Source organism: Mesorhizobium sp. M1088 (assembly GCF_040318575.1).
Classification (GTDB): Bacteria; Pseudomonadota; Alphaproteobacteria; order Rhizobiales; family Rhizobiaceae; genus Mesorhizobium.
Genome location: NZ_JAMYMO010000015.1, coordinates 1 through 57,671 on the forward strand (window position 1 = coordinate 1; position 57,671 = coordinate 57,671).

Consider the following 57,671-nt stretch of genomic DNA (forward strand, 5'->3'; position numbering starts at 1 on the left):
CCGGGGCCGCCCCGGGGGGGGCGGGGGATCCGCGGGCCGGGGTCCCCGGCCGGGCCGGGTGCGCCGCCCCAGCGCTGCCTTAGCTCCAACCTGGGTGGGGCGACGGCATCGATCTTCTTGAGAGGCTGGCGCTTGAGACCTGGAATAAGCGCGGCGACGAGCCACTTCGCCTTGCTCATTTCGATGACGGCGATGATCGTGTTATCCTGTTCAAGAGCGGTAAGGGAGCGGCTCGTGTCAAAAGATTGCGACATGGGACGCCTCCTTCTGATGGTGGTTGAAACAGCGAAGGATGCGACACCCTCGCCGCTCCCCCCATAGCATCTACTCGGCGGGCAAGATTCACCGATTGCTTGCTTTCTCCTGGAAAGAAGTTCACGGTCCGATCCAAGACAGAGGCAGGACAATGAAAAGCCGGCTAGATCCCTAGTGAACGCGGAAGTGTCGTCGGTAATTAGCTCATCGGCAGCTTTCGTAGGCGTCTTCGGGCGACTCTGAGTTTTGACATGACGTATGATTGTCTCTCAGCGACGATCGCCAAGCGCGGCGAGCCAACGGGGTGCCGATCTCCTTCGCTCTCAGCTATCGGAATACCAGCGCAGCGAGCTGGCCAGAATCGTCGCACATGGCCGACGCTCTCAATAATTCCGTCACTCATGGGCGGCGACAACAGGGCGCGACTGCCTGGGGCCAAGCTGGCAGTCTCCGAATGTATCCACAGTCCGCATTTGCTACCTTGATTGCTTAACACCTTGCAAAAGTGAGAAGATACGCAATGGTCCACCCGCTTCCAGAAGAGCTGCGCGTTATCGCGGGTCAAAATTTTCCGCTTTACCCCTGCTCAAATGAAGCTTGGTCAATTAAGCCGACGGGCGGCGCCACAAGCGCGCGGGTTATGATTTGTTCCATTCCGAAGGCGGGCACCCACCTATATGCCCGTCTGCTAACCATGCTCGGGCTTGAACAGTCCGATGTGTTCTTTAATAAAGAATATCTGGGAGACTTCCGCTTTGTGGATGTCGAGAGAGCTCGGTTCACTCATTCTGAAAACATCCTGTGGATACCGATCGAGATATCATCTCGCTTTATTCAGCCCGGTCAGTTTGGCTATGGGCATCTGCCGTGCGACATGGGCATTCGCCATTGTTTGGCGGATTTCAAAGTCATCTTCCTTTCGCGTGAAATGCGTGCGGCAATTGTGTCGCAGATGCGATATGTCGGGAACAGCGACTGGTGCCCGCCTGGGAGGGCTGAGATCAAGTGGCGCCATGAGCCGAACGGGCCCGAGAAAATGCTGAAGTACTTTGATGAGATTGCGCCTTTCATTTTCAACGAACGCTGTCACCCGTTGGTGCCGTGGGCAGATGAGGAGGATGTTCTTGGATTGACCTATGAGCAGATCATAGGTGACCAAGGGCACGAAGTTCAGCTCGAGACCATTCGCAAAATTGCTGAGTTTTGCGAGATCCAGTCACCGCAGAAGCCGGAGCTGATCTTGAACCAACTAATTGGAGAGCAGACCTTTACCTTCTCCGGCAGGCGAACTTCGTGGGAGGCTTGCTGGAGTCCGGAGATTGAGGCGCGGTTTACCGCGCTCGGTGGGTCAAGACTCAACGAGCGATTCGGATTTTGATCTGGAAATGGCCGACGAAAATGGAAACCCCTTTCCTTGGGAGAACCATGGTGGTCTGTTGCTGCTGGCCCGGCTAATTGATGATCTTTATCGACGATTGCCGGAACGATCACCGCGCACCTACGCTGCGGCTCGATCGCGCCGCTCACCCTTTACGAGCCTCGACTAAACGACGCGACTGCGCATACTCTCTGCGGCGTGGACCCGGATGGGCGGCGGGCATGGAAGCCTGGCTTGATAGCTCAGTGCCGCCGGTCGGCGCGAGCAACACAAGGACACGCACGAAAGGCTTTGGACCCTGGCTGGCTTAAGAATGTTGAGGCGTCGCATCACTCCAACAGGATTAATTGAAAGGCGTTCATCGGCGTCAGACGCCGACCGCAGTGCGACGGTTTTGGCTAGAGCGGGATGAATTTAGGTTGGCGCATAGCCGGCCTGAAGTAAGTTCTGCATTCGGTTGAAGTGACGGTGCCGGGGATATGTCCAATGGCATCGCAGACGGCCTCGACCGTTCGCTTGGCAGCTTTGCGCAGCCAATGCTTAAGCTTGGCGACGAGCTTCTCGATGGGGTTGAGGTCGGGCGAGTATTTCGGCAGAAAGAACAACTGGCGCCGGCCGAGCGGATGGCGCGGCGCACTGCCTTGCTCTTGTGCGAACCGAGATTGATGGGGTTGTCTAATCGCCGCTGGGACGTCAAGCATGTAATTGCGTCGAGACGACGCTGCCGGGTGCATGGTTGTCTTCGCGGTCGACATCAGTCGCCGCATGATGGAGCTCCGCGGACGAGCCTTCAATGTGGACGACGCACTTTGCTGAGACAGCGGTGCAACCCCATCAGCGGAATGGCTCGGCTCACGTCCCGGCAGGGACGTCTCAGGCGCTCAGATCCTGAACGCTATTCGCAAGATTTCATGCTGTGGCGCCTGCATTTCGATCAAAGAACTCACCGGTCTTGAGCATCGAATGCATTATCACCGCCAGTTTGCGCGCCACAGCCACGGCAGCTCGTTTGAAGCCAACCCTCTCCCGGAGCTTGAGGCCCCACGTGCGCAGGCTGCTGTCGATCGAGCTGCGTGTCAGGATGACCGCCGCAGCCTCATAGAGAAGTCCCCGCAAATATCGATCGCCGCGTCGGGATATATGGCCGTCATAATCGACTTCTCCCGATTGGTAGCGGCGAGTTGTCAGGCCGATCCAAGCGGCAACAGAGCGGGACTTCTTGAAGTTGCCCGGATCTTCAATGGCAGTGGCGAAAGAGGTTGCGGTAATGGCGCCGATGCCGGGGATCGACATGAGTATGCGGCATGCTTGGCTTTGACGTGCATCTGCGACAAGCTGGCGCCCAAGCTCGGCGGCACGGATGCGAATGCTGCGCCAGGCTTCCAACATCGGTAGCACGACAGGAGCAAGCTCGCTCTGATCGATAAGAAGGCTCCGGACATTCTTTTCGAATGTAGTTCCCTTACCGGCGGGAACGAGCAAGCCGAACGTTTTCATGATCCCTCGGATCTGGTTGGAAAGCTCGACGGTGATCCGGACCAGCCGAGTGCGTGCTGCCACGAGCGTGCGGGTCAACATACTGTCGAAGCCTTTCACGCGCACCTCGCGAAAGAATCCTGCTTCAGCAAGACGCGCCAAACCATCGGCGTCATTCGCATCCGTCTTGTTCGCCGCCATATCGAGAGCGGCTTTGGCATGGCGCGCATCGATGCAGATGGCTGGCAATCCCTCGGCGCGCAGCGCATGATAGAACCAAACTGACAGCGGGCCGGTTTCGAACACGACGCGCTTTGCGGCCGGCGCCCGCTTGCGGACAAGCTCGGCAATGATCCTGGGATCAGATGCGCACTTCCCGCGCCAGATCCGTTCGCCTTCACGGCGGATCGACACTGCCGTCTCTTTCATCGACACGTCGAGACCGATATGTTCTTCCATGGCTGTTCTCCGTTGATGCTGGGCCCGGCGTCCAGTCGTGAGCCCGTATTTCATCTTATCGGGGAACAGCCACCCTCCAAGGCTATGATCGGTTCAGGGCGCGTCGCTCCCGCGATTACCCCATGTGGACGCCCCCTGACGGCATCGCTGTGCCAAAGTGGTGTCGTTGATCATCACTTGAACGGAGGCGTCCATGTCGGAAGTTAGCATGATCGGGTTGGATCTAGCGAAGAACGTGTTCCAGGTGCATGGTGCAGATGCATCGGGAGCTATCCTGTTTAGAAAGAAGCTTCGCCGCGATCAGATGCTTAAATTCTTTGATGCGCAGCCGGCTTGCACGGTTGCCATGGAGGCCTGCGGCAGCAGCCATTACTGGGCGCGGGAGATCACGAAGCTGGGACATAACGTCCGGCTGATCGCTCCGGGCTACGTCAAGCCTTTCGTGAAGAGGCAGAAGAACGATGCCGCCGATGCGGAGGCGATCTGCGAAGCTGCGCAACGGCCGACGATGCGTTTTGTGGCAGCCAAGAGTGAGGAACAACAGGCTGCGGCGATGGTGTTTCGCGCTCGCGATCTTCTGGTGCGCCAGCGGACCCAGACCATCAATGCGATACGTGGCCATCTTGCCGAATTCGGGCTGGTGGCCGCGCAGGGCCTTTTCCATGTGGCCAAGCTTGTAACGGCGATCGAGGATCATGGCTCCGCCATCCCAGAGGCCGCCCGTCCGATCCTGTGTCTGTTCGTGGAACAGTTGCGCTCGCTGGATGAGAGGGTGGCTGTGCTCGACCGCGAGATCGCCCGGCGCGCCAGGGAGGACGCGGAATCGAAACGACTGATGACTATCCCGGGGATAGGATCGATCACCGCGACTGCTCTCGCCGCTCTGGCTCCGTCGGCTCAGACCTTCAAAAGGGGGCGTGATTTTGCGGCCTGGCTGGGGCTCACTCCGTTGCAGCGTTCCACGGGCGGGAAGCAGAAGCTTGGCGAGACGTCCCGCATGGGCGAACGAACTCTGCGCCGCCTGCTCATTATAGGGGCCAGCGCTGCCGTGCGCTGGGCGATGCGGAAGGGGAAATCTGCGGACCCATGGCTCATGCGCATGCTGGACCGTAAGCCGCCCATGTTGGTGATCGTCGCGCTTGCCAACAAGACGGCACGCATCGTCTGGGCATTGATGGCGAAAGGCGGAACCTATCGGGCTCCGGCGGTGGCGGGTTAGTTCCGCTCGGCCGGAAGGCCTCGAAAGTGTGAGAAGGTCAAACGGAGAGTATGGCGCAACGGTCAACGAGACGGGATCGGGAAAACCAGATCATGGATACGTGCCTTGAGCACGCGAGATTGAATTGGACCCGCTCCGCGAACTCCCATACGGGCCCGCGGCATGTGGAACGCCGCATCAGAGGCCGGACACATGTCAGCACCCGACCACGCTCCTCATTCTTCATATAAGATTCTTCTTGCGCTGACGGGGGCGTCCACACATGTCCATGATGACGATGTCGCCGGGCTTGAGGGTGGGGACGAGAACCTTATCGACATAGAGCTGGACACGCTCGCCGTTGATCGGTCCGTCGATGAGCCATGGTGCATCGACACGGTCGTGGCGCAGCGCCGCCAGGAAGGTCATGGTCTTCCAATGGCCGTGCGGCACCTTGGCTTGATTCTCTCGCCGCGCAGCGCCCATCCCCTGAGCGGTGCCATATGGGTCTTGGTCCATGTCTCGTCGATGAACACCAGGCGGGAAGGATCGATACGGTCCTGATACTTTGCCCACTGTGCCCGCCGGCGCGCTACATCCGGGCGATCTTGCTCAGCCGCGATCAGCGTCTTTTTTTGTGACTGAGCTTGTCGGCGTGGACGAACTCCCACACCGAGCGGTAATCGACCTTCAAGCCGCGCTCGCCAAATTCGGCCACCAGTCCACGCAGCGTAAAATCGGCGGCTCGGCAGCGCACCAGCAGCCAGTCCCGATGCGGGCCAGCAATCTTCTTCGGCCTGTGCCCACCCATTTTGCCCGGCGCAAGACTGTTCGTCTCGCGAACCGGCTCACCCATCTGACCACGGTGCTGATACCAACCCCATAGCGCGCCGAGGCTTGCCGTCGTGACAGCCCCTCCTGCTCAACCGATTCAACAACCCGTTCGCGAAGATCCATCGAGTAAGGTTTGCCCATCCATGCTGACCTCCTTGCCCAGCAAGAAGGTTGAATCAGATTTGCGCGTCTAAGGGAATCTCCCGCCGATTCAGCCTCAATTCATTTCGCTCTAGTCGCAGTGGTCGCCACCGGCTTTGGCATTTGGGCGAGGCATTTGCTAATGTCGGCCTCCTGGCCCACGTTAGGGAGCGGCTATAAGATCGCTTCGAGTTCATGTCGTTGCTGGTCGCGATCCCTGGAGTCTCACGATCGACATCTCGCCACGCGTCCACATGGGTGGTGCGCTCCTGGTAGGCGGCATCGCGGCGACGCACTACACCGGTATGCCCGCATTCGAGACCGCTGGCTGCTCGTTTGGGATGTGCCGCTCGTGGCCGCCTCGCTCATTCTTACTTACCAGGCTTGTCCGGCGGTGGCGAACGGGGATCTGGATATTTCCTCCCCTCCCCTACGCTAACCTTCAGATCTGCGTTGCCGCGATGCTCACATGGCGCGTCAAAAACATTGCTCGGGAATAATAGATATGGTCCAGCCTCATCCTGTCGCGCTTATTAGCCGTTCCGGGGTGCAATGAGCGTCGAAAGGTGGACGTTCGTGGAGGCCGAGTGTGTTCCCTAGCCACGAAGGCGTTGCAGCACATGCTACTACCGGGTCCCTTCTGCGATCTTTGAACGCGGCTGAACCTCGCTCGTCATCAGCAATACGCCAAGTTCTTCAGCTGATCGCGCGACGACAGCAGCGCCGGCTGAGAGCAATCGTTGACCGTGGTCCTCGAAACAGTGGCCGCCCGCCGTGAAACCGATCACCGTCATCCCAGCGGCCACACCGGCTCCGACGCCGGCAATGCTGTCCTCCACCACGACGCAGCGCGCCGGCTCAGTGTCCATTTGAGCCGCAGCGAACAGGAACAGGTCCGGTGCAGGCTTGCCCGCCTTTACCATGGCGGAGCTGAACACGTACGGATGGAAGTGCGGCCAAAGCTCCGTCAGTTCAAGCCCCAGTCGCAGCTTGTCGGGGCCGCTGCTTGAGGCGACGCAGCGAGGTAACGACAACTGATGCAGGAGCCGGTCAATACCACTGATGGCTTGCAGTTCCGTCCGGTAGCTTTCCTTGATCCGGGATTGCACGATGGTGTCGAAGTCGCTGGGGAGAGGGCGGCCCCAGTCTTCTTCGATCATCTTCCGCATGGTGGCTGAGGACAGGCCGGTAAAGCGCAGAACCACATCAGAATACGACGTGGGATAGCCGATGCGGGTAAGTTCCTCGGCATCAATGCGACTTGCCAGCGTCTCGCTGTCGATCAGAACGCCGTCGCAATCGAAGATGACCAGTTCATAAGGGTTCTGTTGTTTCATTGCACGTCCTTCGGAACCGGGCCCGCAACGGAGACCTCAACCACATGTCGGTCGTTGACTTCGAAACGGTGGACAAGGACGCTATCATCGTCGATCAGTGCGACGTCGAAAGCCGGGGCGTCCTCGACAAAATCCGCATCCCTGCGCGCTAAGTGTGGTATGATCTGATGTGCAACCCCACGGCTTGCGCTGAACGGAATGCCGCTCCAGGTGCCGCTGACATCGACGTGCACATGACCATGGAAGACGTGCCGCACATTGCCGGCCCCCACCATCGCCCGCATAGTCTGGCGCCAGTTCTCCGTATTCCAAGGCTCAAAGTGCGGCAGGCCGATCGGCTGTAGCGGATGATGGGCGAAGAGGTACGCCGGCGCCTGCGGCCTCTCGGTGAGCCGCTCTAACAGCCATTCCAGTCGTCCCTCGTTCAGCGCGCCATGCCCAAGACCCTCCACCAGGGTGTCGAGGAAGATGAGGCGCCCGACCGAGGTTTCATGGACTGACTGGACAAAACCGTTCCTATCGCGCGGCTCGCCGGGGAAAGCGCGTAAGAAGTTTTGACGACTGTCGTGGTTGCCGAGCAGAAGCCGGATGGGCACGCGCATCTCCTGAAGCAATTCGCGTAACAGTTCGTAGGAAGCGAAGTCTCCCTCGTCGGTGAGGTCGCCGGTCAGCACGCAAAGCTCGGCATCGGCGTGATCGCGGTTGATGCGCTCGATGGTCTTGCGCATTCGCTCGGCCGGATCGAAGCCAAAGAGCATAGCGCCGGCCGGCACAAGGTGGAGATCAGTCAAGTGGATCAGTTTCATTGGTAAATCCGCGAAAAAGGGAGAGACGCCGCACGGCGTGCAGCGTCCCGGACGAGACGATCAGTTGGTTTTCGGCAGGAGTGCGCGAACCTGGGACGCCATGTCTGCGAGGGCGGCCTCCGGTTCCTTGGATCCAAGCGCGATGGCCGTCATTTCGTCGCGTAGGACCTCGCCGATCTGAACACCGTTGTCACCGGGCCAAGAGAACCACGGGCGGGCGCGGGGCGTCTGGAGCACGCTGGTGTACCAATTCGGATGCTTGTCGTAGAACGCGCCGAGATGATCCTTGTCGAGGGCAAGCGTGTTCGTCGGCATATATCCGGTATTAGGTACGACAATGCTCTGGCCTTCAGGACCAGTCGCGAACTTGACGTACTCCCAGGCGGCGGCGCGCTTGGCGGGATCGTCGGTGAGGATTACTGCGACCATGCCGCCCGTCGGCATCGTCGCATCTTCAACGCCTAGCGGCTGCTTGGCGGTGCGGAGCTTGAACCGGTCTCCAACATCAGCTTCAAAGCCACTCACACTGCCGGCAGAGGCGAATAAGAAACCAAGTTTGCCGGAAGTGAAGAGCTGCTGGGCAGCGCGCGAGTCGATCGTCGGCTGAGCACCAGCGGTATGGAATCTCTTGAACAGCTTGACTGCGGCCTGGCCGGCAGGACCGTCAAAAGCGATGTCGCTTTGCTTGTCGTTCATCATCCGTCCGCCGAAGCTGCGCACCAGGTTCTGCGTGGTCCAGTCGTCCGAGCCAAGTTGGTAATACATGCCGGACGTTCCATTGCCGAGCGCTCCAATTTTGCCGGCAAGTTCGACGAAGCTATCCCAGTCGCCTGGGATCTTGTCAGGATCGCCACCCGCCTTCTTCACGAGATCGGCATTGTAGTAAACAACCGGCGTCGACATGGCGAACGGAAGACCGTAGAGATGGCCGTCGATTGTTGCGAGAGAAAGGACCTGATCCGTGTAGCCTTTCTCGGCTAGGTGATCCGCGGCAGCGAGATCGTCGATGGGCTTCACGAGCCCACGCGCCACGAGCGGACGCAACACATTGAAGCCGACGTAGTGGACGTCCGGCAACTCGCCCGCCATGCTCTGGCGGATCAACGTTTGGACAGCCTCATCATAACTCGGCGCGGCGACGCGGAAGTTGATCTTGATGTCCGGGTGGTCCTTCATGAAGCGATCGGCAATCGGCTTATGGATTACTTCGTGTTCGGGCCAGGCGTAATAGACATCGAGTTTTGTGTCGGCTTGCGCCGGCATGGCTGCCAGCGCGGCAGTGATGCCGGCGGCGAGGATCATTGCAAGGGTTTTCACATTGCTCTCCTGAGGTTCGAGATGAGGTTTGGAAACGGAGCTAGTGTCGGCCAAGCACCAGGCCCCGGATGAAGTGTTTCTGCATGAGAAGGAAAAGAGCGACTAAGGGCGCGGTCACGAGAACGCCCCCGGCCATAAGCGCACCGACATTTCCGGCGCCTTCGCCCGCCTGCCGGAAATAGGCAATTCCAAGGGAAGGCGTCATCATGTCGGGAGTGGTGATCACCACCAGTGGCCAATAGAGATCGTTCCAATGGGCCACGACAGAGAAGATCGAGAAGGAAGCGACGGCCGGCCATGCTGCAGGCAGCATGATCCGCCGGGCGATCGAGAGCTCGCTGAAACCGTCCAGCCGCGCCGCGTCGAGCACCTCGTCGGGAAAAGTCACGAAGAACTGCCGGAACAGGAAGATGGCAAATACCGAAATGATCCAGGGCAGAACCAGCGCGGCATAGCTGTCGAGCAGCCCGGATTTCGCCAGCGCTATGTAGATCGGGATCGTTGGTATCTGCACCGGCACCAGAAGACCGAGAAGGACGGCCGCAAGCAGAATTGGGCGGCCGGGGAAGGATAGCTTGGCCATCGCATAGCCACACGGGATGGCGATCGCGACCTGCAACACAAGAATTGTCAGGCACACGACAAAGCCATTTCCCATGAACCGAAGAAGCGGAATTGCCGAAAGCGCGGTGCTGTAATTGTCAATCGCGCCGTTAAGGGTCGGGGTTGGCAGCAGGCTGCCGTCGAAAATCTCGCTCTGTGGAGTCATAGAGGCAAGGATCATCCACACAAAAGGGAAGACCATTATGATCGCGCCGGTCACAAGCACGGCATGCAAGGCAATGCGGGATGCGGAAGATTGCGCCAGGATCATCATCATCGACCTCCACTTGCTTTCCAGCGCGCCCGGCGCTCGGAGACGTGCATCTGGACGAGCGACAGGAAAGTCACGAAGACGAAGAAAGACACGGAGATCGCTGACGCATACCCCACCCGGAAAAAGCGGAAGCCCTCTTCATAGAATGTGTAGAGAATGACGGAGGTGGACTTCATCGGGCCGCCCTGTGTGAGGACTGCAACCGTTTCGAAGACAGAAAAGGCGCGGATGATTGTCATTACGGTGACGAACAGCGTCACCGGCGCCAGCATCGGCCAAGTCACCAGCAGGAAGCGCTTCAGCCCCGTGTCCGCTCCGTCGATCGCCGCGGCTTCGTAGAGCTCCTCCGGAATGGTTGAAAGACCGGCCACGAAAAGTATCATGTTGAAGCCGACCAGCTGCCACACGCCGATCGCCGAGAGCGCATACATGGCCGTCGAGGGATCGGACAGGAAGCTGACCGGCGATGCGCCCAAAAGCTGCAGCAATGAGTTGGCGAAGCCGAGACTTGGATGCAGGATCGCTTCCCACGCGGTTGCGAGAGCGACCAGTGTCGCGGCCACCGGTAGGAAGTAGGCGGTGCGATAGACGATGGCAAATCGTGACCGCGCGATCAAGAGAGCAACCAGCAGGCCCCACCCGATTGATGTCGGCACGACCACAACCACATAGAGCGCGGTGTTGCGCAGGCTCTGAGCAAAGCCTGGGTCCGTCAGCATGCGCGTATAGTTCGCAAGCCCGATGAACCGGACACCGGCCAAACCAAGCGAAGCATCTGTAAAAGACAGAAAGAAAACTAGAACGGTGGGCCCGATGACAAGAGCGGCAAGCAGCAGCGTCGCGGGTGTGGCCAGGATCATTCCGGCTTGTGCCTGGGCGCGAGCAGGGCGGTAGCCGCCTGAAATGTTCTGAGCCAAGCGACCGATCGGATTGTCGTCGACCACGGCCATATCAGGCTACCCTGCTGTGATCGCGACTCTGGCGCGAGCCGTCCCAAGGAAAGAACCATGCCTTTTCCGAGTCGATGGTCAGTCCCAAGTTGTCGCCGCCACGCAGTGATTGTGCTCGCTCGGCCGAAATCCGGGCGACGAACTCAGCGCCTGCCCCGGCATGGACAAAGACGTGAGCGTCCATCCCTGCATGCTCGATGCGCGTGACGCAAACCGGCAGGGCGCCCGGTCGGTCCCTGTCGACGAGGGATGCATGCTCCGGCCGAAAGGCCAGCGTTCCGGCCTGTCCGGATCCGAGCGCATCGCGAATGATGATCCTACTGCTGTCGATGATGAGCGCGCCGCCGACAGGGGCGGCCACCTCGACCTCGTTCAGGAATGGCTGGGCCAGGAACCGGGCAACATCGAGATCGACGGGTTCGCGATAAAGATCGGCAGGGGCTGCAACTTGGCGCAGCTCGCCGCCAAAAATGACGGCGACACGGTCGGAAAGTGCGGCCGCCTCGGCCTGGTCATGGGTAACGAAGATAGTCGTCGTTTGCATTTCCTTGTGGAGCCGCGCGATTTCGCCACGCGTATGAATGCGCAACGCTGCGTCCAGATTTGCCAAGGGTTCATCCATCAGGAAGATCTTCGGCTTGCGCACCATAGCGCGTCCCAAAGCCACGCGCTGGCGCTGTCCACCCGAAAGCTCCGCCGGCCGGCGGTCGAGCAGCGCATCGAGCTTGAGCAGCGCCGATGTTTGACGGACCCGCTCCTCGATCGAGCGATTGCGTTGGCCGGCCCCTGGCAGCAGGCCGCCAATCACCGGAAGCCGTTCCAAGCTGGTCAGCTCGCGCATGACCAGCGGGGCTGCGATGTTGTCGTACACACTTAGATGCGGATAAAGGGCGTAGCTCTGGAACACGAAGGCCAGGTCGCGGTCCTTCGGCGCCACGGTATTCAGCGCCTTGCCCCCTGCACGCACGTGGCCCTGATCCGCCCGCTCCAGCCCTGCTATTATGCGAAGAAGCGTGGACTTGCCGCAGCCGGAGGGCCCAAGCAGTGTCACAAATTCCCCGGCAGCAATCCTTAGACAGACGCCGCGAAGCACATCAGTCGCGCCATACCGCTTGCCGACATTGTCAATGTGGAGATCCAACGCAGCCATTCCGAGTTCCCTTTCGGTTGGCGACAGGGCTTAATGGAGCTTTATTTCATTTTCATGACAATACGGAGTTTAATTTCATTTCGCAACCGATTTCTCCATCGCCTTTCCCAGTGCCAGCATCAGGCTTTCGATCACGAAGATCTTGCCGATCATCGGGGTCAGCGTGCCGCCGATCGGATGGTCGTCAAGGCCGGAGGCCTGCAAGATGAAGTCCGCCGACTTGCCGAGCGGGCTACGGGCGCGGTTGGTGATGGCGACGGTCAGTGCCCCTGCGGAGCGGGCGCCCTTGAGGAACTGAACCGTATCAACGGTGAGGCCGGATATCGAAAGGCCGATCGCCACGCATCCGGGACTGAGTCCGTTGGCGACTTCGTGAGCCATGTTGGAGTTTCTGAACGCCAGCGCCGTAAGCCCAACTCGCAAGAGCCGATAGGCGAGCAGTTCTCCCGTCACGCCCGACATTCCTGCTCCGTAAAGATCTATCCTTCTGCTCGCCGCAATCACTTCTGCGAGCTTCTCGAGGGCCTCGAGATCGGCATTGCTGTGTGCGATCCCTAGATTCCGAGCCATCGTGTCGTGCAAGGTTTGCAGGGCGGCGTTGGGCTGCTGCGCGGCGGTGGATGGAGGCCTGGGGCGGCCAATCTCTGCCGCCAGCGCCAGCTTGAAATCGCGAAAGCCGGAAAAGCCGATCTGGCGGCAAAGCCTCAAAATGCTGGCTTCCCCACTACCCGCGAATTCGCCTAGTTCCCCGACCGAGTGGTGCAACACTTTCTCAGGATTTTCCAGGATGTATTTGGCGATCCGAGCGAGCGCATTCGGCAGATGATCGATGTCTTCCTGCAAGCCAGATAAGATGCTCTCGCGCTCTGCCGCTGTCGCGGCGGGTGAGTTAATGCTCATCGTCATGATACCCATACCTTATGAAGCCGCAGAAAAGAGAGCCAGATGCCATCGACCCGTCCGACGATTGGCTTCCGAAGCGCGCGCGACCAGGGGCCGACTTCGAGATTGGGAGAACAGGACTAGCCAGTGCTCGCCCGACTGGGAAGACTAGTAGTCCTCAATTCTGTTCGGGCCGGATCCACTTCTGAGCATCATAGCGGAAAAGCTGCGCCCTAAAAGGTCGCATTTCAAGCTCCTCTGATGGGCGCTATCCCAGAGATCATAGTGCTCATTGGGGTCTTCTTTATGATCGAACAACTCTCCTATTCCAACATCATGATATACATTTAGCTTATATCGTCCATCATAGTACATTGATGCGCGTGACCCCCGGCTCCCGTGGAATCGGAGAGAATTGTGATACTCGCTGACCACGTACGGCTTGTGGTATTCCAATGAGGTGTTGCCAAGCAGCATCTGGTCGAGTGACAGCCCCTGCATAGCGCTGGGGATCTCAAGACCCGACAACGAGAGCAATGTGGGTGCAATATCAACCAGCTCGACGAGTGCATTCGACACCGATCCTTGGGCTGAGCTGCCGGGCACGGAAATCATAAGCGGGACATGCACCAGACCCTCATAGAAACGGCAGCCTTTGTAGAGCAGGCCGTGGTCACCCATCATGTCACCATGATCGCTCATGAAGACAATGATGGTGCGATCCAGCTGGCCGGTTTCCGTCAAAGCGTCCAGTACCCGGCCGACTAGATCGTCGACTTGAGCCACCTCCGCATGATATGCCGCTCTCATCTCCCAAATGTCGAAGTTCGTGGGTGGCGCTTCATGCGCAGGCCCGGCGATCTCGTCATTGTGCGCCTGACCGACGGCTGCTGCGGCCTGCCACGGATCCACCGCGAATTTTGCCTGCTGATCGACTCGTTCAAATTTCTTCTGATGCTCGAGATCGATCGGCCTGAAGACAGGATCAGGCATATCACTTGGGTTGAAACGCCTGAGGTAGTCAGGCGGGGGATTGAGAGGCGGATGAGGTGCGTCGATATTAATGCCTAAATACCAATTACGACCAGAATGCATCTTGATGAAACGCTCTGCCCGATCGCCTGCCCAACGCGCCTGCCGATATTCTGCGGCCGGTCCCGGGCCATAATGTTGGTCAAGATACGGTTTGAAGTAGGCTACGGGATCGACCCCTTTTGACCACATCCACGCATGATAGTCATGGTTGCCTGACCACTCCGGAAATGGCTCAGGGCTCCAGTAGAACTCGGCAAATCCATCGTCGGGGCGCTTTTCTATCATGCCACGAGTGGCAGATAGGTGCAGCTTCCCTATGTGCCCCGGGTAGTATCCGGCATTCGCCATCAGTTTTGGGAGCAAAACGAGATGCGAAGGAAACGTGCCGGCGCCGTTTTGATGCACTTGGTGTGCGATCGGATACAACCCCGTCAGAAAGCTCGTTCGGCTCGGCGTGCAGATCGGGCTTTGACAATACGCACGAGCGAATGCTGTACCCCTCGCGGCCAGACGGTCGATATTGGGAGTTTGCGTGCCCTTGAACCCGAGACACCGCAGCGTGTCCCAACGTTGTTGATCACTGCAAATCCAGACAATATTAAAGTTGCCCAACTCTGATCCTCAAACGCAATAGAGGTCTAATTCGTTCGCCACCGGCGCGTCAATCGCGCCGGTGGCCGGGTGCGTGAAGACTACTTCAAATATCCAGCCCGTTTTAAGATATCCACGGCCTCAGTCTGAGCATCATCCAGGGCGGCCTGGGCACTTTTGCTGCCAACAACCGCCTCCTGCAGGGCTCGACCGAGGCGGTCGCCGATCTCCTTGAATTCAGGGATTCGAGGATAATACCACTCCGGCGCGACCCGAAGAGTTTCAGCATATGTTGCCGCGAACGACCCGTGGCCATAATTGTAGTCGTGCTTGGCAAGTATCTCCGGATCGTTCCACAGGGACGATCTCGTGATCGCGACAAAGGTGCTATCGAGTGAAATGCGTTTCATCACATCTTTACTTGTCGCCCACTGAAGGAATGCGGCTGCGGCTGCCTTGTTTTCTGATGCCGCCGGGATGACATAGGCCTGTCCCGCAAATGGCGGGAACCTCCCACTTATTCCGCCGGGCGGCAAAGCGAATCCAAGCTTACCTACGACTTTCGACAGCTTGGGGTCGAGAATGCGGCCGGCAGTAGGAGCGCCTTCCACCGTCATTGCAATGCGGCCCTGCTGCATCGCAATGACGACGTCGTCAAACGTTGCTGAGGTGCTGCCAGGCACGGTGAACCTGGTCATCACGTCTGTGTACCATTTCAGCGCCTCCACAGCGGCGGGTGTATTGACCGTGGGCGTCAGATCCGCCGGTTCGTGCGCGAAATATTTGCCGCCGAAAGCATACAGGACCTGGCCCCAAAACCAGATATTCTCACCGGTGTCGGGTTGCCCTCTTAGTGCGGTGCACTGAATATCAGCCTTTTTCAACAGCTCGCAGTCATCGCGGAATTCCTCCCACGTTTGTGGTGGCTGTTTGATACCGGCCTTCTCCAATAAGTCGGGACGATAGTAAAGGAGCTGCGTCGCCGCGAAATGCGGCAATGCCAGTTGTTTGCCGTCCTTATTGTACAGGCGAAGCACGGGAGCGATGAAATCCTGTACATCGGCACTCTTCATGTCGATGTAGTTGTCGAGCGGCTCCAGGATATCGCCAGATGCGTATCGCCCGAACTCCTCGCTCCCTAAGTAGACCACGTCGTAGCTGTTTGAACGTGTCAAGAGCTCGACCGACACCTTCTGAACGGTCGGCGCATAACCGAAGAGATCGAACTGCACTTCAGCGCCGGTCTTCTCTGTGAACTCGTGCGCAAATTTTTTGAGCTCAAGATCGTATGCTGAGTTTGTCGATAGGATCTTTATCTTTACGCCGTCGTACCGCTGCTGAGCCGATGCTCCCCCGCCAATGGCAACACCTAATGCGACAGCAAGAATTCCGATGTACCTCATTGCTTCTCTCCTTGAGCTAACGTTTCACCCTTTCACGGAACCGGTCGTTGTTGAGCCGGCGACGTACTTCTTTACGAACGGCACGAAAACCACGATCGGAACCAGCATAAGCACGCAGGCGGCTGCCGCTTTGCCCCAATCAGTTCCCTCAAACGGCATGAAATTCAGAATTGCGACGGCTGCAGTTTTTGCGTTATCGCGTGTTAGCGTCAGCGCGAAAAGAAACTCGTTCCAAGAACCAATAAAGACTAATATAGCCGTTGCTAAGATGCCGGACCTGGAAATAGGTATCGAGATAAGTGTCATCACCTGCAGCGTTGACGCGCCATCTATGGTAGCGGCCTCTTCGATTTCACGAGGAACTTGGTCAAAAAACGCCGATAAATACCAAATCGCGAGCGGGATAGCGAACGTGGTGTTGACGATGATCAGCGCAATCTTCGTGTCGACCAAATCTACTTGGCGGAAAAAGAGAAAATAGGGGATGATGTAAATCATCGCTGGCGCAGCCCGGAGCGCCAGTACCAACGTCAACAGCCTGCGCATGGAAGTCTTCTGCAGATGGGAGATGCCAAATGCCGCCGGGACCGAAAGCGCCATGGTCACTACAATGGTGCTGCATGAGACCACAATTGAATTGATGAGCGCCGAAGAAAAGTCCTTGTCGGCGATTATCGCGGTATAGTGCTGAATGGACGGCTCTCCCACGATCACCGGCGGCCATTGAAACATCTCTGTCGGCTCTTTGAGAGATGTCGAAAGTGTCCACAGGATTGGAGAGAATAGGAATAGCGCGAATGCAGCACAGATGACATATCCGTAGATGTATCGTCCAAGGTCTCGATGCATGATCAGCCCCCGACTCGGCCAGCCGAGATTCGGCGAACAAACCAAAAGCAAGCCCCGACGATTGTGGCTGTGAACGCCACGAGAATTGAGGCGGCATAATCGAGGTCAAGATATGTAAATGCGGTCAGGAAAGCGTAGAAGTTAAGGGGCTCCGTCGCCCCTGCAGGCCCGCCTCCAGTCAGCACGAAAATCACCGGGAAAATGCCGAGGACCTCCAAGGCTTGAAATACTGCAACGGCTCCCATTGCAGGTAAGACAAGCGGTATGGAGATATGCCGTTGGGCCTGAGCCCAGCTTGCACCGTCGAGGCTGGCCGCCTCATAAATCTCGTCGGGGATTGAATCCAGGGAGGAAAGAAGCAGCAAAGCAACTATAGGAACCCCAAACCAAACCGACACGATGATCACGGTAGCAAGCGCTGAGGCCTTGCCTCCCAGCAAGTCGGCGTCGAAATTGTGTCCGAAGAAGCTTGCGAAATAAGACAGGCCGCCCACACCAGGAATGACAAACAATTTCCACACAATTCCGCCTACCGCTGGCGGTACTACGGAGGGAAGCAGGGAAGCTGCTCGCATCCACCGTGTACCGATGAGCTTCTCCTTCAAAGCTAATGCCAGCGCCAACCCACACAGGAGTTGAAGCGCGACGGGCATAACGACTAGGGCAAAAGTCACGAAAGCAGCGTTGATAAATCGGCCGTCGGACAAGAAGCGTGTGTAATTGTAAATGCCGATGAAGGTCGTCTTTCCGGGGAAGGCGATGTTGAAATCCACGAATGAGAGCGCAACGACAGCCGCAATCGGGACGAACGTCGCAAGGCATAGGAACCCGATCGCGGGGGTAACCAGCGCCCAGGACACATTAAGCCGGGAATATGCCATGGGTCCGTTCCTCCTTGATGTCTATGCCCATGTTGAAAGCCTGGCCTGGCTGGCATTGGCGAGCTGAATGGGACCGAGTGCGTCAAAAGTCCGGCTAGGAAGGAGGTCCGGAACGTTGTTATGTCCGGACGTGCGAGCTCAGATCTGCGTTTCCGTTTCGTCCATCGCAACCTTTGTGTCCGTTTGGCTATAACGGAACGGGACATCCGTAAGTCCGGCCGCGTCGGACAGCTCGGCCGCCAGCAGCTGGGCGGGCAGAATGTCTACGATGGCCCGGGCAACACGGTTCTGCAGTGGAGGCACTTTCACAACTGTCAGGGTTTTGTGGTCGTGAGGCAATTCGCTCGCGGTTACTAGAAGAACTGCACAGCCGATTTCGGCTAACTCCTGCGCCAACCGCACTTCGCGACCATCGCCGAATATCAATATCCCAGTCGCCTGATCCATAGATTCCATCGGACCATGCAAGTAGTGCAGCGTGTCGCTGGCGCCTGCCGGAACCCTGACAGCCTCACGAATAAGCAAACAAGCTTCGCCCGCTGTACCAAAGGCGGATATTGCGCCAACGCAGTCGATGGCTCGCTGGTCACGGAAAATTTCGCCAGCACGAGCCATTTTCTTCGCCGAGGTCTTCAGGACCTCGCTTGCGATCTGGGGAATGTCGTTCCAATTAAAGCTCTCTCCACCGCCAAGAGCATCAACCAGCAGCCCGCCTGCCAAAAGCGACCCTGTGAAGCCGGTACTTGATGGCAGCGAATCCAGCCCGGACTCATACCGAATTGCCGTTGAAGCGGCGCGCGATAGCGGGTCATTGCCTTCATTCGTGATTGCAAGGGACGGCAACTGACTGTGCACGTTAAGCGCAGCAATGGGCTCGACGCTCCTTCCTCCGACAGAAAGCACGATAATGGAATCGCCAGGATCTCCCGGCTCAACGAGATCGACAGCGCGCCAGGTATTTGCCCGCCTACCGCGACGCTGAAGTTCGCCGGTCACCACCGCCGCAGCTTCGTAACTCGCGCCTATCCCTGTAACGACCAAAGTTCCGTTTTTGAATTGGGAAAGATCAAGTTTCCGAAGCTGCGGTCGGACAACTTCCAACGCATGGCGAAACTGATCAGGCTGACGGGCGATCGCCGATCTGTAAGTCATTGAACATCCTTGTGTTGAGGCATGATTGGACCTTCGGTGCTGGCGCCACCCGTGCGAAGTTGCTGCGCCATGACGCAGGCTCCCAAGACCGGCGGCCTGTTAAGGAAAGTGACGGCTAGGGTGGCCCCGAAGCGGCTGGCAATTTCGTGAGAAAATGCGTTGGCTAAAAGGGGTTGAGCAAGAATGACCCCACCGCCCACCACAACATGTTTGTCGTGCACGCCGCCTAACATCAGATGGTGGACCAACTGAGTCAGGGCCGCTGCGCCCTCGTCAATAACGCGTTTAGCCAAGGACGAACCTTCATTGGCGGCGTAGAAGATAACGGGTGCGTATCGCCCCAGAGCCGAGGCGCTGCCTTCCTTCGCAATCGCGGTGCCGATGTTCGTGGGGCTATTCAGTCCGAATGCCTCACAAAGCGCTTCGACAAGCGGCTCTGACCTCGCCCCTCCCAGGTCAATATGCAATCGCACTGCTCGGCCGGCCTCGCGTACTAAACCTGGAGCGCTCCCTTCGTCTCCGATTGCCCAGCCCCAACCGCCTGCGACATGCATCTTGCCTTTCTGGTCCCGAGCGACGGCGATTGAGCCAGTGCCCGCGACGACACCAATTCCGCTGGAAAGCCCCATGGCGAGGGGAAAAAGTTCTGCATCATTGACGACCCTTAAGGGGCAGGCAAAATGATTGGAAAGCGGCTGTTGGAGGACGGCGCACTCTTCCTCATCATCGCATCCATGAGAGCCAATCGCGATGCTGTTGGGCGTGGCGCCAGCAGCAAATCTGCGAATTAGCGCGATAAGTCGAGGGATATCGTGGTCATAGGCGCCAGAACGCCATTCACTGGTTCGCACGACCAAGTCGCGGGCCATACCCTGGTCCAGGCAAGTCCTCAAATGCGTTTTGGTGCCACCGATATCGACACCAATTGTTATAGAACCCATCTCTTCACTCTGTTCGCATTAGCATGTAGCGGCCGCGGTTCCAGTCTATTTTTAGAGGAATATCACTATTTTCCCATTCACAAAAGATGGTTTTTTTCATCATCTCGAGTTATCTTGCCGTCGACGAAGGGATGTCGGATGTCAGTTGCAAAAAGGGAGGCAGGCGCTAGAGCCCTAACGAAAATTATGTTCACTGCTTGGCAATGTGCTGAAAAGTTCCTATTGCTCTCGCTGCCCGCGTCAAATCAAACCCAGAGGAGCTGGAGCCCCGTGATCTCAAGGGAATCGTTTTAATGCAGGAAAACATTTTAGCGCGATTGCGATCGTCTCAGCCGAGCCTCAGTCCGGCACTCCTTCGCATCAGTGAGTACGTCCTCAAGGATCCCGCGAAGGTCGTGCACCAGACCATCACGGAGGTCGCTGACGGATCTGGATCGAGCGAAGCGAGCGTTTTGCGGTTCTGCAGAGACATCAAATTTTCGAGCTTTCAGCGTTTCAAACTGGCATTGGGAATCGAACTCTCAACTAACCAGACAATCAGACATGCCAGCCCGTCCGGTGACATCATCGACGATACGCTGTCCATGGCCGTCACGGCACTCAGTCAGACAAAGGACCTGTTGAACCAGGCCGCTCTCGAATTGGCGGTAAAACATATCATACGAGCGAAAAGTATCGATCTCTACGGTTTGGGCGGCTCTGCGAATGTGGCCCGATATGCGCATTACTTGTTTATTAGATCTGGACTGATGTCGCGCGTGCTGGACGACCCGCATCTCGCCGTCATGAGTGCGGTGAATCTCGGACCCAAGCACGTGGCACTGGCAATTTCGGAATCTGGCTCGAGCAAGGATACCATCAACTCACTCATGGCAGCCAAGGCTGCTGGCGCGTTCACCATAGCAATCACATGTCACATACGCAGTCCAATCGCTGCCAAGGCGGACGCTGTGCTGGCAGCATCCTCGACGGACACCCCCATCATGCGAGGAGCATTCTCCCGGGTCGCTGGACAATATTTGATTATCGACATCCTCGCCAACATGATCGCTAAAGATGGCAGCAAGTTCCAGGCGGCTATGCAGCGAACCGCGGAAGCCACCATAGATAAAAGCTTTTAACCGAAACGTTCGCGCAGGTAGTCGTTAAGGAAACGACCGTCGGGATCAAAGAGAGCCCTTTGGGAAACAAAATCCCGGTACCTTGGGTACAAGCCTTCGATCTCCGGCCGCCCCAGACTGTGAAGTTTGCCCCAGTGCGGACGACCGTTCGCTGAGGAAAAGATCGTCTCGCAATCACGGATGAAATCCCAGTAGTCCTCTCCTGCTGCGCCGGACACGGATATCATCGCAGTCTTTCGCTCAAAGTATGGACTCAGCCAAATAGCGTCAGCCGCTACGGTTCTATACTCCACCGGGAATATCTGCGACGGATACTTTGTCTTTATGAGCTTCCGGATTTCGCGGAATACCGACGGACCGTCCCCGTAGGGCACCGCGTACTCGCATTCATTATGGTTCGGCATCGGAATTGAACCCGGAAATATCCGGTAGCTCGGCCCTATTCTCTCGCCGACCCGATCTTCGACAGACTCCGGCGATTGAGCCGTGACGTTCAGCGTCCTCAGTTCGCAGACATCGGATTTGCTGCGAGTACGTCCCATGCCAAACGTGTTGGGCAGGCTGTATAACGAGGCCGAGTGTTCGGTCGGGCACCAGAAAACGCGGAGACTCCTATTTTTTTGGCATAGCTGATCCAGGTGATCCATGCATTCTTCGAAATCCTCACGCCATATTTTGTCATGAAGATCAAAAGCGGGAACAAGCTTCATCGTGACGGAAAGTACCACGCCGAACATTCCGATGGAGACTTTTGCAGCGTTGAGGGCATCCGGGTTTTGTGAGGCATCGACATTGACGATCGATCCGTCGCCAGTCGCTATCCGCATTCCAACTATCGGCCCTGCTAAGCATTTTAAACTATCTCCGCTGCCATGCGTACCCGTCGATACGGCCCCGCTTATGGTTTGCAGATCGATATCACCCTGATTCGGCAACGCCCAACCTGCAGAGCGCAGTTCAGAGCCGACGTCACAAATCCGCGTTCCGCCGCGAAGCGTCACCTTGCCGTTGGCGTGGTCGATGTTTTCGATCCCGGATAGGCGCTCCGCGGAGATCAGAACGCCGTCCGTGGGGACAATTGGCGTATAAGAGTGCCCCGTACCCACGACGCGGACGCGCAGGTTGTTCAAGGCTGCTGCCTTGATCGTACAGCAGACGTCATCGTCCGAACTTGGCATCGCGAAATGCTTTACCCGACAAACCTGATTGCTCACCCAGTTCCGCCAAATCAAGCTCGGGCCGAGTGTCGGCGAACTTATTTCTGAAGAATGCAATGGAGTTCTCCTGCTATGTGTTCTCAGGCATTTGGCGGTAGCGACCATAGGTATGATGGATACCATCATCGCGATGTATATAAAAGACGATTTTTTTCATTCTTGATCGAATGCACCGAGGCGGAATCCGACTCTCGTGCGGGTCACCAATCGAAAACCGTCTTGAACGGTTTCCAGGCCTCATGGGAGCCGGGCTCTGCTCATCTCAAGCCTTGATGGCTCCCGAACTCAGGCCCGGAAACTAGAGCCCGCCGCAAAAGACCGTGCCGCTACCAACCCGAAATTGTTGCCGGTATCCCCTGCCATCAAAGGGTACGCACCCGCCTTTCGGTACTGGCGCGATGGAGCCATCCTGATGTAGAGATAAAAACATCCTCTATCACCTGGGCGAAGTGGCTGGCTCTCCATTGGTTGCAGTCAAGAGGTTCCATGCGTCGCGAATCCCGCACGTACGTTGAGAGCGCGAAGAATTGTCCGAAGGCAGATGGTTGGAGGTGCATTCTCGGCTCGTCGATAGCATGGAACCTCTGGGACAGCAGACTGCTCGCATTATGCGCGGAGGCGCGCGGCATTAAGGCCGATGAAGCCGTCCTGAATGAGAAGGCGCTCGCTCGCAGACACGCCCATAACTTCGAGGCTATCAGCAGCACGGAAGGGTGGGGCTTGCGGACACCGATGTTATCGGAGGAGAAGAGCCGTGAGCCTACAAGCCCCAATGTCAGCGGCTCTCATGCGGTGGATGAGTCGAAACTGATGTACTCGATACGACACAAAGGGAATGGGTAAGCCAGTGGAGCAGTTCAATTGAGCAGGTGTCGCCAACAGTCATCGAGGGGCCAGCTGGATCTCAACCTCGACTGTTTCCATTAAGTGTTCCGGCCAGCTTACACGCCATGACGCTTAGTATAGGCGGTTGTTGATCGTTTCGCTCAATTCCGGAGAGCGTTGCCTGATTCCTTCCGGATGTACCGGGACACCTTCTGCGGCGAGTTTTGTCGAACACCTCGGATGCTATGATTTTCGTCTCCGCAAGGGTGCCCGTCAAAATCGAAGATGATCAGTCCAGACCGAGGCCGATCGGAGGTCGTGATTGAGGATGCGACCGTCATTTCGGGTCACCCGGACGAATAACGGGCAACAAATCAAGTCCCTCGTGACGATGGACGACGACATCCGTTCCGTCCAACATGATGACGTCGTATGAGGGTGCAGCCGCGACGAATATGGGCTTGCCATATTGTTCCCAGTCCAGAACGATATGCTGCGCCGTGCCACGGCTGGCAGTGAAGGAGATTCCTGACAGACTGCCTGCTGCAGCGACATGCCGATGACCAAAGAGCATGTGGCGGACCGATGCGTTTTTCTTAACAATGGAAAAGAACCGCTCGGTCTCCTTCATGTCGCATGTCCTAAAGCAGGGCACATGCAAGTCCGATGGTGAATGGTGCATAGCAACCACGACTGGTCGGCCGGCGCCACGGACAAGCTGCTCTTGGAGCCATTCAAACCGGCCACCGTCGAGACAACCGCCAGGACTAATGTCGTCCTTCGTGTCGAGCAAGACGACGAGCCACTCGTGCAGGTCTACAGCCGCCTGAACGAAGCCTTCTCCGCCGAAGACGCCTCGAAACGCGGTGCGGTTGTCATGGTTGCCGATGGTCAGATAGACGGGGAGCCGGACGTCGGACAAAATCTCGCGCAAGAGCACGTAGGCGGCCGGATCCCCGGTGTCAGCAAGGTCTCCGGTAATAAGGATGAGTTTGGCATCTGCGTGTACGCGCGAGACGTGGTCCAAGGTGTCGCATAATCTCTGCGCCGGATCGATGCCGTAAAGCATCTTGCCAGGTGCGACAAAATGGGGGTCTGTTATATGAATGATTTTTTGCATTGCTCCACACTTACATAAGCCCGACTCCGGAAGGAAATGGGGCAAGAAACAGGTCTTAGGTTGGACCAGTAAATGACCATTCGTTATGGGGACCATTTATCGGCCACAAAAGCGACGATTTCAGCGGCGCTGACATGGACCGGGCGCCGCAATATGTTGCCTCGAGGCCCATTATGCGACCGCCTTCGTCGCTTCGTACACAGGCACCTCAAAATTTGTGCCATTTCCGCCCGTTCAGAGTGGACGGCTGCGTACCGCTTGCAATCGTTTCGGCCGGGCCGGTAGAATCCTCGACCTCCCGCTAGGTCACCTTAATTCATGGAGTTGGAGTGCGCCCCTCGGACCGGACAGGATGAACAAGCAGAATTGACTTGGAAGCCGGGCTTTCGAAGGATGGAAGCCCATGGTGACTTATCGCACGCACAGCATCGAGTTCAAACGTCAGGTAGTGCAGGAGTTCCTGTCCGGCGAGACGCTGCATGGTCTCGCCAAGCGGCACGAACTGCCGCGTAACCTGATCCGCATCTGGGTTCAGAAATACGAGGCCGGCTCCTTCGACGAAGACGTGGCGGCGGCCGACACGATGCAGACCTATGAGGCGCGGATCGCAGCGCCGGAGCGGCTGGTAGGCCGGCAAGCCTTGGAAATTGAGTTTCTAAAGGGGGCTCTGAAAAGCGCACCACGTCCGAGAAGCGGGACTACATCCGTGATCACCGGCCCGGCGGTGTCTCCATCGCTGAAGGATGCCGGCTGATGGGGATCGCGCGATCAACCTACTACGATCAGCCCGAAACCGCCGTGGATGACACAGCGCTCGTCGAGACGATGGGTGAGATCTCCGACAGCTTCGAAGCTTACGGCTATCGCCGCATGCAGGCGGCGCTGCAGCAGCGCGGCATCCTCGTCAACCACAAAAAGGTCAGACGGTTGATGCGCGAGCACGATCTGCAGCCCAGGATCAGGCGGCGCTTCATCGCCACTACGGAGAGCGATCACGAGTTGCCGATCTTCCCGAACCTGGCGAAGAACGTGACACCGGCCGGCCCGAACCAGCTCTGGGTGAGCGACATAACGTACGTGACGATTGCGGCGGGCTTCGTCTACGTCGCGGTCATTTTGGATGCCTGGTCACGCAAGGTCGTTGGTTACGCCATCGGTCGGTCGATCGACGCGCGCTTGACCGTTGCAGCATTGAAGGCGGCAACCGAACGACGAAAACCCCCGCCGGGCTGCGTCCATCACTCGGACCGAGGGTCGCAAGGCGGATTCAAGCGATCGTCGCAACACCGATTGTGTTCACTCACGACAGCAACTCGTCAAGCGCCTCTGCGGGCGTTTTCCAGCCCAGGGTCTTTCTCGGTCTGGCATTGAGGGCCGCAGCCACGGCGGCGATCTCGTCGGCGCTATGGATGCTCAGGTCGGTGCCTTTCGGGAAGTACTGACGTAGCAGCCCATTGGTGTTCTCGTTGGTGCCCCGCTGCCATGGGCTTTGCGGATCGCAGAAGTAGACTTGGACGCCCGCGTCGATCTTGAGACGATCGTGCTGAGCCATTTCGGCTCCCTGATCCCAGGTCAGCGAACGGCGCAGTTCTTCGGGCAAGGTGATGATGGTCCGCGTAATTGCGTCGCGCACGGCTTCGGCCCCGTGTCCCGCGAGAGCGGGTCCATTTTTCATGCGCGGAGCTTCGCCATGCCCCGCAAGCCGGGGAAGATGGAGTAGCATCGTGAAGCGTGTCGTACGTTCAACCAGCGTGCCGATCGCCGAGCTGCCAAGACCAAGGATGAGGTCTCCCTCCCAGTGACCCGGCACCGCGCGATCGGCCGCTTCGGCGGGGCGTTGACTGACCATGATCTCCGGCGAGACAAAGCTCTTGCCTCGCCTGAGTACGCGCGCCCTGGGGACCCGCAGCACGCGCCCCGTTCGCAAGCAGGCCGACAGTTCGCGGCGTAGCGCTCCCCGACCCTGAACGAAGAGGGCTTGATAGATGGCTTCGTGGCTGATGCGCATCGTCCGGGAAGTCGATCGGCAAGCGTCGGGCAATCTGCTCCGGGCTCCAGGCCCTGGCCCAGCGCCGATCCTTTCGCGGGCCATGCCAACGGCCCTTCCACGGAACGGCGGGACCAGGAACGGCGGCGCCGCTCGGGGTCATGACGACGCCGGCCAGTAGAGCCGACGGCGCGCGTCTGGCCTTCTTACGGATAGCGGCCCTTGGGGACGATCTCTACGTCGAATTCGCCACAGAGCGCGTCAACTCGCGGGTCGACGTAGAGTGCAGATCCGCGGCTCCAGCCTTCTCGCGCAAGCATTCGGCGTCTCCGCATGATCGACGCACGATGTTTGCACAAATGTAATGGCCGCTGCAAGAGTGATGCACGATGGACAGTGGTGGGGCACGCGTTGACGAGATGTCAAGCATTCAGGATTTTCGCTTCCTTGGCGGCGTTGAGAAATGCCACGCGCGCTACCTCCGGTGCGCTGCCGCCGCCGAGCACCTTCATGCACGCCATGCGAGCCTGGATGCGGCGCCCGGTTTCTCCAATGGGCCAGCGGTAAAGCAGCATTTCGGCGGCTTCGCGGGTGCTCGAAACACTGACTTTGCCCGAGGACAGCAAAACGGTCACGGGCTCTTCGAACGTGCCGACGTCTCGTTCGCTGGTCATAAACAGGTCTCCTTCCGCAACCCCCACAAGAGCTTACGGTCGAAACCTCCATTCCGTTGCGTCACGTTTGTCCCGGTGGGCGAACGTTCTGTGAGGATGGGACCTCGTCCAGAGCGCGGGCTTGATCGCTCTGACTAGACTCGCCAACGCGTTGCGGTCCTCAAATAGCGAGAACCGTCCTTATCGCTACCGGCCACTTGCCGGCGCAGGCATCCGCAGACGGAAGTCAATACTCATTTCTGAGGATGGAAATCTCGCGTGCAGATCGGCGAAGCTGGGCCAGAGGAGTGATCGTCATGACCGTTGCCCATGGCCTCGCCAGCGACCCCAGCGGGATGTGGCGGGTCGTCTTCTTGCCTGAAGAGCTGCATCTCTATGTGGAGTTCAATCGGCCAGGCGCCGGCACAAATCCCGTCGACTGGATGAGCCTCGACGACTTCCTTGCACGGCGCCCAAAAGATGCTCTCCACCAGCGGGCGCGCGACAGACTGGTCTCGCTTATTTGCAAGGCGCTTGGGGCCTGTCCCGGCTGACGCCCAACCGTTCTATCGACTTGGGAAATAGCCTATGCTTCTATCCCAAGGCGACGGGGGAAAGCGCTATGGGCAGGGGAAGAATGATCGCGGTTTTGGCCGCAGCTCTGGTGATTGCCGGTTGCCAGAACAGCGGGTACTTGCTCAAAACATACAGCGCTTCTGTCGCGCCCAAGCACGTCGTCCAGACCGCTGGCGGCTCATTCTGGGTCTTCGATCGTCCGGACCTTGGCAAGATCATGACAACGCCGTCGCCAGGGACAATCGCCGCGCCGGCGATCATCAGCGGAGCAACGGTCGGTCTGGTAAAGCTCGATCCAGTCGTTGCGGCGCACCAGGCTGTCGCCCTGCAGTACCTCGCTCAAACTGGCCGGACCTGCGAGATCAAAACCAGCGTCGAGATTTGGCGCCCGGAGTTTGAACACACCTACGTTTGCTAAAACTGAGGGTCGGGAGTCGCGAGCGCAAGAGCGAACCGTTGCTGCCTTGCGCATCGCCCTCTAGGCCGCCGGCGTCGAGTTCATCCCGGAGAACGGCGGCGGCGCCGGCGTGAGGCTCCGCAAACCTTAGCACTACTTTGGCAGATTTTTAGCGGAGAGGGTTCTGCAGCAGTGGGGACAACGGATTGGGGGCGGCTGCGCGAGCGCGGTGAGGATGGCTTGCCTGACGGCGGGTAGGCTCGGTTGGGGCGGCGGGCCGAGGATTCTTTTTTCCCCCTCCCGCTTGTTTGAGGCGGCGAGATTGCAGGAAGGCGTAGGCGATCATCGTCATCAGCGCGTGCCGGTGCAGGCCCGTCCATGAGCGCCCCTCGAAGTGGTCGAGGCCAAGTTCCTCCTTGAGCTGCTGATGCGCCTGTTCGCAGACCCAGCGCGCCTTGATGGCGCCTGCGATCTGCTTGAGCGAGGCGTCCGCGGGCAAGTTGGAGAGGTAGTATTTGCGCTCGCCGGTCGAGCGGTGCTCGCCGATCACCCAGACCTCCTCGCCAGGCAGATGCTGAGCGCCCATGTCGCGGATGCGCTGGGGTGGCCATCTGCAACCCGGACACGGACAGCGGCGAAGCGGGCCGAGAGGCGGCCTTTGGTGCCACGCCGCCAACTGACCGTCCGCCATTGGGCTTTTTCCAGCATCGCCTGCGCGGTCATCGACTTCACATCGGGGATATGCCGGCGGCGCGGGCGGCCGTGTCCGGCAACGGGGAAGATCATCGCCACGTCGGCGGCATAGACCTTCTGCTTGAACGGGATACCGACGGCCCAGGTAAGGCCGCGCTCGGTGAGCGCCTGCCGGAAGGGGGCGCTCAAGCCATATCCGGCATCGGCGAGCACGCAGCCAAAGCGTAAGCCGGCTGCGCGAGCCCGGTCGATCTCGGCCAGCGCGATTTCGGGCTTGGTCCTGTAGGCACGATGGTCCTCGGGCACACCGGCACGGTCGAGCCGGGCGGGATCGGAAGTCCAGCTCTCGGGCAGAAACAATCGCAGCCACTTCGCCAGAGGCCAGCGTCAGCGACACCAGCGTCTGGCAGTTGGCGTTCTTGCCAAGCGCCGAGGCATATTGCGGCGCGACGCCGACCGAGTGGCGCCCCTTCTTGGGGAGCGCGGTGTCGTCCACGATCAGCCACGCATCGTTCCCGCCAACTTGTTTGTCGGCCTCCGCGAGCAGCACCTTCTCCAGCGGCGCAGCATCCCACACGCCGCTCGCGATGAAGTGGTGCAGCTGGTCATAGTTGACGCCTGCGTCGCGCGCCGCCATCGGTTGGACGCTCTTGCGATCCCCAAGGCCAATCAGCCCAGCAATATAGGCCGGACACATCCGCGCACGCGTCTTGTGCCTCAACGCCGAGACGAACGGCTCAAGCCACCGCTCCAGATCGAGTTGCCAATCCCTGTTCATGGCCGGCCCCTCCAAAAGCCGACCTCTCATGAATCACGCAAAACGGCTCTTGGGAATCCTCGAAACGCTCCCGGAGCTAAAAATCTGCCAAAGTAGTGTTAGGCCGTAGACTCATTACTGCGCAGCCACACACCTGCTTTTCGCCATCGGACGAAGCGGTTGCAACCGGTGGTGCGCGGGCCATAGCGCTGAGGCAGGTCGCGCCATGGGGCACCGGAGCGCAGCACCCAGAAGATGCCGTTCAGCACGCGCCGATCATTAACACGCGGCACACCTCTTGGTTTGTTGGGTAGCAGCGGCTCGATCACCATTCAAGTTCTGTCAGACCATATCGGCTCATGGTAAGCCCTGAATCAGAATCCGGCCCGATGTGGAGTGTCAGTAGGACGTTTCGTTCGTCACCTGTCACCTTATCGAGCAGTGAAGAAAATGCATCGCACATTGCGCGGCGAACGTGCTCCGCAGTGATTTCCGGCAGAAGCTCTTGGTTGCGGTCGGGCCGAGCAAGGGGCGAGCTTCTTGCCGGGCCTGCGCCAACACCAGAGTGAGTTCGGGGCCGAGACAAGCTGTAGAACCTCGCCTGCTTGGAATGCTTCCCCTACCAACACAAAAACTCATTGCCCGACCGCCTGTGCCGATGATCTCCGGGGATACGCCACGACGCCTGCTTGATTTATGCGGGAGTCTCCCGACTACGTTGCTGGATGGGTAGCACGCCACAACTTGAAACGGTTTTGATCGAGATGATTGTCCAAGCTGCAGATTTTCCAACGGCCAGCTTCGATTCCGTAGCAGGCGACGGCGCCGATAAATCTGGAGGCCGAATACTCTTCAATGTTCGCGTTGACAGCCATGCGGATGTTCAGCGAGTTGTCGCGATCGCGAGCAAATCGGACGGGGGGATGACTCCTCTGCTTCTGCTGTTGGATCGTACGGGGACGTCGATCAAGATCCACGAGGTGCCGGGTGAGGACTACCCATTGGTAGTCTCCATCGCCCGTTGGGCCAATCAGCCCCTTCACTCGCAAGCCATTACCAGCGTCAATGTCGAGGTTACCCTGCTCCTGGACGCTGTCGCATCGGAAGCACGGCCGGAATAGCTGAATTGCGGACTCAGCCGATGTTAGCGGGGCCTACGCGTTATGAACGGGGCCCCACTCCTCCTGCTGCTTTGTGCATTCCACACTGCCATTTATGCGACTTTTGAGGCACGAAGCGTGAACATTGGCGCATAGAAGTCTGGTTTCTCACCGCCTTGAACTTCGCGCCAGAAGGGATCATTCGGCTGCGGTCCAGAGGCTTGGCGCGGGAGAGTAAACCCAGACCCGCGCCGGCTTTTCCACGAATGACTGCCAGGGAGATCAGCACCTGACGCAGAAGTCGGCTGGGCACTCCGGACCACGAATCCAACGCCGACGGGAGATTTAGGTACCGGGCTCGGCGTTGTCGCCACGGAAGTGGTAGCTGTCCACCACCCTCTCGCGAGCAGGGCCGAACAGTGGCGTCGAGAGTAGATCCTCCAGCTTGGCGTTGGCCGACCAGGGCTCGTCTATGAGGCACCAGTCAAGCAGGAAGTGGTCGCCATCTTTGGAGATCAGCAGCCCAACGCCGATCCGAGTTTTGAGATCGTACTTCGCCGCTTGGGTAAACAGTTTCACTGCGTTCGTTCTCATCCTGATCCCGTCCTCGCCAATGACTGGCCAGTCGGGATCCATACTTGCGACCATGAAAGTGCAATCGGTCATCGGGAACGCGAACCTGAATGGTCGACGAGGTGTTCCAGCCTTGCTAGCCTCGAGGGACACGACAAGCCGCCTTTTGAACTCGCGCCAGATGGATCGGGGGACGCGAGCGAACTCCTCCATGATCCGGTAGTAGTCCGTGCTCCTTTCAGGGTTGACGATGTGACTTTGGAGGTCCCGCATGATGTATGAAAGATCAAACCCGCCAAGATCCTGCACGAAGGCGCGCAACTTCTCGATCGATCCAGGCTCCGGCAAGTCCATCTCCGACAGGAACGCGACCATGATGTCGGGCTCCTCCACGACCACGCCGGCCTCGCGCAGTTGCGGCAGGACCAACTCTCGATATTCGAAGTACAGCCGCACGTCGTCGGGGACGCGCAGTTTGTCCAATATTCCCAGATAGTCGTGCGCGGCCACGATATGAATGAAACCCACCGTAGCCGAGACGTGGAACTTGGTCTCCCTGCAGTCCGCAGGCAGCAGCCGGCCAGGAAGGAAGACGACGATCTTCTTGAGGTCTAGGAGGTCGCCCCCTTCACCGCTATCTCGTGGCCCTGTGCGTTCGTGAGGCGGATCTCCTCGTGCTCGGCCAGGTATCGCACCGTGTCCTTGATCTGATCCGTCGCTTTCCGGAGCACCTTCCTCCGGAACCACTGTCGCTCAGCCTCAGGGTCCGACGTCTCCTCTGCCCGTTCCTTGAGCTGGAACACCATAGCCAATGATCCGATCTTCACCATTCCGTCCGCCAGTTCGACCTGCTGTTTCGGACGAGGGAAGAATCTCGTTTCGGAGAAGGTGAACTCCTTCCAGAAAGTGGTGGCATTGAGATGTGAAGTGAATTCTTCCAGCGTCATGTCGTACAGATAGGCTATTGCCGGTACACGTTGAAGTGCGGCTAGGGATCGTCAGCAATCAGATAGCCGCGCGTCGGTTACCGGAATTGAAAGAGAGATTCTCCTCGCAACCGCCGAGCTAGCTGTGAGCCTTCAGGAGGTTGTCCATTCGGCCCTGACCGAGAAAGCTGAGGTTATCGAAGCTTCAGTGATTCTCGGAGGACCGAATGAACATCCATAAGAATGCCCGTCTGACGCCGCTGCGTCGAGAGGAGATGGCCCGCGACGTTGTTGAAGGCCGTTTTTCCGAAGCCGATGCGGCGCGAACATACGGGGTGACGGCGAAGGTGGTGGCGCGCTGGGTGGAGCGCTTCCGGATCGAGGGAAGCGCTGGCATGCTCGACCGTTCCTCGCGGCCAAGACAAGCCCGAAGCGAACCCAAGCCGCGGTGGCGGATGCGGTCGTGGCGCTGCGCCGGCAGCGCCTGACCGGCAAGCACATCGCCATGCAAACCGGCGTGTCGGAGGCGACGGTGAGCCGGGTGCTGGCACGCGCCGGCCTGTCGCGGCTGAAAGACCTGGAACCGGCCGAGCCGGTGCGCCGCTATGAGCGCGAGCATCCCGGTGAGCTCATCCATCTCAATATCAAGAAGCTCGGCCGGATCGGCTCTGTGGGGCACCGCATCACCGGGCGATATCCTGGCGCGGTCAACCGCCATCTTTGGCATCGGCTGGGAATTCGTCCACGTCTGCATCGACGATGCCTCGCGCGTCGCTTTCGTCCAAGTCATGCCCGACCAGCGCAAGGAGAGCGCTGTCGCCTTCCTCGAAGCTGCCATCGCTTATTACGCCAGCGTCGGCATCAAAGTGCAGCGCGTGATGACCGACAACGGTTCATGCTACCGGTCAAAAGCTTTCCGGACAGCCTGCAAGCGTCTGGGTCTGCGTCAGATCTTCACCAGGCCCTACACGCCCAAAACCAACGGCAAGGCTGAGCGCTTCATCCAGACGAGCCTGCGTGAATGGGCTTACGCCCGAGCCTACAACACTTCTCATGAACGCACCGCCGAACTGCCATGGTGGCTTCATCGCTACAATTGGCACAGGCCACATGGCAGCTTACAATCAAAACCACCCATCAGCCGCCTCGGCTTCGATCGGGACAACCTGCTGAGGCTCCACAGCTAGCTAAGAATGAAAGCAGTCTTCACCTCGCCCCGGCCGATCAGCTTGGAGAAACGGCGATAGTCCGAAGAGGAGAGCAGAGTTCCTGCGCCAACCCGATCCGTGCCATTCCATTCTGATCCGCTGACGCATAGCGCTCACCAGACTGTCCGAACTGTGCTGAGATATATTCTTGGGGTCGATGCCTTCCTCGACTAGTCGCGGTAGGCGACGATCTCATTTTCCGTATGTATGCCAAGCTAGGGAAATTTTCGGCAGGGAAGTAAACTAGCAGGCCGTTGAAGAAGTCAGGCTCTTTCGCAAACGAAGCCTGACTCGTCAGCGTTGTGGGCGTAGAAATGGTCGACGAGGCGGCCTGCAGTTCCAAAGACAACCCAGCCGCGGCCACAGGCTGGGTTGGTCGTTCTCATCATGCCCCTGCCACGAGAATTCCGCGCAGGCTGAGCCATCGCGGGTGCCATATCGGACATCGAGGAAGCCCTTGAGCGCGCCGAAGGCGATCTCGCCATCCGCCGAGCCTTTGAATGTCAGATGCGCTTCCTCGACGAAATCGAGGAAGTCGTTATCCCAAACATCCATCTCGACGATGCGCCAGCGGCCGGCAACGGCCTTGGCGAAGCTGGGAACCTTGGCCATCAGCCGGTCTCCGCCATGAGCTTTGGCAGTCGCACCAGATTGTTAGGCAGCGGCTGCGAAGGTGAGGGCCCATCCGACACGGTCGCGACCGCGGCGACCGAGAAGTGATCCGTCGACAGAAGCCTCTTGACCTTGGGCTGCGTCAGCACCGCGCTCAGGAATTTTGCAGCGATGTCGCCCTCTCCAGCAACCGGTCGCGGTTCTTGGAGAACACAGAATGATCCCAGGCCGCATGTCAACGCCAATCCCGACGAACCAGCGGAACAGAAGGTCGTATTCCAGCCGTTCCATCAAAAGCCGTCCGAGCGGATCGAGTAGAACGCCTGTAGCAGCATCGCTCGCAGCAGCTTTTCCGGCGGGATCGAAGGCCGCCTCATCGGCGAATACAGCGCCGCCTAGTCCCGCTCCAACGCCGCCAGTGCCTCGTTCACAATCGCCCGAATGCGGCGCAACGGATGATCGCGCCGCACCCGAGCCTCGAGATCAACACGAGCCACTTTTTCAACAGTCTGCTAGTCATCGTCCTACTTCGCGCCGCCAGTTCCCAACAGTAACTTGGCCAAAGCAAAAATAATAGTGGCTACAGCAACGCAAAAAGCAATAATCAAAAAAATTCCCCCAGCGTTTAGATCTTCAATCCAAACGACAGCAGCCAAGCCGATCAAGAACCCAATAGCTCCGGCCGAACCGTACTGTAAGAAGTTCATCTATCCGCCCTTGATGCCGAAAGCAGACGCAATCTCCTTGCCGTATTTATTTGATACGTCTCGTATCTTTTTCTTGACATTATCCAAGTTCCATCCTGGTTTAAATAAATCGTTGTCACCCTGTATCTCGCCCTTCCAGGCGTTCATCGCGGCGACGAAATCACCGTATTCTTCGAACTTTGACATGTCCTCGTACAAGATTATTGGCTTCTCGTCTCGTATGCTTTTCCCTGGCGCCCAAGCAATCAAAAATGGTCCTTTCCCGTCAGGCGACCACCCAGCGCGCCTAGCGGAATCGATTGCGACCGTTGACATGGACAGACCAAAATTCGAAACAACTACCTCGCAGTCTTCCTTCTTTGATCCCGCGTTGAGTTTGTCGGAAATATTATCATCATTTATCGGCCAAACTGTAACCATCTGGTTGGCTGGCGACAGATCTAAGTTGAAAGCAGAGACAAAACTATTGAGATATGCCTGGCACACCTTAAGATGTCTATCTTTGTCAAACTCAGAAGCTTTAGCAGGAAATGCTAAAATGCCGTATGCCCCGAAATCTTCAGGAGGGTATTCTCCTGGTCCGCTGAACATCCGACTTGCCTTAACTCCTTTGGACAGTGTATTACCTACATCTTGCACTGCATTGGTTAATACCTGACCTATTTCTTTTATCGCCTTTAGATCCTTGAAAGGATCAGTAAACCAGTCGGCGTCAGCCTTGACTGATGAGAAGACCACGATGGGGAGGCAAAGCAGTAGAGCGGACAATTTCCGGGCCATAGTCGAAGCCTTATTGTTTCGAGTATTCCTGCATAACATTATCATACTGCGGTCCTTTTCCAAAACATTAGGAGGCCACAGGGGGATTGGGTCACGCCTTGACCCGGCATGCGGGAACCGGCGGGGGGAGCACCGCGCAAGGGAACGGGCGCACGACGCGGCACGGCGGCTATGCCGTCAGCCAGCGCGTCAGAAAGCGCATCGAAGAGGCGTTCGGCTGGATCAAGACGGTCGCCGGGCAGGAGAAGACAAGTTGCGCGGTCGCGACCGCGTCGAGTGGGCCTTCACCTTCGCTGCCGCCGCCTACAATCTGGTGCGATTGCCGAAGCTGCTGGCGGTGCCGGCATGACCGCGCCCGCGGGCTGCCAACTGGTCGGCCCCTGGCGGATCATCGAAGCCGATCTGTGGGATCGCAGCTACCTGAACCTCGGTAGACCCGCAACCATCACCGTCGGAGCCGACAACCATGGCGAGATCGCCTTTGGCGCCCTGCAAGCCGGCCTCGATCTCAGTTACAGCCCCTCGACGATCTTCTTCACATGGGCCGGCTTCGACGAGATGGATGAAGTCACCGGCGATGGTTCGGCCGAATTGGCTCGACGACGGCTCGATCGAGATCACATTCGCCTACCACAACGGCGACGAAGAACAGCCTGCTAACGTAAAAGGTTGTTCAGATAGTCCTCGCTCCCGAGGGCATAGCAGACCATGAGCCCGTACAACAGGATTGGAATTGTTGTCTGCTTGCAATGCGCCGGCGTGTTGGCCAGCAGCATTTGCGACCGCCGTTACGAAGAGACTGATCACAATAGCGACCAAGACCGAAATCCGGAGCGGGACAGCTTGAATAGACACATGCGAGCAATGTCGCAGTGTCCCCTGAGCCAGCATCTTGGCCGATGACTGCAAATTCCGCAGTGTGGTTCATGACGTTCCAGAAAGAAACGGGCCTGAACGGGTGCTTTACCCGCCAGAGCCCCGCAGACGTCGCTTCTCATCAGCGTCAGAAATCGCATCAATCTTGGTATAAATGTCGCCCAGCACCATCTCTGCCGAAGGGATTTTCGCCCGCAAGAAACTCAACGTCCTTATCACCGGAGCTTTTCTGGTTGGCGATGTACGTTGAGAAACCGACGGCACCACCAACAGGCTGTTTGTGCCGAACAACCCATAGATATACTGCCAAAACGGCCGAAATACCCCACCCGATGACCGTCCACGAAATTGACGTCATGTTCTATGCCCCCAACCGCACAATTAGTGTTGCGGTTAAACATGATTGTTCATTTGCCCCCCTAGCCGAAAGGCTTATTCTTCTGCAAAGACGCTCCCTTAATTCGGGCCGCAGATCTTCTCTAACACCAGTCCGAGCACCTAAGGACTATCCGCAGGCGGGGATTCCCCGATCTCTTGCCTCTTGTCGGGAACAGGTTTCGACAGCAAACCCGTTCGACCAGATGGTAACTTGGTCACTTCCGCCTACCCCCTTGTAGCAGCTGCCGTCGACCGGCGAAGGCTCTTTCAACCCAGTTGCCTGAGAGCGCCTGAAAGCCAACACCGAAGCGCAATGAAGCATGAGCTCCGTTATCATGTGATCATCAAGCTGATTGGAACTCAGAGCCTCCTTGATCCTGGAAATCTGGTCAGGGGGGCCTATGTCCTCTGCACCGACACTGACCAACGCTTGAAAATGTAGGCGTTCCTGACTCTTTGTCTTCTTGTCGTTTTTGGTACGCGACTTGGCTTTGTCAGCTTTCTGCGCTTCGGGAACTGTTTTCCTTGATTTTCCCATCGAACAACACCTTCACTGGAGGGGACTGACCAGGCCTCTGAGCCCGGTCTGAAGCTGAGTATTGAGATGCGTAGCCTCGGCCAAAGGCGTAAGGCCCGTTGGCCTTCCCTTGACCGATTTATCAAGCGGGCCGAACGTGAACACGAGTTCGTGGGTCCGGTCGCGATTTGTGCTGAAGAATGTTCCGGAGGGGTTCACACTCGCCCGAACGAGCTTCCAGGTCGGCGTGATCGAACCGGAAGTGACGATCTTGAAGGACACGGTTTGCGAAAGCACGTTTTTCTGTCCGGTGATCGGCACGCTGGATCCCGGGCTGTCAGCAACATTGAGTATCGTGGCGCCGATGCGACCTTCAAGAAGTGAGGACAGCTTCAAGTCACTGTCGACAAGGAGGGAGCCTTCCTTGTTTCCAAGGGGGTCGCGGCACCCTCTTTTAGTGGAGTCGACGGAGAAAAACTGGGGCCTGTACAAATCCGCCACAGTGAAAAAGACGTTCGTCTTTTGCAGACGGGTCGCTTCAGCGGAACCTGCTAGTCCAGCAGCCGCAGTGAATATCGATGAAGGGCCCGAAGGTGGAGTAAGAAGGACCGTCGGGTTCACCGATGTCTTTTCGACAACCGTGAGGTTGATGGCGACCTCAACGCCCCAGTTGTTGAGGAAATCGGTATAGGTCTGTTGTGTCTTTCGATATTTTGCGTCTCTTCTGTCATTCTCTATCACTTGCGTTATGGTGTAACTAAGCTCGCAGCCAACGCTTCTGATGATCGTGCTGATCATGTCGCTTTCTTTAAGCGTGTTTGCGTTGGGCCATTCGCGAGTGCTCGGAACGTACGTTCCGCAGTCGGCAAGGGCAAGGCAGAAGACAGACGTCAGCACGCAGCGCCAGAAGCACATAGATACCATCCCCAATGCTCAGACTTAAAAATGTATAAGCTTTTCGGGAAGGGACATAATTCCCTCCTCGACTTACCCCCTATGCTCAGCCGTAGCCTTCTAATGATAAAATCTAAATGCCCGCTTCGGCGATAAAGAAGGTAGATGCGATTCCAATGAAATCCTTGTGCCTGAACGGCACTCGATGACGGAAAAGTTTATGAAGCCCCCTAGCCTCTTCTAGGCCATCATCACTCAAGTGTGTGATATTGGCAATATAGCTCCGCAGCGATTGTCGTTGCCGGAGTTATTTTTTCTAATTCTGGTCACAACTGTTGGCAGCGTCGCGTTTAGCCCCGAAGGCTCTGACTTTCGGATTCTTCGACTTCTGGTTGGCGCATCGCGGAAACGACGACGCCGCTACTGTACCGACAAGAAACCGGCAAGATGCACATCGCGGCTTGGATAGCTTGTTTCGGCGCCCTCGAAGCGGTTGAGGAGGCGCGTTTGCCCCCGGCAGCGTTCATCCATGCAGCGATCGAGCCAGCCATTCTGGTGACGAGATTCCCGGGGTGAGTGCCGTCGCGTTTCGTTCTCCGTTTCCTTGCCCTAAACCTAGTTTAACGGACGCTGCCAAGTTCCCCACGTAAAGTAAAAGGAAGCGGGCCGACACCTCTTGGGGGCGGGTGGGGAAGGAAGCTTATGGGGGCCGTCGGCCTAGCGGGTTGGGGTCCGCCACCGTGAAAGATACCAGGGTTGGCTATTCCAAATAATTGCGCGATCGCGGGAGGTCTGGCTAAACCTTAGCTTTCCGCTTCGCTGGCCCCTTCTTAACCGATGCACCAGGTTTCCGACCTAATCCGATCGATTTCGCCAGTTCCGATCTCTGTGCGGCATAGTTTGGCGCCACCATCGGATAATCTCTGGCAAGTCCCCATTTGGACCGGTATTCGTCGGGTGTCATTCCAAGCAAGCCCAAGTGGCGCTTCATCGACTTGAATTGGCGACCGTTTTCCAGAGAAATAATGTAGTCGGGAAACACCGACCTTTTCGGATTGACCGCGGGTGTTTGAGCTGGCGCCTCGACGACCGCCGGCTTCCGAAGCGCCGAGAGGGCGGAATTCACAGAAGCAATGAGGTCAGGCAGTCCCGCAACCGGGACAGAGTTGTTCTGGACAAACGCGGCGACGATATCCGCAGTCAATTCAATCAATTCAGCATCACGCCGATCGGCTTCTTCAGTCAATGGTTCGAACTCCTTTGTTGCCTCTCGTTCGTATTGAGGAAAGTCCGACGGTGCAAGGAAATCAGCAGCCTAATCAGCTTTCCAAAGGCTGAAAGTCTGGACGGGGGAAGGACTTGCATCAGCTTTGTCGCCCCTTCCACAACTACTTTCCGTGAAAGTACATCTCTATCGTCCAGCTTGGGCGCCCTGCTCCAATCGCTATGTCCACGATGGATCTGAATCAGATTTTTCGCCTGGGCCCCCGGCCAGACTCTCACAGACGGAACTGTGCATGGCGGGAATGAGAGGCGAATCAATCGGATTGCAGGTGTCGGGATCGAGCCCATCCGCGCGTCCTTATATAGACTCGTCAGCAAGACGAAGTCATGCGCAGCTGGCTCAAGCGATTGCTGTCCGTCCGAAAAATTCGGGCAATGATCTATCCCCTGCAATAAGCACGATACGAAGAGGTTGGGCCGCAGGGTCGAATGTCGCGCGCAGGAGCTTCCTCAGAAAACTGGACAGTTGCCCGCAGTATCATGGTGCCTCGCCCATCTCTCCCTGATCTTTTAGCAAGCGTTCCCAGAAGAATCGCGCTTGATAAGCAGTTACAGCAAGCGTCGTTACACCGAGGAACGTCAAATCGTCCTTCCCGCTAATCAGTTTAAGAATTGGAATCAGGGTTAGCGGGGCGCAGCAAAGCGGAGGCAGGAAACTCGCAACGGTAAATCTTGCGGTGCCACCGCCTTTAAAATAGACGCTCCCCAGATACCGCTCCTATGGTCCCAATCAGAACAGCTACCAGATTGATGACATCGCTGGTCGCACCGATAGCTTCATTCGAGGGAAGCAAGAAGGGACTGACGAAAGCGCCACCAGCGAGGTAACATATTTCAGAGAAATAAGATCACCGCTCCGACTGTGACGGCCTTTTGCAAGACCTTCATCGGTGAGAGCGTCAAAATCACAACCGCCAAAGCGACCGATGCGACAAAGACGACGAGCGAAATCATATTACTGCTCCTATCCACCTAAGGCCGCAGGTTCTCGAAATGATAGAAGTTGGCCGTATCAATCTCAGGGCGACAAAAGCTGCTGTACCCTGGCTAAGGTTTGCGCAGGTTCCATGGCCGAGATGATTTCTGTCGGCTCGCCACTCGTGTGGAACGGCGTCATAAATTTGATCGGGGTTCCGTTGATTTCTGTTAACTGGCCGCTCCAAGCCAGTGAATAGAGCTTCTTCAGGTCGGCAGTGTCGTCTGCGGTCAACTTACTGTCCGCGCCGTAGTTCATGATGCTGAACTTCTTATGCGTCCCAAAAATGATGGAGGGCCAAGCGGTCTCACTGACCTGCGCGAAAAAATGCCTAAGGCCAAAAATGTGACCGATTTCGTGAACTAAGGTCTCAACCTGCTCTGTCGGGTCTTGTCCGAATATCTTGGGATAGATAGTCACGACGTGCCGACCGCCGTCGGGGAAGAACGCGCTGGCCAGTACGCAACCGTTGACGTCGCAGTCGTCGCTGTGTTTCACCACAATCTCGAAATCCCAGGCGTCGTCTCGCTGCGCGAACTTGATTGGCACTGCATCGCCCCAAGCAAGAATGGCCTTCGCGAACAAATCCTCAACTTGAGCCTTGACTTTGGCGGGATCTGCAAACGATTGCACGGAGCTCTCACGGAACTTCCAGCGCAGCGTTGTTCCTTTTGCCCACAAAGGAATAAAGCCTTCTGAGGCGTCGACGACGATTTCTAACGGGGATTTGCCCTTTGGGGTCTTGTGCCCGCGTTCTTCGGTGTCGCAGCGGACACCCTCGCGGATGACGTGGACAAGGGGCTTGGTATTGCGCTCGGCGGCTTTATCGTCCCGGAGTTCCGGCGAAACGCTGGCTTTGGTGGACTTCGCGGGCGATAGTGTCGTTTCTTTTGTCCGTGCCATATGAAAGTTTCTCCCCATCCGTGATGAAACGCATTCGGCGATCTTGGCCGCCGAGTTCCCGACTTGCAGCGCCCCGCTAAACCCTTTTACGCTGGGACATTCTTAAACCAGCTTGCCCGCGTCCCGGGCAAAGCCTGCCCGTGGTCTTCCATTGCTGAAGGCGCAGCGTCCGGTTCGGGGCCGTAAATAATCCTTAAGGCCGCTTGCATCGTCGGCACATCCAAGACCCGTCCCGAGTGACCAGGATGATTGTGCCCAGCGTGATGGGTTGGGGATGATGACGCACGCGCTCCCTCCCATGGCTCGTCGTTCTTCACCCAAGTCCCGTCGACCGCGAACCATTCCACACCGTCAAGGGTCATTGGCTTGACCACTCCAGGTCGCACAGCTTCGTGGGCGCGGTACCAGTCGTTGATGCGGTCATCGACCCACCCGTGCAGCCGCCAAAAAATCGGATTAATATGGGATGAAAAAGTCTCGCCTAGATAGTCGTACTCGGGATCCAGCCATTTTTCATCGAAGTCTAGTGCGTCGCGGCCGTTGGGAAGCGGCAAACCGCGCTTGGCCACATCACCGGTAGGGTCGCGGGTCACCGAGGTCCACCGCATATGCATCCAATTGTGGATGGTGAACTCAATCCGTGAACCAAGCTCGCCGAGCGACAGGGAGGCGAGGTAGTCCGCGGAGGTATAAAGCGCCTCCCATGCCTGGAATCGGCCATAAAGCGTTGAGGTTTTCCTCAATTCGAACAGCCAATTCGTCGTGTCAGGGTCACCCGGCACGAGCCACGCTGGCGGCAGGGAGTATCCGTCGAGATTGCCAATCTGCGACGCCTTCGTTTCGGGCGCAAACGACGAGGGGAACTGCTGCTGCGGCAGACGTCGCCAGGTCCCGACAGAGGGATCCATAGCTCGAACCTCCTTCACCATGCGCCGGTGCATGTAGAAAAAATCTTCGCCCGAACCGTTGGCAAGTCGATCGGCCGACAGACTTGCTCGCTCTTTGGTTTTTGGGCCAGGCTGCCAACCGGTTGCGCGCAGAGCCTCCTTCTTGGGGTCGCTCAGGTTGTCCCATGTGTCGCGCGAAGCGTGCCAAAGCGCATGATGGTAGCGATGCTCTGCCGAGCTCATCATGTCGATGATGCTTTTCACTAGGGGTATCGTTTTGCGTGGTTCAAGGAAATCCGACTTGACCGCGACAAAAGAGAACACTGAACCCGCCGGCGCTCCATTATGGGCCACGGTGCGCGTCACGGTCCCTACGATCGTTGGGCGATTGCGCGGCGCGTCCGGCCACTCGGGGGATAGGTAGCCCCGGTAGTCGTAGGTCCAGCCGTCATACTCGGATTGAGGCTTGCCCTTGGCACGCCAGCTGATCACCGCAGGGTTGCCAGGTATAACGGTGCCTTCAACGAGTAAGTAGGGTTCGGTACCTACACAAAGTTCTGGGCGCTCCCCCAATAAACCATAGATGTGCCCGTCCTCGCTAACTTCGAGGGATAGTTCGGCTTCCCAGACTGTCAGTTTGCCAAAATCGCCAACATTCCCCGGGACATTTAGAAAGCTACGGTACGTCCAGATGCCAGGGATATCTAGATTGATACCCATCGACGCCCCCCACCCCTTCATTTCCGCTTCCTTATATTAGCAATAAAGCTTGGCGAGTCGACTCCTATTTGTCGTAATGTCGAAGTTGGCGGGTGCACCTTGAACAAATCAGCGCACTAGATTCAGTTAAGACCCCATATGAATTTGCGAATGAGCGTCATCGAGGGTTTTCTCTGAAATCGACATGTATGATGAGCGAGCTCCAAACGTCCGGGAGTAGCGCGAGAACAGCTGAAGCCGGCGTGTCTGCAAACGCTCAGGCGGGTGGAGGCCGTCTCGGATTCGGAAGCGGCTGTTGTGTTGCGGTCCTTGCCGACGACGACTGTCCATACCACCGTCTTCATGTTGTCATAGATGGCTTGGGTCTTGATTTTCATTGGGACTCGTTCTTTAGTTATGTTCGAGGGCTAATACGTTTTCTGCAGAATAAACTGCGTTCAGACCTTGCGTTTGGCGTGAGTATTGTGGCGGACCGCAAGGCTTACGGGGTCGAGCATTTATGCGCGATCGTATGCCAGGAGATGCTTAGCTGGATTGACGAGATGTCGGTCCACGAGATCGTCTAACGTTAATGTTTTTTTCACGCAGGCGGCGATTACTGCGGCGCACCGCGGACCGCCTTCCCAAGAAACACCCAAGCATTCGGACCTGATTTCACTGCGATGCCTATCGAAGAAGCGAATAAAACGCGTAGGCTTCAGCGTCATCCGGATCGTCCGCGGGGTCTACAACGGCTACAGAAGGTTTAAGTACGACTTGCAAGGAGTGAAGCCAGACGAGCAGTTCTTTCGGGACCGCCAGTGGTGCGACTTTGATATCTGCCTCCAAAAATTCTATCCCCCTACAACGGGAGTGGCCCTCGGGCGCAGATCTATATGGAAAATGTCAATGCATTCACCGAATATTGCGCAGCCGTGACCGGCGACTGACGCACACTTACGTTCCGGGATCATGGGTGGGGAAATGGCAAGGGCTGCAGCTACAAAGAGAACCTTCGACACACTGCCTGACACGATTGACTTCCGAGATGCAATCTTTACGCCGACACTTATCCGTGTCGCACCCGAAAGTGATATCAGCGCCTATTATGGCCTTGGCATACCCGTCCTGGATCAGGGCCGAGAAGGCGCATGCACCGGCTTCGGTTTGGCGACGGTCGCAAACTATCTCCTGAGGGTCCGAGAAAGGAATCCGGCGGCCGACGAAGTAAGTGCCTGGATGCTTTACGCGATGGCCAAGCGTTATGATGAGTGGCCCGGGCAAAATTACGAGGGATCCAGTGCGAGGGGAGCCATGAAGGGATGGTTCAAGCACGGTCTTTGCGCTTATGCGCTCTGGAAGGAACGCGATCCCGATCCCACTGTTGAGGAAAAGCGGTCTGCGGACGCGCTTGCTCGTCCGCTCGGCGCTTATTTTCGCGTGAATCACAAAGACCTCGTCGGCATGCACGCGGCGATTAACGAAACCGGCATTTTGTATGCCACGGCGCGCGTTCACGACGGATGGCAGTCGGTCAAGCCGGAACAGGAGAATATTGAATATCGTCCCGGGCAGATTGGCGGGCACGCCTTTGCGATCGTAGGTTACAATCGCCGAGGCTTCTGGGTTCAAAACAGCTGGGGGGAAAAGTGGGGCGCAAAAGGGCTGGCAAACCTGTCCTACACGGACTGGCTCGCGAACGGCACAGACGTATGGGTCGCGTCACTCGGCGCACCCGTCGACCTGACCTCGTCGCTTGCTACCGCAAACATGAGAGCGGACGCTCCGCGCAGCTACCAAAGCCAGGTTTATGCAGACCTTCGTCCATACATCATCACGTCGAAGAACAATGGTGTCTTGGACGACAAGGGCACCTATGGCTTAACCCCTGCTGGGTTGAAAACTCTGATAACTGAGCGGATGCCGCGCGCCATGTCTTCATGGCAAACTAGGCGTGTGCTGCTCTATGCTCACGGCGGTTTGGTCGGTCAGGACGCTGCGGTGCAAACGGTTTCAAGCAATCTCGCGCCGTTGCTTCAATCGCAGGTCTATCCTCTCTCATTCATCTGGCGCTCGGACGTTTGGACGACTTTGTCAAACATATTGAGGGACGCAATTGGGCGTCGGCGGGACGAAGGCCTCCTGGACAAAGCCAAAGATTTCATGCTCGACAGGCTAGACGACACTCTGGAGGTCGGCGCGCGAAACCTCGGAGGTAAAGCGCTGTGGGACGAGATGAAAGAAAACGCGCGGATGGCGACGGAAGAGAAACTTGGCTCGGCGAACTTGGTAACCGACCATCTCATCAAGCTCCACAAGGACGGTGAGATTGATGAGGTCCATCTCGTCGGACATAGCGCCGGATCGATATTTCATGCCCCGGTCGTTTCAAAATTCGCCAAGGCCAAAATCCCCTTAAAAACTGTCAGTCTTTGGGCGCCTGCGTGCACAGTCGCGCTCTTCAATGAGACCTATTTGCCAGCGCTCAAGAAGGGAATGATCGAGAAATTCGATCTTTATACGCTTGACGACCCAACGGAGCAGGACGACGATTGCGCCGGCATCTATCATAAGTCGCTGCTTTATCTTGTCAGCAACGCGTTTGAAACAACACCTCACATCCCTGCTCTAAAGGACGGAGTTCCTATCCTCGGCATGGAAAGATTTGCCAAAGATGCGCTGGGGACGCTATTCGACGGAACAACCAAGCAGTGGAATTTAGCTCCGGGTCCAGCCTCTAAAGCAAGGCACCACGGCGATTTCGATAACGACGAAGGGACATTACTGTCAACGCTGCATCGAGTGCTCGATGGTTCCGTAACCAAGATAGCCAAGGATCTCGCGAAGCGTAGGCCGACTGGCTCCAACATACAAAAGCGAGAATTCAGGCAGTCCCTCGACCAAAAGCTCGGCCAGCCTTCCGCAGCGAAGTGAAGCCCATGCTTCCTAAGTCCCGGTGGGCCAGTCCGTCTACGCTGATACGCCTGGATAGGTTACGGAGTTCAGAGCTCACGGAGCTTACTCTCCACGAACCGCAACACTTGGTGGCCACCTGCCTGCGGCTTCCCGCTCGCTGTGATCGTCGACTATGGATCGGCAAGAAGCGGGGGGCCGCCTCGGCTTACATTGAGCTTTGCCGCTAGGCGGGTCTTTCAACCGCGAAAGAAATCCATCAGATTGGCCCGTGGTGAGCGCGCGGTCTCCGCGCCGGCAGCGCCAGAGATTACTTTCTGTAGTATGAGAGGGGTCAAGAGTCCAATTTGGAATGCCGTCAATGCCTGCGCTTGGCTTCCAAAATTCAACCAAGTAAAAGCACCCGAGACAAATATCATCAGCGCTGTGATAATCCAGTACGGTGCACTTTTTAGATACTCTGGAAACCGTGGATTTGTCTTTAGGCCATACCAATGAACAAGCTCGGCGACGAAGCCCCCAAAAAGGCCAACCAGGAAAACGCTCAGCGCAGTGGTCAACGCTACTCCGCCACTCATGTCCAATCCTCCAGTTCGACTGCCAACCAGTCCAGATATGTTTGTAGTATAGCTGCCGATCGCTTTTCCAGTCCCATCTACATGAGTTCGCGGTCTCGGCTGCGTTATTCTGTGGAGGGAGCCTTTTCCTTGGCCAATGCAATTGCCGTTCTCTCTTCCAGCGATCCGCCCACCGGTCTCCATGATGAGGATCTTACGCGCAAGTCGCTGGAGACCATGTTTCGAGACATAGGGTCCAGGGAGGGGCAGCAAGCATGCGAACTCATTCTGGTGCTCTCGGGTCATGGTGACCAGACTGGGGAAGAGACTTGGTTCTGTACCTATGACGCTCGTCCTGATGGGATTGACCTGGCGGGCAGCGATCTTGCCGATCTGGTCATGCTTGCCAGACCGGCCAAGGTATCGGCGGTACTTGACTTCTGCCATGCCGGCGGCGTCGCGCAAGATTTTCAAGCGTCCTTGTCAAAACAAATTGGCCACGAAAATGTCCTGATCCTTGCTGGCGCATCCACGCGGCAACTGGCCTACGAGCACCCTGCCCTTGGCAGGGGTTTGTTCACGATCGCGCTGCACGAGGCACTCGTCGACAAGAGACTGTTCGCGCTCGCCGGACTGCGCAAATCCACAATAGCAACGCCGTTTGGCGTATCGCTATCGAGTGACCTGTCGCGGCTTCTTGTGTTCGCAAGGGAGCGCACCGAACAGCTCGCCTATCTATTTGCGGGCGGTCGCATGCAGACGCCGGAGCTGCATGGCGCTGGCCATCTTGAGCTTTCCTGGTCTGATGCAACAATCGGTCCTCCTTCTGCACCGGAACCGCGACGAGCGCTGGCCGGCAGAATCAGACGTGTGTTTGGCTGGGGTGTAACGATCGCCGCTACAATCGGCCTGTTGCTTTACTTCCTGCAGTACCACATCGCTGTTCAGCCGAACGGCTGGATCGAGTTGCGGCCCGGCCCGGCCTGGATGTCCTCGTTGCTTCCCGTTGCGGTAGGATCGGGTGTCCAGTTGGCAGTCGCAGTCGACGATCTTGAGCCCGCTTCGCCTCGCTGGGACGAGGAGCGGATCAACGCCCGAACCGCCCTGATGCGCGGCGGCCTAGGCGGGCTGGTCAATCACCCGGTAGGTGATCAAGAAAACTGGGAGTTTCGGCTGACATCCGAATTATCCAAGGAAGCTGCCCGCCGAATGGATTTCGTCTCGTCACGCATTGACATGACCAGTATCTGCGAGGCGACAAACATTCGGCGCGATCGAATCCGCGAATATCAGTTTGCACTCGAAGCTGCGTTGCTCGATCGGGCACGGTCCTGCCCCCCTACTTATTTTCTTTTGAATGGCCCCGAGATCGTCGACCTCTACGCCGTCGAAGACGTGCAGACGATCGCCGACTACGGGCTTTCGGGGCTTTCCGACCAGGCAATACGGACTTATTTGGCGGGCCTTGCCTTGGCCTATCGTGAGCTCGGGGATGAGGACACGAGGCGACGCTCACTGGAAGCGGCAGTATTGTTGATCTCCGTTCGCGCTGAACGCGGAGCGGTCAAATCGGCGGATTGGCTTGCCTTATTGCGATTCGTCGAGGAGATAGCACGAAGCCCCAAGCTTGCCGTCGCACCTAACACCGCAGTGTTTCCGCGTCTGGCCAAGTGCGGAATGAGTTGGTGTGAACTGTCGATGAAAATTGTCGAATATTTTGCCGCGGGCCCGGAAGCCTCCGGCATGGGCAGCGCGGCAGGCTTGATGATGTGGCTGATGGCGAAAGACTCTGAGAGACAGGCGGCGGAAGGGGACGCCACTCGTTCATGGTCGCTCCCGCCCCTCCTGTTGCTTGCTCGCCGCGGCGAACTCGACGAACGAGACCTCGACCTGATCATTCGGCGTTTTGGCTTGTTCGTCCTTAATGGCGAGATGTTCTATCCAGACGCCATCTGGTTGCCGAGATTTGCGCGCGTGGTTCCCCTCAGCAAAGAGTGGACCGCTGCGCTGTGGAACTGTGCGCTTGACACAACAGGCAAAGACCCGCGCTGCCTCCCTCTCGATTCTGGTTTAGCTGCACGCGTGCTTGCCGCGCAGGGTCGCTTCCTCAGCACCGCGGCATTGGCCCGACTGGTCTCGCGACTCGACGATAGCATCAAGGATGAGCGCGATATCGCGGCGTATGCATCCGAAATGATCGACCTTGCATGCTGGGCGCCCATGCCCGATCGCTGGGTCTCAGGTCTGGAAAGAGGCGTCGCCTACGACGTACAGATAGCGCCGCCGCGCGCTGCCGATCCACTGACAGGCGTACAAATCATCGAAGTCACCGACGTCTCCGTAGCGCAGGCGCTGTCCGCGTCGCTGAAGAGCGATCACGGCAGCACGTCGGCGACAATCGACCTGCTCAAAAGGTACGCGTCCAACCACTTGTCCTATGCGGGCCTTGACATCGTCTATCGCGCGCTGGCGCACAAGCTGCGACAGATGGACGATCCAACCGGCCTTGACCTCGTGCGTTCGCTCCAGGACTCGAAATCGGATACACAGGCACGGGCAGTTCTCCTACGCGCCCTGTCGATCGCAACGAAGCTCGACGGGCTAAAAGACGCTCGTATCGTAGAGGGTCCCCGTTTCTGGCGTCTCGATGCGGTCCTAGCAGCGCGCAAGCAGCTTGGCGATTACCAGTTTGAACTGGATCATTTCTGCGAATAGTGGCCTGCTGCCGGTTTTTCGGGCACGCTGTTAAATTAAGCTAGCATGGCTTTCTCCTCGAACTCGATGGGCTCAGATAGCCTCGAGCGGCGTAGCCGAAGATTTTAAAAGAGTCGCGGACGGCCACGTTGAGGCGGCTCTGGCCTTTATCCGGCATCTCGAGAATGGAGCGCGTGGGTGCGGATCACCCACGTCGGTCCAGACGAGATATTCCATCGCTATCGGACACCCAAATGGGCTTCCTACCACGAGTGGCTCAGGAGCATCGAAACGCATTACCTGTCCCGCGGGCCTCAGACGGCGTTGGAGGAATACAAGGCAGGCCGCTAGCATTACCCCGTCTCGCGACCCTTGCCGCCCACAAGATCACGCTTTCCGAGATCGCCGTTTTTTCGGAGGGATTCGACCCGCCTGCGATGATCGACTCGCTGGATCCAGCTGAGATCGAACTCTGATTTGCCGATAGCGCATTTCGTAGCCATTGGCTGACGAATGCAATCTCGATTCTCGTATTGAAATCGACGATGGCGATGAAGCAGATTGTCGGTATCGTCAGCTTGACAATAGTGTTCTAGGTTCGCCGCCCATCAACAGAGAAGGTCGAACCTAATGACGACAACAAATGAAATCGCCGACAAGATCGCCGCCGAGCAGAACCTGACCAAGGCGCAGGCCAAGGCGGTCGTCGAAAGGGTGTTCAATGAGATTTCAGAGACGTTCGGGTGCGGAGACCAGCATTGCTGGCTTCGGCAAGTTCAAGGTGAAGGACACGCCGGCGCGCGAGGGCCGTAATCCTTCGACCGGCACCATGATCAAGATTGCGGCCTCCAAGAAGCTCTCCTTTACACCGGCGAAGGCGGTTAAGGATGCGCTGAACGGCTGACGTTCGCGCCGACACATCACAGAAATGAATCGATCCGGGTCCGGTGATTCAAACCAATCATTGGACGCCGGATTCCGGCTGCGCGATTCTGCTTGCCATGATCGCGCAGCAGTATCGCCTCTATATCGAACGCCGTGACGTGGGCCGGAACATGCCCCGCTTCTACGCGCTGTCGATCGAGGAAACCCTGTTCGGCCACGCCTGCCTGGTTCGCCGATGGGGGCGGATCGGAACGACCGGCCGCACCGTCCAGCATTCGTGTTCGACGATGAGCGGGAGGCCCTCGGGCTGTTTCTCGAGCTGTTGCACGGCAAGCGGCTGCGCGGCTAAGGGACTGTCCAAACCCGCCTTTCGGGATTCCAGGACGCAAACGGCACCTCGCGCATTACTTTTACCACCGAGCGAGAATATGGTGTTTGCACCTCCAGCCGATCCTGTTGGACGAGCAGGTACTTGGAAACGATAGGATCGAAGGCGTAGGCGTCGCGTCCTCTGCTGTCAGCATGCACGCTCGATCCGGCGAGTTCTTGCTCCATCCAACGATTGAAGCGCCGAGCCGCGATCTTTCCCGGGACAAACCAGGCCTTGAGTTCATAGCTCCAGCGAGCACGGGGAAAACTCTTCCGGAAGCGTTCGATGGTGGTCCGATCATAGGGGAACGACGCCGGTGCGCCCGTCGGGACATCGTCATTCGAAGTTGATCCATCCGTTCTCTTCACAATCATGGCGCCGCCGCCTCACGGCGTCTCTGGCAGGAGAACGCTTAGCAAGGGCGCAAGTGCCCTTGGCGTCGATGTCGGCGAGAAGTCCCATGTTGTAGGGGCCAAACGGACCTTTGGCTTAGTTCGCGAGGGCCTGGTCGACCAACCGTTCAAACCGTTTGATGTCGTCCGGCCCGATGGAAACGCCATGCCGCAGGGGCAGCATCAAGAGGCGCACGTCTTTGAATGCCTCGCGGTTCGCCCTGGTGATGTTTTCCTGCACAAAGGTCGGATAGTCCCAGAATGCGCGAGAACATATCAGGATTTTCACGTCGGTGTTTGCCAGGCTTGCGAGCAGCTCGTTGAAATCTACGCGGCGTTCCTCCAGCACATCATCATCGACCCCGTCCTCGTCCTGAAAACAGGAGTAGTGGATGACAAGAAGTCTTGGCTCAGTCCCGGTCCAAATCGACGAATTCGGCGTGTCAGTGCTCCAGTCCTGCGGCAGCCGCGGAGAAAAGCGCATGCTGATGCTGTTGTCATAGAGCAACTTTGCCAGCTTATCGAAAAGCAATTTGCCATAGCGATCAACTTCGCAATTGGCGACGACCACGTCGCCGGAGGTGATTTTCTCCTCAGGATCGTCAAAGAGCTCCTGATACCACCGGACGGCCAACCCATATGGCTGCGCTTCGAAATTAGCGGGCTTCACGATGCCGAAATGGTCTAGTTGCGCAAGTCCGGTGACACCGGTCGTGCAAAGCGTTGATGCGCTGTCCGGCGTGACCACTGTGACGCCTGTCCTCACCTCCCACCATAGGAATGGGACGGTCACGCCAACGGTCTCATAGCCGCACTCTGTTGGGATGCGGGCCACCATTCCCTCATCGATCCACTCGTCGCGCAGCGTGTCGAGAAAGGAATCCGGATCGTCGCTCTCGCCCAATTGCCAAAGGGTTTTGCTCGCGAATATGCCGCTTACCAAGTTTGCTATGCCAGCGCCGTTCATAGGCGTCCCCATGAGCAGGAGGTCCCTTGATGCGGTTGTCCGAGGTGATGCCCCCGCCTTCCTTCCGGCTTTCGACCAGAAGGTATCTACGCAGGACACGCCACCCAGGCTATGCGCGACAAAGAGCACGCTCGTGTACGGCTTGAGCGTGTCGTTCAGGTCAGTGGCGAGCTTGTCAGCGATATCCGTGATGCGCGGGCTGTCCCCGCCGAAATCCGTCACGATTGGATAAACCAGAATGTCGGCACGGTCGAAGACGTTGTCCTCATCATCGCGCATGAGGCTGGGCCAGAAGGCGCCGGTGATCGTATTTTTGAACGTGCCCTCGATGTCTGAGTTGATCCCGTTCACGAAGACGATCAGGCGACCGGAGGGAATGGGCGCTGGGTCGATCTCAGCGCTGAACACGTTGGTCTGGAACATCAGAAACAGGCAGACAACACTTAGCGCGCGATACATTGTGGCCCCTAGTCAATTTGTCATGGAAACTGCATAAGATTGAAGCCAACGGATTCTGGTTGCGCAAGCTATGCTGGCCGCCGCTTTGCCGCAAGACGTTCCGACTTGTGGTAGGTGCTAGCCCATTCCAATTCAGGGGGTCATTGATGCGTCGCCTATTTGTGCTTCTGAGCCTGTTGTTTTCGAGTCTGGCGGGCGCGGCTGCCGCGCGTGATATCAGCATTGCCACCTGGAATCTGGGTTGGCACATGGATCGCGCGACAGTCACGGACTGGATCGAAGCCTGCACCGCAACTTACGAGTTGGACCTGGCCACAAAAAGATACCGCCCATCGACACAGATCGGTGCGCAGTTCGGATGGGACATCAACGCATTCGATATAGAGGGTTGGGATGCCGCCCGCTTTCCTGTTTGCGATGTCTACGGAGCCAATAAGCAGGGAGTCGGATTTGCCACCGTCCGCGTCACACTCGCCGCGTACGAGCAACGCCGCACCCAAATACAAAATTTCATCGCGAACAGCGTTCCGGCCGATATCATCGCCTTTCAGGAAGTAAGCGGCAAAGAAGCTGTTCTTGAGGTTTTGCCAAACGGCGCTGCCGATTGGGAGGTCTGCTCCTTCACGACCTTCAAGGTCCAACGTCTTGCCATCGCATGGAAGAGGTCTCTGGGCAGCCAGATCGCTTGCGCGACCGAAGACCCTCTGACGCTCAAAGATGTCAGGCCACCCAAGGATCAGCCCCGGCCAGGGCTGTCCTTGGCCATCGATATCGGCGGAACGCGTCTGCAAGTCCTCAATGTGCATCTGAAATCGAGCTGCGTCTCCCCCATCGGTGGAAACCCACTGGCTGGAGATGCGTCCGCTTGCCAGATCCTGCACGACCAGATCGTCCCCCTAGAGACCTGGATCGACCGAGAGACGGCGGTCACCGACAAGACCATCCTGCTGGGCGACTTCAATCGCAACCTCTGGCACGAGCTTGAGGACTCCCGAGCGGTGCGAAGTGATGGCAGCGACCCTACAACCCCACTCCCCGCCGGCGTGCGCGTGAGCTCCCTGTTTGAGGAAGTCATCGACGGCAAGCCTGCATCGAGCGCCTTCACGATGCTCAAGGAGCTGTGTCCTCTCAATGAGGTTGGGAAGCTTCTGTGCGGGATGGGTGAGACGCGGGCACTTGATACGCCAGAAGTCGATGTCTTGAGGTTTCACACCTATCTTGGGTGCCGAAATCCCATCGGGCTCGACCACATCTTGCTGGGACCGGGCCTTATCCCTCGAGGTGATGCGACGCATACCTCGATTGGAAGACTCGGGGGGAGTCGTCATCCCAACAAAGACAATCCCGAGCCGCTGCTCGGCATCGCAGACCATTGCCCGTTGATCGCAAGTTTTAGCTTTTAGGTCTGAGAGACTCGGCGCGTTCTTCGCTTGGCCGGTTTCATGGTCGCACAGATGAATAAGGACGTCTTATCCCCTGCGTTTAACGGGGCCCCAATCTTTGGATCCCTGCCGCGAAGGGGTGAGGAGATGGCGTTCGCCGACCCCTCGGTGTTGTATTGTTGCGTTTCACGAGTTCTACAGTAGTCTGCAACTGACTGATTTTCATGGGGCTGCGCTGGAATTCCAGGACGGTCGTCAGCGCGAGGCGGCAGTCGTGGGGGGATAGCGCATGCCGACCAACAACTGGATCCGATTTCTTCGGAACTACGGACCCATTCCGACCAACGATAATATGTACGACGAGACCATTCAGCGGGCGTTGGCTCGCTTGAAGATGCAGCCAATCGAGCTGCCGGCCCAGCATCTGGCATGGTTGGTCGACAATTTCAGGTCAGAAGAATGCCAGTCCGTTATCCTCACGGGCACCGCCGGCGACGGAAAGACCTATCACTGCCGACGCGTGTGGCTAGAGCTTGGAGGCACGATTGAAGATTGGAATGGCGGAGAGAAGATCCAGCGCCTCAGCTTGGGGTCTCGCCAACTCATCGTCGTCAAGGACCTAAGCGAGCTTCGCTCCGACGAGAGTAAACCGCTGATCGAGCAGATGGCGTGGGATGTCGCAGACCCCAATTCCCCCAGGGTCTATCTGATGGCGGCCAATCATGGCCAGCTTCTAGAAAAGATGAAGACCGCCTGCAGCGACAAGACGACAAGCGCTCTTGTCGAGGTGGTGGAGAATCTCCTGGTCGTTGGCCGCAGCGGGAACTCTGCGATTAAGCTCGATTTGAGGGATCTCAGTCGGTCTGCCGCCGCCGTGATGATCGATCAGGTCATCGATGCGGTGACGCTGCACCCCGGTTGGGACGGCTGCGCGGATTGTCCGGCGATGAATGGGGCAACCTGTCCGATCCGCGAGAACCGCGAACGGCTGGTCGGAACCCACGACAATCGTCTCTTCCGGCGACGGCTCGGCAATCTGGTCGAAGCTAGCGAACATAATGGTGGTCACTTTACCATCCGGCAGGTCCTATCCCTCGTCACGAACATCATTCTTGGCCATCCCGACGCACGCGACGGACTAATGGCGTGCACCGATGTCGTCGAATTGGCAGCTGCGGGAACCGCGGAGCGAGCCAGTCCCTACCGCAACGTGTTCGGCGGCAACTTGAAACCAAGCCGAGCAGAAAGAACCGAACCCTTTCGCAAGCTCAACCTGTTCGGCATCGGCTCGGAAACGAGCAACAAAGTCGATAATATGCTGGTCTACGGCGCCGACGATCCGGCACTGGTGGAAACCTACAGAACCCTGGTGCAAACCGATCAGGTCTACGGCGAGACGCCAGCCTATAAACGGGCGCAACAGTCCTACCTCGAGGGCGACGATCCGAACGCTGTCGCCCGTTTTCTCGGGCTCCTTCGCGGGCAGCGTCAGCGGTTGTTCTTTACCATCTCAGACGACCTGGCAGACACGCTGGACCTCTGGGACCTGACCGTCTTTCGGTACGCCGGGCTCTATCTCGAGACCAGTCGCGCGTTGGCCGAGAAACGAGCATTGCCGCGGCAGGTGATGCCCATGCTCATGCGCGGGCTGAACCGGGTGTTCACCGGCATGCTGATCCAGAACCAGGACGAGCTAGTCCTTGCAAGTTCAGGAAGCCAATCGCAGTCGAGGACCAGTCCTCTGCTGGAGGAATTCGTGTCCGTCGCCCGCCGGGCTGGCGAGGAAGTGGCGTTGCTCGGTGACGGGGATGGAGGCATGAAGCTGGTGGTTCGGCTTGCGCGTGATGATCCGCCTGAAGTCACGCTGCAATTGTCGACGACCCGCTTTGAGTTCTTGGGCCGTGTGGCCGAGGGCGCATTGCCTACGAGTTTTTCGCTCGAGTGCCACGAGGACCTTCTTGCGTTTAAGGCACGGCTTCTGAGCGCCGTCGAACGGCGGCGGTTCCTTGACGGTGACGATCGCAGTGACGGGATCGTCCTCAAGTTCATCGACCTCAATTCTGATGGTCGTGCATCATCGCGTAGTGTGACGGTGAGGCTCTGATGATGGAGATCCTGAAACGCCCAATTTCCCATGAGGATCGCACTGGACCCGCGTTCTGGGTCGATGAAGCGATCTGGGGGCATCGCCTGCATGACGAACAGACGCCCTGGCTGATTGTGCTTGAATTCCTTGGCGTGCTCCGATCGGAGCACGTTGCCGGCCGCGCCTTGGCGGAAGAGGAGTTCAACGCACTGTCCTATCGTCCGCAGACGCAATTGCGACTGCGCAATCTCATCTTCAACAATCCCTACCTTCTGACCATCGGGGCCGAAAAGCTTTCCGACGATGCAGCCTGGACCAAATGGCTGGAGTTGATGGAACAGAACGCCGGCGGCCTTGAGAGCCGCGACTTCAGTTACCTCCGTGGCCGCTTCGACAGCTTCGACGACTTCGCCTCTGTGGTGGGGTTCTTGCAGTCGTCCGCCATCGAAGGCACCAGCAATAAACGCTGGAGTTCAAAGTTCGTCTTCCCCTTCGGTCCCAGCGCGCTTTACGAGGATGCCGCTGTGACGGCGTCTGGTGTTTCGACCGACAGACGTTTCTTCGCTCGAACCGGCGAAGTTCTCTACCTGATGCTTTGCCGGTCGAAGCGAGCCGCCGAGCTCAAACAACGACTGGTCGCAAAGCTCTTTGAGCAGCCAACCGTCTACGATCGGTTGGTCGCTGCGCTGCAAGGGGAGCCACAACTTGCCGAGCGTGATCGGCCGGGTTCATACTTGCCCTGCTCGACCCACCCGATCTTCGATCAACTTGCCGAGGATTGGATCGCTATTCTGGACAGCCCGATTTCGGTGTTCGACGCTCTGCCGCACATCGTAACCATCACCGGGCTCAATCTTGTTCAGTACCAGCTTGACCGGGCGCGAGAACTGCTGGACTCGGTGCCCATCACGATGATTTGCGAGATCGTATCGCCACGAAAGACGGTGATCCGTGACCTTGCGGCGGACTCCTTTCAGGCGAACAATGCGCTGCCGGGTCTTGCCATTGAGCATTACGTCCGCAGTGCCGAAAGTTCTCATGAGTGGCAGCACGCCGTTACATCGGACGATGCCGTCCTCAGCGCCGCGGAGGTATTGGGACGCCAGTTCGACTGGCCGGACCCCGACGACCTACCGACCGGGATGAGCAATCCTGGCGACCTGATCGACGAGCTCGTCGGCAGGGCGAAAACCAGACACGCGCAACATGTAGGCAAGGTGCATTCGACCTGGGCGCGGCAGATCGGGTTGAGCTCGCGTCGCTCAAGCCGCCGCGTGCGCTACGCACCGACCGACCGGCTGCTCAAGACGCTGGTTGTTTGCTGCGTGAGCGAGCGAATGGAGTTCAAGGACTTCCTCGCCGCGATGCACGACCGCTATGGCTTTGTGATCGGAGATCAACAGGCAGCGAGCATCATCGGCGCCGGAAAAGCCGATCAGGAAGACTTCTCCGATAATGCGCGGCGACTGGAGGAACGGCTGATTAGCCTCGGCCTGCTCAACCGGCTGTCGGACTCGGCCGCCTACGTCGAAAATCCGTTTCGCCGCGAGGTGCGAGCATGAACGCTCTCGATCTGATCGGCACGGCAGGGGCTGCGGCGCTGCAAGAGCGCCTGCAGGGTCTCGGAGCCGACAGCGGCACAGCTCGCTTCATGCTCGATCGTCTCACCGGGCCGCAGGTTGCCGCGATCGTCAGGCAGTTGGTTTCTGACGCTTCGATCCAGTCGCAAGTCAAGATTGCCGTGCCCCGCGCTCTCGTCGATGGCCAGGGCCTGCCCGATTCCGTGATCACCGACGAGAGGACCGTGGCGTGGCGGCATGCCGAGTGCGACCGTCCCGCGCTCCTTATCGCGAACACCGACGATGATCAGGGCGCTTCATTGCACGATGTGGCGCTGATCGGCGCCAAGGAACTGAAGGAAGGACCCGCCTATTGGGTGTTTCCTGCGTCCGATGGTCTTGGGCTGCCGGAAGAGCACATCGAAGCATGGCACATAGCCCTCAAGGCCCTGTCCAGTGTCGATGACTGGCCACTCGCGCAACTCAGCAACTATGTTGCCATGACGCGAGACGCGATCGACAGTATGTCGCTGCCCGTGGCGGACGCACTTGGCTGGGCGCTACCTGCACTGCAATTGCCGCGCGACACAGGATATTTCCGCTCGCAGCGGCCAAAGGACCTGCAGCAGCAAAGCCGCTGGAGACGCCTTTACGACAAACTCATCACTGACCGTCGACCATTGCTTTCCAAGCAGCGGCCCAACCGCCAGCCGATCGAAGCCGACGAGCTGCGGGATCAGTTCGAGACGGTTCGAGACGAGATCGCCGCCGAGCTGCACCCGATGATCGAGGCATTCGTCGACTCGCCAGCCGGGTGGCGGGAGGCGAC

45 protein-coding genes and 12 pseudogenes (1 of these 57 running past the window's edge) are annotated in these 57,671 nt (G+C 57.9%); 19 read left to right on the forward strand and 38 right to left on the reverse strand.

What is annotated here, in order from left to right:
• A pseudogene (locus NKH49_RS18730) lies at positions 1–254 on the reverse strand (hypothetical protein); the annotation flags it as partial.
• Positions 255–775: 521 nt separating this feature from the next.
• Here NKH49_RS18730 and NKH49_RS18735 point away from each other — a divergent pair.
• Complete coding sequence (locus tag NKH49_RS18735; RefSeq protein ID WP_352529071.1) at positions 776–1,633, forward strand: sulfotransferase domain-containing protein; 858 nt, start codon at positions 776–778, stop codon at positions 1,631–1,633.
• Between the two features lie 398 nt (positions 1,634–2,031).
• Here the strand turns inward: NKH49_RS18735 and NKH49_RS18740 are convergent.
• Together NKH49_RS18740 and NKH49_RS18745 are read right to left on the reverse strand one after the other, a co-directional pair.
• Positions 2,032–2,297, reverse strand: a pseudogene (locus NKH49_RS18740) (transposase); the annotation flags it as partial.
• A gap of 245 nt (positions 2,298–2,542) precedes the next feature.
• Positions 2,543–3,568: an IS110 family RNA-guided transposase gene (locus NKH49_RS18745; RefSeq protein WP_352642667.1), complete on the reverse strand. Its 1,026-nt coding sequence runs from the start codon at positions 3,566–3,568 to the stop codon at positions 2,543–2,545.
• A gap of 193 nt (positions 3,569–3,761) precedes the next feature.
• Between NKH49_RS18745 and NKH49_RS18750 the strand changes: the two genes are divergently transcribed.
• Positions 3,762–4,787, forward strand: coding sequence for an IS110 family RNA-guided transposase (locus NKH49_RS18750; RefSeq protein ID WP_352642666.1), 1,026 nt, complete (start codon positions 3,762–3,764; stop codon positions 4,785–4,787).
• A gap of 255 nt (positions 4,788–5,042) precedes the next feature.
• Here the strand turns inward: NKH49_RS18750 and NKH49_RS18755 are convergent.
• The 14 genes and pseudogenes from NKH49_RS18755 to NKH49_RS18820 all read right to left on the reverse strand — a co-directional run.
• Positions 5,043–5,741 (reverse strand): annotated as a pseudogene (locus NKH49_RS18755) (IS630 family transposase); the annotation flags it as partial.
• A 626-nt stretch (positions 5,742–6,367) separates the two neighbouring features.
• The gene (locus NKH49_RS18760) at positions 6,368–7,078 is read right to left on the reverse strand and encodes an HAD-IA family hydrolase (protein WP_352642664.1); all 711 of its coding nucleotides are present in this window, start codon (positions 7,076–7,078) and stop codon (positions 6,368–6,370) included.
• Entirely contained in the window at positions 7,075–7,884 is an 810-nt protein-coding gene (locus tag NKH49_RS18765; protein ID WP_352642662.1) for a phosphodiesterase, read from the reverse strand. The genes NKH49_RS18760 and NKH49_RS18765 overlap by 4 nt, the downstream gene beginning before the upstream one ends.
• Positions 7,885–7,944: 60 nt before the next feature.
• Complete coding sequence (locus NKH49_RS18770) at positions 7,945–9,201, reverse strand: ABC transporter substrate-binding protein (protein WP_352642660.1); 1,257 nt, start codon at positions 9,199–9,201, stop codon at positions 7,945–7,947.
• A 40-nt stretch (positions 9,202–9,241) separates the two neighbouring features.
• On the reverse strand, positions 9,242–10,075 hold the full coding sequence (locus NKH49_RS18775) for a carbohydrate ABC transporter permease (RefSeq protein ID WP_352579683.1): 834 nt from the start codon (positions 10,073–10,075) through the stop codon (positions 9,242–9,244).
• A 2-nt stretch (positions 10,076–10,077) separates the two neighbouring features.
• Positions 10,078–11,028, reverse strand: coding sequence for a carbohydrate ABC transporter permease (locus NKH49_RS18780; RefSeq protein WP_352579678.1), 951 nt, complete (start codon positions 11,026–11,028; stop codon positions 10,078–10,080).
• Position 11,029: 1 nt separating this feature from the next.
• Positions 11,030–12,178 carry an ABC transporter ATP-binding protein gene (locus tag NKH49_RS18785; protein ID WP_352828966.1) on the reverse strand — a complete coding sequence of 383 codons (1,149 nt, stop codon included), beginning with the start codon at positions 12,176–12,178 and terminating at the stop codon, positions 11,030–11,032.
• Between the two features lie 75 nt (positions 12,179–12,253).
• Positions 12,254–13,093 carry a MurR/RpiR family transcriptional regulator gene (locus NKH49_RS18790; protein WP_352579676.1) on the reverse strand — a complete coding sequence of 280 codons (840 nt, stop codon included), beginning with the start codon at positions 13,091–13,093 and terminating at the stop codon, positions 12,254–12,256.
• A gap of 135 nt (positions 13,094–13,228) precedes the next feature.
• On the reverse strand, positions 13,229–14,707 hold the full coding sequence (locus NKH49_RS18795) for a sulfatase family protein (RefSeq protein WP_352927272.1): 1,479 nt from the start codon (positions 14,705–14,707) through the stop codon (positions 13,229–13,231).
• An 80-nt stretch (positions 14,708–14,787) separates the two neighbouring features.
• Entirely contained in the window at positions 14,788–16,089 is a 1,302-nt protein-coding gene (locus NKH49_RS18800; RefSeq protein WP_352642654.1) for an ABC transporter substrate-binding protein, read from the reverse strand.
• Positions 16,090–16,113: 24 nt separating this feature from the next.
• On the reverse strand, positions 16,114–16,938 hold the full coding sequence (locus NKH49_RS18805; protein ID WP_352579673.1) for a carbohydrate ABC transporter permease: 825 nt from the start codon (positions 16,936–16,938) through the stop codon (positions 16,114–16,116).
• A 2-nt stretch (positions 16,939–16,940) separates the two neighbouring features.
• A complete protein-coding gene (locus tag NKH49_RS18810; protein WP_352579672.1) occupies positions 16,941–17,819 on the reverse strand; it encodes a carbohydrate ABC transporter permease in 879 nt (292 codons plus the stop codon).
• Positions 17,820–17,957: 138 nt separating this feature from the next.
• On the reverse strand, positions 17,958–18,971 hold the full coding sequence (locus NKH49_RS18815) for an SIS domain-containing protein (RefSeq protein WP_352642652.1): 1,014 nt from the start codon (positions 18,969–18,971) through the stop codon (positions 17,958–17,960).
• Positions 18,968–19,840 (reverse strand): N-acetylglucosamine kinase, encoded by an 873-nt coding sequence (locus NKH49_RS18820; RefSeq protein ID WP_352642650.1) that lies wholly within the window; start codon positions 19,838–19,840, stop codon positions 18,968–18,970. The genes NKH49_RS18815 and NKH49_RS18820 overlap by 4 nt, the downstream gene beginning before the upstream one ends.
• 365 nt (positions 19,841–20,205) lie before the next feature.
• Between NKH49_RS18820 and NKH49_RS18825 the strand changes: the two genes are divergently transcribed.
• The gene (locus NKH49_RS18825; RefSeq protein WP_352642649.1) at positions 20,206–21,033 is read left to right on the forward strand and encodes a MurR/RpiR family transcriptional regulator; all 828 of its coding nucleotides are present in this window, start codon (positions 20,206–20,208) and stop codon (positions 21,031–21,033) included.
• Here NKH49_RS18825 and NKH49_RS18830 read toward each other — a convergent pair.
• Entirely contained in the window at positions 21,030–22,247 is a 1,218-nt protein-coding gene (locus tag NKH49_RS18830; RefSeq protein ID WP_352642647.1) for a D-arabinono-1,4-lactone oxidase, read from the reverse strand. The genes NKH49_RS18825 and NKH49_RS18830 overlap by 4 nt on opposite strands.
• A 1,165-nt stretch (positions 22,248–23,412) precedes the next feature.
• Entirely contained in the window at positions 23,413–24,195 is a 783-nt protein-coding gene (locus tag NKH49_RS18835; protein WP_352642645.1) for a metallophosphoesterase, read from the reverse strand.
• 403 nt (positions 24,196–24,598) lie between these two features.
• Here NKH49_RS18835 and NKH49_RS18840 point away from each other — a divergent pair, with 403 nt between their 5' ends.
• Entirely contained in the window at positions 24,599–24,949 is a 351-nt protein-coding gene (locus tag NKH49_RS18840) for a transposase (RefSeq protein ID WP_352828961.1), read from the forward strand.
• Complete coding sequence (locus NKH49_RS18845) at positions 24,928–25,566, forward strand: IS3 family transposase (RefSeq protein WP_352927330.1); 639 nt, start codon at positions 24,928–24,930, stop codon at positions 25,564–25,566. The genes NKH49_RS18840 and NKH49_RS18845 overlap by 22 nt, the downstream gene beginning before the upstream one ends.
• Here the strand turns inward: NKH49_RS18845 and NKH49_RS18850 are convergent.
• Together NKH49_RS18850 and NKH49_RS18855 are read right to left on the reverse strand one after the other, a co-directional pair.
• Positions 25,496–26,360, reverse strand: a pseudogene (locus tag NKH49_RS18850) (IS30 family transposase); the annotation flags it as partial. The gene NKH49_RS18845 and the pseudogene NKH49_RS18850 overlap by 71 nt on opposite strands.
• Before the next feature lie 244 nt (positions 26,361–26,604).
• A complete protein-coding gene (locus NKH49_RS18855; protein WP_352642643.1) occupies positions 26,605–26,856 on the reverse strand; it encodes a DUF982 domain-containing protein in 252 nt (83 codons plus the stop codon).
• Between the two features lie 296 nt (positions 26,857–27,152).
• On the opposite strand from NKH49_RS18855, the gene NKH49_RS18860 reads away from it, so the two are divergent.
• Together NKH49_RS18860 and NKH49_RS18865 are read left to right on the forward strand one after the other, a co-directional pair.
• Complete coding sequence (locus tag NKH49_RS18860) at positions 27,153–27,389, forward strand: hypothetical protein (protein WP_352642641.1); 237 nt, start codon at positions 27,153–27,155, stop codon at positions 27,387–27,389.
• Between the two features lie 83 nt (positions 27,390–27,472).
• Positions 27,473–27,829, forward strand: a complete 357-nt coding sequence (locus tag NKH49_RS18865; protein ID WP_352642639.1) for a hypothetical protein — start codon at positions 27,473–27,475, stop codon at positions 27,827–27,829.
• Positions 27,830–27,977: 148 nt separating this feature from the next.
• Here NKH49_RS18865 and NKH49_RS18870 read toward each other — a convergent pair whose 3' ends face one another.
• The 4 genes and pseudogenes from NKH49_RS18870 to NKH49_RS18885 all read right to left on the reverse strand — a co-directional run.
• Positions 27,978–28,358, reverse strand: a complete 381-nt coding sequence (locus NKH49_RS18870) for a transposase (RefSeq protein ID WP_352927281.1) — start codon at positions 28,356–28,358, stop codon at positions 27,978–27,980.
• Positions 28,355–29,309: pseudogene (locus NKH49_RS18875) on the reverse strand (IS701 family transposase). Before NKH49_RS18875 ends, NKH49_RS18870 begins: the two are co-directional and overlap by 4 nt.
• Before the next feature lie 89 nt (positions 29,310–29,398).
• A pseudogene (locus NKH49_RS18880) lies at positions 29,399–29,619 on the reverse strand (transposase); the annotation flags it as partial.
• Positions 29,620–29,652: 33 nt separating this feature from the next.
• Positions 29,653–29,834 (reverse strand): annotated as a pseudogene (locus NKH49_RS18885) (adenylyltransferase); the annotation flags it as partial.
• Between the two features lie 179 nt (positions 29,835–30,013).
• On the opposite strand from NKH49_RS18885, the gene NKH49_RS18890 reads away from it, so the two are divergent.
• Entirely contained in the window at positions 30,014–30,379 is a 366-nt protein-coding gene (locus tag NKH49_RS18890; protein WP_352643521.1) for a hypothetical protein, read from the forward strand.
• 324 nt (positions 30,380–30,703) lie between these two features.
• On the opposite strand, the gene NKH49_RS18895 is transcribed toward NKH49_RS18890, so the two are convergent.
• Both NKH49_RS18895 and NKH49_RS18900 read right to left on the reverse strand, forming a co-directional pair.
• Positions 30,704–31,441, reverse strand: coding sequence for a hypothetical protein (locus NKH49_RS18895; protein ID WP_352643519.1), 738 nt, complete (start codon positions 31,439–31,441; stop codon positions 30,704–30,706).
• A 101-nt stretch (positions 31,442–31,542) separates the two neighbouring features.
• Positions 31,543–31,878 (reverse strand): hypothetical protein, encoded by a 336-nt coding sequence (locus NKH49_RS18900; protein ID WP_352643517.1) that lies wholly within the window; start codon positions 31,876–31,878, stop codon positions 31,543–31,545.
• A 206-nt stretch (positions 31,879–32,084) separates the two neighbouring features.
• Here NKH49_RS18900 and NKH49_RS18905 point away from each other — a divergent pair.
• Positions 32,085–33,044, forward strand: a pseudogene (locus tag NKH49_RS18905) (IS481 family transposase).
• Positions 33,045–33,328: 284 nt separating this feature from the next.
• On the opposite strand, the pseudogene NKH49_RS18910 reads toward NKH49_RS18905, so the two are convergent.
• The 4 genes and pseudogenes from NKH49_RS18910 to NKH49_RS18925 form a co-directional block, all read right to left on the reverse strand.
• Positions 33,329–33,677, reverse strand: a pseudogene (locus tag NKH49_RS18910) (hypothetical protein).
• 95 nt (positions 33,678–33,772) lie between these two features.
• Positions 33,773–34,174: pseudogene (locus NKH49_RS18915) on the reverse strand (transposase); the annotation flags it as partial.
• A gap of 27 nt (positions 34,175–34,201) precedes the next feature.
• Complete coding sequence (locus tag NKH49_RS18920; protein WP_128287783.1) at positions 34,202–34,384, reverse strand: hypothetical protein; 183 nt, start codon at positions 34,382–34,384, stop codon at positions 34,202–34,204.
• Positions 34,385–35,164 carry a hypothetical protein gene (locus NKH49_RS18925; protein ID WP_352927286.1) on the reverse strand — a complete coding sequence of 260 codons (780 nt, stop codon included), beginning with the start codon at positions 35,162–35,164 and terminating at the stop codon, positions 34,385–34,387.
• A gap of 149 nt (positions 35,165–35,313) precedes the next feature.
• Between NKH49_RS18925 and NKH49_RS18930 the strand changes: the two are divergent.
• Together NKH49_RS18930 and NKH49_RS18935 are read left to right on the forward strand one after the other, a co-directional pair.
• A pseudogene (locus tag NKH49_RS18930) lies at positions 35,314–35,513 on the forward strand (transposase); the annotation flags it as partial.
• Complete coding sequence (locus NKH49_RS18935; RefSeq protein WP_352642581.1) at positions 35,510–35,824, forward strand: hypothetical protein; 315 nt, start codon at positions 35,510–35,512, stop codon at positions 35,822–35,824. The pseudogene NKH49_RS18930 and the gene NKH49_RS18935, both read left to right, overlap by 4 nt.
• 1,144 nt (positions 35,825–36,968) lie before the next feature.
• On the opposite strand, the gene NKH49_RS18940 is transcribed toward NKH49_RS18935, so the two are convergent.
• The 4 genes from NKH49_RS18940 to NKH49_RS18955 form a co-directional block, all read right to left on the reverse strand.
• Positions 36,969–37,733, reverse strand: a complete 765-nt coding sequence (locus tag NKH49_RS18940) for a hypothetical protein (protein WP_352642579.1) — start codon at positions 37,731–37,733, stop codon at positions 36,969–36,971.
• Positions 37,734–38,625: 892 nt separating this feature from the next.
• A complete protein-coding gene (locus tag NKH49_RS18945; protein WP_352642577.1) occupies positions 38,626–39,075 on the reverse strand; it encodes a Ros/MucR family transcriptional regulator in 450 nt (149 codons plus the stop codon).
• A gap of 1,056 nt (positions 39,076–40,131) precedes the next feature.
• Complete coding sequence (locus tag NKH49_RS18950) at positions 40,132–40,992, reverse strand: matrixin family metalloprotease (protein WP_352642575.1); 861 nt, start codon at positions 40,990–40,992, stop codon at positions 40,132–40,134.
• Positions 40,993–41,078: 86 nt separating this feature from the next.
• Complete coding sequence (locus tag NKH49_RS18955) at positions 41,079–42,599, reverse strand: hypothetical protein (RefSeq protein WP_352642573.1); 1,521 nt, start codon at positions 42,597–42,599, stop codon at positions 41,079–41,081.
• A gap of 963 nt (positions 42,600–43,562) precedes the next feature.
• On the opposite strand from NKH49_RS18955, the gene NKH49_RS18960 reads away from it, so the two are divergent.
• Positions 43,563–45,512, forward strand: coding sequence for a C1 family peptidase (locus NKH49_RS18960; protein WP_352927291.1), 1,950 nt, complete (start codon positions 43,563–43,565; stop codon positions 45,510–45,512).
• Between the two features lie 218 nt (positions 45,513–45,730).
• Here NKH49_RS18960 and NKH49_RS18965 read toward each other — a convergent pair whose 3' ends face one another.
• Positions 45,731–46,051, reverse strand: coding sequence for a hypothetical protein (locus NKH49_RS18965; protein ID WP_352642569.1), 321 nt, complete (start codon positions 46,049–46,051; stop codon positions 45,731–45,733).
• 147 nt (positions 46,052–46,198) lie between these two features.
• Here NKH49_RS18965 and NKH49_RS18970 point away from each other — a divergent pair, with 147 nt between their 5' ends.
• Together NKH49_RS18970 and NKH49_RS18975 are read left to right on the forward strand one after the other, a co-directional pair.
• The gene (locus NKH49_RS18970; RefSeq protein ID WP_352927294.1) at positions 46,199–48,763 is read left to right on the forward strand and encodes a caspase family protein; all 2,565 of its coding nucleotides are present in this window, start codon (positions 46,199–46,201) and stop codon (positions 48,761–48,763) included.
• Positions 48,764–49,372: 609 nt separating this feature from the next.
• Positions 49,373–49,646 (forward strand): annotated as a pseudogene (locus NKH49_RS18975) (HU family DNA-binding protein).
• A gap of 16 nt (positions 49,647–49,662) precedes the next feature.
• Here NKH49_RS18975 and NKH49_RS18980 read toward each other — a convergent pair.
• Positions 49,663–49,902 (reverse strand): hypothetical protein, encoded by a 240-nt coding sequence (locus NKH49_RS18980; protein ID WP_352642586.1) that lies wholly within the window; start codon positions 49,900–49,902, stop codon positions 49,663–49,665.
• Between NKH49_RS18980 and NKH49_RS18985 the strand changes: the two genes are divergently transcribed.
• Positions 49,798–50,112: a WGR domain-containing protein gene (locus NKH49_RS18985; RefSeq protein ID WP_352828971.1), complete on the forward strand. Its 315-nt coding sequence runs from the start codon at positions 49,798–49,800 to the stop codon at positions 50,110–50,112. The two genes, NKH49_RS18980 and NKH49_RS18985, sit on opposite strands and share 105 nt — an antisense overlap.
• 374 nt (positions 50,113–50,486) lie before the next feature.
• On the opposite strand, the gene NKH49_RS18990 is transcribed toward NKH49_RS18985, so the two are convergent.
• The gene (locus tag NKH49_RS18990) at positions 50,487–51,815 is read right to left on the reverse strand and encodes a hypothetical protein (RefSeq protein WP_352642565.1); all 1,329 of its coding nucleotides are present in this window, start codon (positions 51,813–51,815) and stop codon (positions 50,487–50,489) included.
• 146 nt (positions 51,816–51,961) lie between these two features.
• On the opposite strand from NKH49_RS18990, the gene NKH49_RS18995 reads away from it, so the two are divergent.
• The 4 genes from NKH49_RS18995 to NKH49_RS19010 form a co-directional block, all read left to right on the forward strand.
• The gene (locus NKH49_RS18995; protein WP_352927297.1) at positions 51,962–53,218 is read left to right on the forward strand and encodes an endonuclease/exonuclease/phosphatase family protein; all 1,257 of its coding nucleotides are present in this window, start codon (positions 51,962–51,964) and stop codon (positions 53,216–53,218) included.
• A gap of 268 nt (positions 53,219–53,486) precedes the next feature.
• Positions 53,487–55,301 (forward strand): hypothetical protein, encoded by a 1,815-nt coding sequence (locus NKH49_RS19000; RefSeq protein WP_352828954.1) that lies wholly within the window; start codon positions 53,487–53,489, stop codon positions 55,299–55,301.
• Entirely contained in the window at positions 55,301–56,845 is a 1,545-nt protein-coding gene (locus NKH49_RS19005; protein WP_352642559.1) for a hypothetical protein, read from the forward strand. Before NKH49_RS19000 ends, NKH49_RS19005 begins: the two co-directional genes overlap by 1 nt.
• On the forward strand, positions 56,842–57,671 hold the beginning of the coding sequence (locus NKH49_RS19010) for an FtsK/SpoIIIE domain-containing protein (RefSeq protein ID WP_352927301.1). 4,492 nt of this gene lie beyond the right edge of the window; only the first 830 of its 5,322 coding nucleotides appear in the window; its start codon is at positions 56,842–56,844; the stop codon falls past the right edge of the window. Before NKH49_RS19005 ends, NKH49_RS19010 begins: the two co-directional genes overlap by 4 nt.

Bases quoted from the DNA above. Each gene is read 5' to 3' on its own strand.
- NKH49_RS18935 (WP_352642581.1), top strand. From the start codon at position 35,510: ATGACCGCGCCCGCGGGCTGCCAACTGGTCGGCCCCTGGCGGATCATC.
- NKH49_RS18990 (WP_352642565.1), bottom strand. From the start codon at position 51,815: ATGTATCGCGCGCTAAGTGTTGTCTGCCTGTTTCTGATGTTCCAGACC.
- NKH49_RS18765 (WP_352642662.1), bottom strand. From the start codon at position 7,884: ATGAAACTGATCCACTTGACTGATCTCCACCTTGTGCCGGCCGGCGCT.
- NKH49_RS18805 (WP_352579673.1), bottom strand. From the start codon at position 16,938: ATGCATCGAGACCTTGGACGATACATCTACGGATATGTCATCTGTGCT.
- NKH49_RS18815 (WP_352642652.1), bottom strand. From the start codon at position 18,971: ATGACTTACAGATCGGCGATCGCCCGTCAGCCTGATCAGTTTCGCCAT.
- NKH49_RS18745 (WP_352642667.1), bottom strand. From the start codon at position 3,568: ATGGAAGAACATATCGGTCTCGACGTGTCGATGAAAGAGACGGCAGTG.
- NKH49_RS18980 (WP_352642586.1), bottom strand. From the start codon at position 49,902: ATGCTGGACGGTGCGGCCGGTCGTTCCGATCCGCCCCCATCGGCGAAC.
- NKH49_RS18825 (WP_352642649.1), top strand. From the start codon at position 20,206: ATGCAGGAAAACATTTTAGCGCGATTGCGATCGTCTCAGCCGAGCCTC.
- NKH49_RS18995 (WP_352927297.1), top strand. From the start codon at position 51,962: ATGCGTCGCCTATTTGTGCTTCTGAGCCTGTTGTTTTCGAGTCTGGCG.
- NKH49_RS18855 (WP_352642643.1), bottom strand. From the start codon at position 26,856: ATGACCAGCGAACGAGACGTCGGCACGTTCGAAGAGCCCGTGACCGTT.
- NKH49_RS18750 (WP_352642666.1), top strand. From the start codon at position 3,762: ATGTCGGAAGTTAGCATGATCGGGTTGGATCTAGCGAAGAACGTGTTC.
- NKH49_RS18760 (WP_352642664.1), bottom strand. From the start codon at position 7,078: ATGAAACAACAGAACCCTTATGAACTGGTCATCTTCGATTGCGACGGC.
- NKH49_RS18775 (WP_352579683.1), bottom strand. From the start codon at position 10,075: ATGATCCTGGCGCAATCTTCCGCATCCCGCATTGCCTTGCATGCCGTG.
- NKH49_RS18735 (WP_352529071.1), top strand. From the start codon at position 776: ATGGTCCACCCGCTTCCAGAAGAGCTGCGCGTTATCGCGGGTCAAAAT.
- NKH49_RS18785 (WP_352828966.1), bottom strand. From the start codon at position 12,178: ATGGCTGCGTTGGATCTCCACATTGACAATGTCGGCAAGCGGTATGGC.
- NKH49_RS18960 (WP_352927291.1), top strand. From the start codon at position 43,563: ATGGCAAGGGCTGCAGCTACAAAGAGAACCTTCGACACACTGCCTGAC.
- NKH49_RS18925 (WP_352927286.1), bottom strand. From the start codon at position 35,164: ATGGCCCGGAAATTGTCCGCTCTACTGCTTTGCCTCCCCATCGTGGTC.
- NKH49_RS18840 (WP_352828961.1), top strand. From the start codon at position 24,599: ATGGTGACTTATCGCACGCACAGCATCGAGTTCAAACGTCAGGTAGTG.
- NKH49_RS18900 (WP_352643517.1), bottom strand. From the start codon at position 31,878: ATGACGCTGGAAGAATTCACTTCACATCTCAATGCCACCACTTTCTGG.
- NKH49_RS18810 (WP_352579672.1), bottom strand. From the start codon at position 17,819: ATGGCATATTCCCGGCTTAATGTGTCCTGGGCGCTGGTTACCCCCGCG.
- NKH49_RS18860 (WP_352642641.1), top strand. From the start codon at position 27,153: ATGACCGTTGCCCATGGCCTCGCCAGCGACCCCAGCGGGATGTGGCGG.
- NKH49_RS18835 (WP_352642645.1), bottom strand. From the start codon at position 24,195: ATGCAAAAAATCATTCATATAACAGACCCCCATTTTGTCGCACCTGGC.
- NKH49_RS19000 (WP_352828954.1), top strand. From the start codon at position 53,487: ATGCCGACCAACAACTGGATCCGATTTCTTCGGAACTACGGACCCATT.
- NKH49_RS18985 (WP_352828971.1), top strand. From the start codon at position 49,798: ATGCCCCGCTTCTACGCGCTGTCGATCGAGGAAACCCTGTTCGGCCAC.
- NKH49_RS18865 (WP_352642639.1), top strand. From the start codon at position 27,473: ATGATCGCGGTTTTGGCCGCAGCTCTGGTGATTGCCGGTTGCCAGAAC.
- NKH49_RS18950 (WP_352642575.1), bottom strand. From the start codon at position 40,992: ATGGCACGGACAAAAGAAACGACACTATCGCCCGCGAAGTCCACCAAA.
- NKH49_RS18800 (WP_352642654.1), bottom strand. From the start codon at position 16,089: ATGAGGTACATCGGAATTCTTGCTGTCGCATTAGGTGTTGCCATTGGC.
- NKH49_RS18820 (WP_352642650.1), bottom strand. From the start codon at position 19,840: ATGGCCCGCGACTTGGTCGTGCGAACCAGTGAATGGCGTTCTGGCGCC.
- NKH49_RS18780 (WP_352579678.1), bottom strand. From the start codon at position 11,028: ATGGCCGTGGTCGACGACAATCCGATCGGTCGCTTGGCTCAGAACATT.
- NKH49_RS19005 (WP_352642559.1), top strand. From the start codon at position 55,301: ATGATGGAGATCCTGAAACGCCCAATTTCCCATGAGGATCGCACTGGA.
- NKH49_RS18790 (WP_352579676.1), bottom strand. From the start codon at position 13,093: ATGGGTATCATGACGATGAGCATTAACTCACCCGCCGCGACAGCGGCA.
- NKH49_RS18940 (WP_352642579.1), bottom strand. From the start codon at position 37,733: ATGATCAGCACGATCATCAGAAGCGTTGGCTGCGAGCTTAGTTACACC.
- NKH49_RS18920 (WP_128287783.1), bottom strand. From the start codon at position 34,384: ATGAACTTCTTACAGTACGGTTCGGCCGGAGCTATTGGGTTCTTGATC.
- NKH49_RS18955 (WP_352642573.1), bottom strand. From the start codon at position 42,599: ATGGGTATCAATCTAGATATCCCTGGCATCTGGACGTACCGTAGCTTT.